The 55,065-nt window shown below is 72.7% G+C and carries 57 protein-coding genes (1 of these 57 cut by a window edge); 34 read left to right on the top strand and 23 right to left on the bottom strand.

What is annotated here, in order from left to right:
• From ACFW47_RS07055 to ACFW47_RS07080, 6 genes are all read right to left on the bottom strand, one after another.
• A protein-coding gene (locus ACFW47_RS07055; protein WP_386281369.1) for a protein kinase crosses the window boundary here: on the bottom strand, positions 1-746 show its 5' portion. Its footprint begins 610 nt before the window's first position; 746 of the gene's 1,356 nt are visible here — the first part of the coding sequence; its start codon is at positions 744-746; the stop codon falls past the left edge of the window.
• Entirely contained in the window at positions 743-1,483 is a 741-nt protein-coding gene (locus ACFW47_RS07060) for an FHA domain-containing protein (RefSeq protein ID WP_386305057.1), read from the bottom strand. Before ACFW47_RS07060 ends, ACFW47_RS07055 begins: the two co-directional genes overlap by 4 nt.
• A 199-nt stretch (positions 1,484-1,682) precedes the next feature.
• Positions 1,683-2,153: a hypothetical protein gene (locus tag ACFW47_RS07065; protein WP_386305058.1), complete on the bottom strand. Its 471-nt coding sequence runs from the start codon at positions 2,151-2,153 to the stop codon at positions 1,683-1,685.
• A 101-nt stretch (positions 2,154-2,254) separates the two neighbouring features.
• Positions 2,255-3,829 carry a serine/threonine protein kinase gene (locus ACFW47_RS07070; protein WP_386305060.1) on the bottom strand — a complete coding sequence of 525 codons (1,575 nt, stop codon included), beginning with the start codon at positions 3,827-3,829 and terminating at the stop codon, positions 2,255-2,257.
• Positions 3,826-4,572, bottom strand: coding sequence for an FHA domain-containing protein (locus ACFW47_RS07075; RefSeq protein WP_386281361.1), 747 nt, complete (start codon positions 4,570-4,572; stop codon positions 3,826-3,828). Before ACFW47_RS07075 ends, ACFW47_RS07070 begins: the two co-directional genes overlap by 4 nt.
• 127 nt (positions 4,573-4,699) lie before the next feature.
• Positions 4,700-5,281 (bottom strand): hypothetical protein, encoded by a 582-nt coding sequence (locus ACFW47_RS07080; RefSeq protein WP_386281359.1) that lies wholly within the window; start codon positions 5,279-5,281, stop codon positions 4,700-4,702.
• A 274-nt stretch (positions 5,282-5,555) separates the two neighbouring features.
• Between ACFW47_RS07080 and ACFW47_RS07085 the strand changes: the two genes are divergently transcribed.
• From ACFW47_RS07085 to ACFW47_RS07125, 9 genes are all read left to right on the top strand, one after another.
• Positions 5,556-6,410 carry a bifunctional methylenetetrahydrofolate dehydrogenase/methenyltetrahydrofolate cyclohydrolase gene (locus tag ACFW47_RS07085; protein ID WP_073724890.1) on the top strand — a complete coding sequence of 285 codons (855 nt, stop codon included), beginning with the start codon at positions 5,556-5,558 and terminating at the stop codon, positions 6,408-6,410.
• Positions 6,400-6,957 carry a DUF3017 domain-containing protein gene (locus ACFW47_RS07090; protein WP_386281356.1) on the top strand — a complete coding sequence of 186 codons (558 nt, stop codon included), beginning with the start codon at positions 6,400-6,402 and terminating at the stop codon, positions 6,955-6,957. The genes ACFW47_RS07085 and ACFW47_RS07090 overlap by 11 nt, the downstream gene beginning before the upstream one ends.
• 417 nt (positions 6,958-7,374) lie before the next feature.
• On the top strand, positions 7,375-8,664 hold the full coding sequence (locus ACFW47_RS07095) for a DUF2690 domain-containing protein (protein ID WP_386305062.1): 1,290 nt from the start codon (positions 7,375-7,377) through the stop codon (positions 8,662-8,664).
• Between the two features lie 370 nt (positions 8,665-9,034).
• Positions 9,035-10,024: a malate dehydrogenase gene (locus ACFW47_RS07100; RefSeq protein ID WP_386305064.1), complete on the top strand. Its 990-nt coding sequence runs from the start codon at positions 9,035-9,037 to the stop codon at positions 10,022-10,024.
• A gap of 234 nt (positions 10,025-10,258) precedes the next feature.
• Complete coding sequence (locus ACFW47_RS07105) at positions 10,259-11,788, top strand: aldehyde dehydrogenase family protein (protein WP_386281349.1); 1,530 nt, start codon at positions 10,259-10,261, stop codon at positions 11,786-11,788.
• A gap of 69 nt (positions 11,789-11,857) precedes the next feature.
• Positions 11,858-13,390: a GMC family oxidoreductase gene (locus ACFW47_RS07110; RefSeq protein ID WP_386281347.1), complete on the top strand. Its 1,533-nt coding sequence runs from the start codon at positions 11,858-11,860 to the stop codon at positions 13,388-13,390.
• Positions 13,387-14,520, top strand: a complete 1,134-nt coding sequence (locus tag ACFW47_RS07115; RefSeq protein ID WP_386281345.1) for a glycine betaine/L-proline ABC transporter ATP-binding protein — start codon at positions 13,387-13,389, stop codon at positions 14,518-14,520. Before ACFW47_RS07110 ends, ACFW47_RS07115 begins: the two co-directional genes overlap by 4 nt.
• Positions 14,520-16,463, top strand: coding sequence for an ABC transporter permease (locus tag ACFW47_RS07120; protein ID WP_386305066.1), 1,944 nt, complete (start codon positions 14,520-14,522; stop codon positions 16,461-16,463). Before ACFW47_RS07115 ends, ACFW47_RS07120 begins: the two co-directional genes overlap by 1 nt.
• Before the next feature lies 1 nt (position 16,464).
• Entirely contained in the window at positions 16,465-17,421 is a 957-nt protein-coding gene (locus ACFW47_RS07125) for an ABC transporter substrate-binding protein (protein WP_386305067.1), read from the top strand.
• 3 nt (positions 17,422-17,424) lie between these two features.
• Here ACFW47_RS07125 and ACFW47_RS07130 read toward each other — a convergent pair whose 3' ends face one another.
• Both ACFW47_RS07130 and ACFW47_RS07135 read right to left on the bottom strand, forming a co-directional pair.
• Entirely contained in the window at positions 17,425-18,159 is a 735-nt protein-coding gene (locus ACFW47_RS07130) for an isocitrate lyase/phosphoenolpyruvate mutase family protein (protein ID WP_386305068.1), read from the bottom strand.
• Entirely contained in the window at positions 18,156-18,665 is a 510-nt protein-coding gene (locus ACFW47_RS07135) for a carboxymuconolactone decarboxylase family protein (protein ID WP_386281337.1), read from the bottom strand. The genes ACFW47_RS07130 and ACFW47_RS07135 overlap by 4 nt, the downstream gene beginning before the upstream one ends.
• Before the next feature lie 47 nt (positions 18,666-18,712).
• Between ACFW47_RS07135 and ACFW47_RS07140 the strand changes: the two genes are divergently transcribed.
• The 6 genes from ACFW47_RS07140 (at position 18,713) to ACFW47_RS07165 (ending at position 25,185) form a co-directional block, all read left to right on the top strand.
• Positions 18,713-20,104, top strand: a complete 1,392-nt coding sequence (locus tag ACFW47_RS07140; RefSeq protein WP_386305070.1) for a PLP-dependent aminotransferase family protein — start codon at positions 18,713-18,715, stop codon at positions 20,102-20,104.
• A gap of 75 nt (positions 20,105-20,179) precedes the next feature.
• The gene (locus tag ACFW47_RS07145) at positions 20,180-20,539 is read left to right on the top strand and encodes a hypothetical protein (RefSeq protein WP_073724868.1); all 360 of its coding nucleotides are present in this window, start codon (positions 20,180-20,182) and stop codon (positions 20,537-20,539) included.
• 9 nt (positions 20,540-20,548) lie between these two features.
• Complete coding sequence (locus ACFW47_RS07150; RefSeq protein ID WP_386305071.1) at positions 20,549-21,733, top strand: glutathionylspermidine synthase family protein; 1,185 nt, start codon at positions 20,549-20,551, stop codon at positions 21,731-21,733.
• 175 nt (positions 21,734-21,908) lie between these two features.
• Positions 21,909-23,354 (top strand): glycine hydroxymethyltransferase, encoded by a 1,446-nt coding sequence (locus tag ACFW47_RS07155; RefSeq protein WP_386305072.1) that lies wholly within the window; start codon positions 21,909-21,911, stop codon positions 23,352-23,354.
• Positions 23,355-23,406: 52 nt separating this feature from the next.
• The gene (gene trpS / locus ACFW47_RS07160) at positions 23,407-24,420 is read left to right on the top strand and encodes a tryptophan--tRNA ligase (RefSeq protein WP_386281326.1); all 1,014 of its coding nucleotides are present in this window, start codon (positions 23,407-23,409) and stop codon (positions 24,418-24,420) included.
• A gap of 186 nt (positions 24,421-24,606) precedes the next feature.
• Positions 24,607-25,185, top strand: a complete 579-nt coding sequence (locus ACFW47_RS07165) for a 2'-5' RNA ligase family protein (RefSeq protein WP_386281324.1) — start codon at positions 24,607-24,609, stop codon at positions 25,183-25,185.
• A gap of 10 nt (positions 25,186-25,195) precedes the next feature.
• On the opposite strand, the gene ACFW47_RS07170 is transcribed toward ACFW47_RS07165, so the two are convergent.
• Together ACFW47_RS07170 and ACFW47_RS07175 are read right to left on the bottom strand one after the other, a co-directional pair.
• The gene (locus tag ACFW47_RS07170; RefSeq protein WP_386281322.1) at positions 25,196-25,951 is read right to left on the bottom strand and encodes a decaprenylphospho-beta-D-erythro-pentofuranosid-2-ulose 2-reductase; all 756 of its coding nucleotides are present in this window, start codon (positions 25,949-25,951) and stop codon (positions 25,196-25,198) included.
• 37 nt (positions 25,952-25,988) lie between these two features.
• Positions 25,989-27,380 carry an FAD-binding protein gene (locus ACFW47_RS07175; RefSeq protein ID WP_386281320.1) on the bottom strand — a complete coding sequence of 464 codons (1,392 nt, stop codon included), beginning with the start codon at positions 27,378-27,380 and terminating at the stop codon, positions 25,989-25,991.
• A 133-nt stretch (positions 27,381-27,513) separates the two neighbouring features.
• Here ACFW47_RS07175 and ACFW47_RS07180 point away from each other — a divergent pair, with 133 nt between their 5' ends.
• The 4 genes from ACFW47_RS07180 to ACFW47_RS07195 are packed head-to-tail and all read left to right on the top strand — an operon-like array spanning position 27,514 to position 30,384.
• Entirely contained in the window at positions 27,514-28,017 is a 504-nt protein-coding gene (locus tag ACFW47_RS07180; protein WP_386305074.1) for a phosphatase PAP2 family protein, read from the top strand.
• The gene (locus tag ACFW47_RS07185) at positions 28,014-28,964 is read left to right on the top strand and encodes a decaprenyl-phosphate phosphoribosyltransferase (protein WP_386305075.1); all 951 of its coding nucleotides are present in this window, start codon (positions 28,014-28,016) and stop codon (positions 28,962-28,964) included. The genes ACFW47_RS07180 and ACFW47_RS07185 overlap by 4 nt, the downstream gene beginning before the upstream one ends.
• Positions 28,958-29,446 carry a GtrA family protein gene (locus ACFW47_RS07190; RefSeq protein ID WP_386305076.1) on the top strand — a complete coding sequence of 163 codons (489 nt, stop codon included), beginning with the start codon at positions 28,958-28,960 and terminating at the stop codon, positions 29,444-29,446. The genes ACFW47_RS07185 and ACFW47_RS07190 overlap by 7 nt, the downstream gene beginning before the upstream one ends.
• Positions 29,434-30,384, top strand: coding sequence for a YihY/virulence factor BrkB family protein (locus ACFW47_RS07195; protein ID WP_386281310.1), 951 nt, complete (start codon positions 29,434-29,436; stop codon positions 30,382-30,384). The genes ACFW47_RS07190 and ACFW47_RS07195 overlap by 13 nt, the downstream gene beginning before the upstream one ends.
• Here ACFW47_RS07195 and ACFW47_RS07200 read toward each other — a convergent pair.
• Positions 30,332-31,624 carry a D-alanyl-D-alanine carboxypeptidase family protein gene (locus ACFW47_RS07200; protein WP_386281308.1) on the bottom strand — a complete coding sequence of 431 codons (1,293 nt, stop codon included), beginning with the start codon at positions 31,622-31,624 and terminating at the stop codon, positions 30,332-30,334. The genes ACFW47_RS07195 and ACFW47_RS07200 overlap by 53 nt on opposite strands.
• A 91-nt stretch (positions 31,625-31,715) precedes the next feature.
• On the opposite strand from ACFW47_RS07200, the gene ACFW47_RS07205 reads away from it, so the two are divergent.
• Positions 31,716-31,955 carry an SCO4848 family membrane protein gene (locus ACFW47_RS07205; protein ID WP_029394383.1) on the top strand — a complete coding sequence of 80 codons (240 nt, stop codon included), beginning with the start codon at positions 31,716-31,718 and terminating at the stop codon, positions 31,953-31,955.
• Positions 31,956-31,991: 36 nt separating this feature from the next.
• Complete coding sequence (locus tag ACFW47_RS07210; RefSeq protein ID WP_386305078.1) at positions 31,992-33,344, top strand: metallophosphoesterase; 1,353 nt, start codon at positions 31,992-31,994, stop codon at positions 33,342-33,344.
• Here ACFW47_RS07210 and ACFW47_RS07215 read toward each other — a convergent pair.
• The 4 genes from ACFW47_RS07215 to ACFW47_RS07230 all read right to left on the bottom strand — a co-directional run bounded on the left by ACFW47_RS07215 (position 33,335) and on the right by ACFW47_RS07230 (position 35,503).
• The gene (locus ACFW47_RS07215; RefSeq protein ID WP_386281304.1) at positions 33,335-34,090 is read right to left on the bottom strand and encodes a TetR family transcriptional regulator; all 756 of its coding nucleotides are present in this window, start codon (positions 34,088-34,090) and stop codon (positions 33,335-33,337) included. The genes ACFW47_RS07210 and ACFW47_RS07215 overlap by 10 nt on opposite strands.
• Positions 34,091-34,100: 10 nt before the next feature.
• Positions 34,101-34,586, bottom strand: coding sequence for a thiol-disulfide oxidoreductase DCC family protein (locus tag ACFW47_RS07220; RefSeq protein WP_386281302.1), 486 nt, complete (start codon positions 34,584-34,586; stop codon positions 34,101-34,103).
• 4 nt (positions 34,587-34,590) lie between these two features.
• Positions 34,591-34,998, bottom strand: coding sequence for a hypothetical protein (locus ACFW47_RS07225; protein WP_386281301.1), 408 nt, complete (start codon positions 34,996-34,998; stop codon positions 34,591-34,593).
• A gap of 94 nt (positions 34,999-35,092) precedes the next feature.
• On the bottom strand, positions 35,093-35,503 hold the full coding sequence (locus ACFW47_RS07230; protein ID WP_386281300.1) for a VOC family protein: 411 nt from the start codon (positions 35,501-35,503) through the stop codon (positions 35,093-35,095).
• A 167-nt stretch (positions 35,504-35,670) separates the two neighbouring features.
• Between ACFW47_RS07230 and ACFW47_RS07235 the strand changes: the two genes are divergently transcribed.
• The 3 genes from ACFW47_RS07235 to ACFW47_RS07245 all read left to right on the top strand — a co-directional run bounded on the left by ACFW47_RS07235 (position 35,671) and on the right by ACFW47_RS07245 (position 37,030).
• Positions 35,671-36,114: an NINE protein gene (locus ACFW47_RS07235; protein ID WP_386281299.1), complete on the top strand. Its 444-nt coding sequence runs from the start codon at positions 35,671-35,673 to the stop codon at positions 36,112-36,114.
• Positions 36,107-36,526, top strand: coding sequence for a DUF2752 domain-containing protein (locus ACFW47_RS07240; RefSeq protein WP_386281297.1), 420 nt, complete (start codon positions 36,107-36,109; stop codon positions 36,524-36,526). Before ACFW47_RS07235 ends, ACFW47_RS07240 begins: the two co-directional genes overlap by 8 nt.
• Positions 36,527-36,763: 237 nt before the next feature.
• Positions 36,764-37,030 (top strand): TM2 domain-containing protein, encoded by a 267-nt coding sequence (locus ACFW47_RS07245; RefSeq protein ID WP_019330049.1) that lies wholly within the window; start codon positions 36,764-36,766, stop codon positions 37,028-37,030.
• 82 nt (positions 37,031-37,112) lie between these two features.
• On the opposite strand, the gene ACFW47_RS07250 is transcribed toward ACFW47_RS07245, so the two are convergent.
• From ACFW47_RS07250 to ACFW47_RS07270, 5 genes are all read right to left on the bottom strand, one after another.
• Positions 37,113-37,886 carry a succinate dehydrogenase iron-sulfur subunit gene (locus tag ACFW47_RS07250; RefSeq protein ID WP_386281296.1) on the bottom strand — a complete coding sequence of 258 codons (774 nt, stop codon included), beginning with the start codon at positions 37,884-37,886 and terminating at the stop codon, positions 37,113-37,115.
• Positions 37,886-39,640 carry a succinate dehydrogenase flavoprotein subunit gene (gene sdhA, locus ACFW47_RS07255; RefSeq protein WP_386281295.1) on the bottom strand — a complete coding sequence of 585 codons (1,755 nt, stop codon included), beginning with the start codon at positions 39,638-39,640 and terminating at the stop codon, positions 37,886-37,888. Before sdhA ends, ACFW47_RS07250 begins: the two co-directional genes overlap by 1 nt.
• A 19-nt stretch (positions 39,641-39,659) precedes the next feature.
• Positions 39,660-40,148 carry a succinate dehydrogenase hydrophobic membrane anchor subunit gene (locus tag ACFW47_RS07260; RefSeq protein WP_055418225.1) on the bottom strand — a complete coding sequence of 163 codons (489 nt, stop codon included), beginning with the start codon at positions 40,146-40,148 and terminating at the stop codon, positions 39,660-39,662.
• Between the two features lie 5 nt (positions 40,149-40,153).
• Positions 40,154-40,534: a succinate dehydrogenase, cytochrome b556 subunit gene (sdhC, locus tag ACFW47_RS07265; RefSeq protein WP_043380764.1), complete on the bottom strand. Its 381-nt coding sequence runs from the start codon at positions 40,532-40,534 to the stop codon at positions 40,154-40,156.
• Between the two features lie 181 nt (positions 40,535-40,715).
• Entirely contained in the window at positions 40,716-41,309 is a 594-nt protein-coding gene (locus ACFW47_RS07270; RefSeq protein ID WP_386305079.1) for a 2-oxo-4-hydroxy-4-carboxy-5-ureidoimidazoline decarboxylase, read from the bottom strand.
• A gap of 212 nt (positions 41,310-41,521) precedes the next feature.
• Here ACFW47_RS07270 and ACFW47_RS07275 point away from each other — a divergent pair, with 212 nt between their 5' ends.
• The 8 genes from ACFW47_RS07275 (at position 41,522) to ACFW47_RS07310 (ending at position 48,876) form a co-directional block, all read left to right on the top strand.
• Positions 41,522-43,132, top strand: a complete 1,611-nt coding sequence (locus ACFW47_RS07275) for a glycoside hydrolase family 20 protein (protein WP_386281291.1) — start codon at positions 41,522-41,524, stop codon at positions 43,130-43,132.
• Positions 43,133-43,269: 137 nt separating this feature from the next.
• Entirely contained in the window at positions 43,270-43,815 is a 546-nt protein-coding gene (locus ACFW47_RS07280) for a hypothetical protein (protein ID WP_386305081.1), read from the top strand.
• An 87-nt stretch (positions 43,816-43,902) separates the two neighbouring features.
• A complete protein-coding gene (locus ACFW47_RS07285; protein ID WP_386305082.1) occupies positions 43,903-44,466 on the top strand; it encodes a hypothetical protein in 564 nt (187 codons plus the stop codon).
• A gap of 203 nt (positions 44,467-44,669) precedes the next feature.
• Positions 44,670-45,068 carry a hypothetical protein gene (locus ACFW47_RS07290; RefSeq protein WP_386281285.1) on the top strand — a complete coding sequence of 133 codons (399 nt, stop codon included), beginning with the start codon at positions 44,670-44,672 and terminating at the stop codon, positions 45,066-45,068.
• Positions 45,069-45,165: 97 nt separating this feature from the next.
• Complete coding sequence (locus ACFW47_RS07295) at positions 45,166-45,783, top strand: RNA polymerase sigma factor (RefSeq protein WP_386281283.1); 618 nt, start codon at positions 45,166-45,168, stop codon at positions 45,781-45,783.
• A complete protein-coding gene (locus ACFW47_RS07300; RefSeq protein WP_386305084.1) occupies positions 45,780-46,688 on the top strand; it encodes a hypothetical protein in 909 nt (302 codons plus the stop codon). Before ACFW47_RS07295 ends, ACFW47_RS07300 begins: the two co-directional genes overlap by 4 nt.
• Positions 46,689-47,050: 362 nt before the next feature.
• A complete protein-coding gene (locus ACFW47_RS07305; protein ID WP_386305085.1) occupies positions 47,051-47,713 on the top strand; it encodes an RNA polymerase sigma factor in 663 nt (220 codons plus the stop codon).
• Positions 47,713-48,876, top strand: a complete 1,164-nt coding sequence (locus tag ACFW47_RS07310; RefSeq protein WP_386305087.1) for a hypothetical protein — start codon at positions 47,713-47,715, stop codon at positions 48,874-48,876. The genes ACFW47_RS07305 and ACFW47_RS07310 overlap by 1 nt, the downstream gene beginning before the upstream one ends.
• A 185-nt stretch (positions 48,877-49,061) precedes the next feature.
• Here ACFW47_RS07310 and ACFW47_RS07315 read toward each other — a convergent pair whose 3' ends face one another.
• Positions 49,062-49,946, bottom strand: a complete 885-nt coding sequence (locus tag ACFW47_RS07315) for a L,D-transpeptidase family protein (RefSeq protein ID WP_386305236.1) — start codon at positions 49,944-49,946, stop codon at positions 49,062-49,064.
• 266 nt (positions 49,947-50,212) lie between these two features.
• Between ACFW47_RS07315 and ACFW47_RS07320 the strand changes: the two genes are divergently transcribed.
• Complete coding sequence (locus tag ACFW47_RS07320; protein WP_386305088.1) at positions 50,213-51,793, top strand: methylmalonyl-CoA mutase; 1,581 nt, start codon at positions 50,213-50,215, stop codon at positions 51,791-51,793.
• Between the two features lie 69 nt (positions 51,794-51,862).
• On the opposite strand, the gene ACFW47_RS07325 is transcribed toward ACFW47_RS07320, so the two are convergent.
• The gene (locus ACFW47_RS07325; protein ID WP_386305090.1) at positions 51,863-53,290 is read right to left on the bottom strand and encodes an FAD-dependent oxidoreductase; all 1,428 of its coding nucleotides are present in this window, start codon (positions 53,288-53,290) and stop codon (positions 51,863-51,865) included.
• Positions 53,291-53,361: 71 nt separating this feature from the next.
• Here ACFW47_RS07325 and ACFW47_RS07330 point away from each other — a divergent pair, with 71 nt between their 5' ends.
• Positions 53,362-54,012 carry a TetR/AcrR family transcriptional regulator gene (locus ACFW47_RS07330; protein ID WP_386287191.1) on the top strand — a complete coding sequence of 217 codons (651 nt, stop codon included), beginning with the start codon at positions 53,362-53,364 and terminating at the stop codon, positions 54,010-54,012.
• Here the strand turns inward: ACFW47_RS07330 and ACFW47_RS07335 are convergent.
• Entirely contained in the window at positions 53,997-54,998 is a 1,002-nt protein-coding gene (locus ACFW47_RS07335) for a class I SAM-dependent methyltransferase (RefSeq protein ID WP_386305091.1), read from the bottom strand. The genes ACFW47_RS07330 and ACFW47_RS07335 overlap by 16 nt on opposite strands.
• Between the last annotated feature and the right edge of the window lie 67 nt (positions 54,999-55,065).

The raw sequence follows: 55,065 nt of genomic DNA on the forward strand, positions 1-55,065 counted from the left end.
GCCTCCGAGGTGCCGCCGGGCAGCGGGAACTCGCCGGTCAGCACCACGTGGGCGAGGACGCCGAAGGCCCAGACGTCGGCGGAGGGGCGGACCCGCGTGCCGCGCTCGTCGACCTCGGGCCACAGCAGTTCGGGCGGGGTGTAGTCCGGGGTGGCGAAGGCCGGGGCATAGGCGTGGGTGCCCTCCAGCTCCGCGGCCATGTTGAAGTCGGCGAGGCGGGCCGAACCGTCCGCCATCAGCAGAACATTGGCCGGTTTCAGGTCTCCGTGCACCCAGCCCGCGTGGTGGAGCTGGTGCAGTCCCTCGCAGATCTGCGCCAGCAGGGCGGGCCCGGACTCCGGGGTCGGTGTCCGGGCCAGTACGGCGTCCAGGGAGCCCTCGGCCAGCTCCAGGACGAGGACGGTCGCGCCGTCCAGCTCCGGGTGGTCCGGGTCGTCGACCGTCAGCGTGTCGTACATTCGGATCAGCCGGGGCGAGCTCAGTCGCCGCAGCAGTTGCACCTCGCGTTCGGCCAGGTCGCGCAGGTGGTGCAGTTGGCGCGGGGTACGGGTGCCGGTGGACAGGAACTTCAGCGCCGCCCGCCGTGGTGACCCGCCGCCGTCGGAGGCGCGGCCCGGCCCGGCGGACGCATCACGGACCGCTTCGTAGACCGTGGCGAACGCCCCGGACGCGAGTGGCTCACGCACCTCCCACGGGCCGATCCGGTACCCCTTCGGCACTGGGACCGCGTACGGCCGCCCGGTCACTGTGCCGCTCCGCTCGGGGCCGGGGCGAGTACGACGAGATCGTCCTCGCGTACCAGGTCGAAGCGGAGGGCGAGCGCGGCCAGGGATTCCTTCTTGCCGTGTGTGCGCCTGCCCGGCTCGGCCGTTTCCGGGCCGGGTCTCAGCCGCAGCTTGACGGCGAGGTAGTCGATGTTCCAGTAGACGGCGGAGCGGCTGACCTTGGGCCAGCTCGGGCGCAGCCGTTCCACTATCTCCTCGACGGCGGGCAGCGGGGCGCGGGGCTCACCGCGCAGGCGCCGCTCGCACAGCGCGGCCAGCACCGCGAAGTACCGCTTGGTGCGGTCCAGCGCGAACGCCGGTACGGTCCCCGTCCCCTCCAGCCCCCCGCGCTCGACGCTGCGGAAGGCGTGCCGCGGTGCCCAGACGTCGAAGGTGAGCAGGTCACCCGCGGCGGGCAGGGTCACCCGTGCCAGCTCGAACGGTACGGGCGCCTCCACGCGGCCCGGAGCGACCTTGATGTGCTCGCCGGCGCCCTCCGGGTTCTCCACCACGTAGGTCTGGTCCTCGCTGAGATTGCTCAGCAGCCAGAACGTCCGGTGCGCCGAGATCTCCCCGGCGACCCGGGGCACCCCCACGTGGGCGATGGTGAGCCCGCCGCCGGATCCGGCCCTGCCGAACTCGACGCGCTCACCCGCGCTGATCCTCAACTGGTCGGCCACACTGCCGCAAGACGGCGGCACGATGATGACGCTGTACATGGAGTCGTCCCCCTCCCCCGATTCCCCTCGGGGTCAACCTTCCCCAGTCCAACAAGGGGGAGCGTACGGGAGGCGAGTGAGGGCATCCTAGGGATTCGGACGGCTCGGCGGGTCGGTGGAGCGCGGAGCCGAAGCGGCCCCCGGTCCCCTCCGCGGAAGGGACCGGGGGCCGTCGTCCTGCCGGCTCCGGTGGGGCGGATCAGCAGGGGCGCAGCGACCAGATCGGGTCCCAGGTCGCCGTGCCCGCCTGGTAGGCCGTCGACGTCCAGCGGACGCTGCCGTCCTTGTTGAAGAACTTGGCGACCGTGCCCGGCGTCTGGTTGTTGGTGAACGGGCCGTCGCCGGTCCAGTTGGTGAGGTTCCAGGTCTGGCACTTGTAGAAGTCGAACTTGGTGCCCTTGACGATCATGCACAGGTGGCCGTACCCGCAGGCCAGGTCCTGGGCACCCTTGGTCCGGGGCGCCTCGGTGACGGTCAGGCCCTCGTACTTCACCGCGTCGGCGGTCACGTGCAGGGGCTTCGGGCTGTCGGCCAGCACCTGGTCGGCCGCCTGCTGCAGAGCGGTCACCCGGGTGCCGCCCGGGGCGTCGCCGGCGGCGGCCGCCACCGTCGAGCCGGCGACCAGGGCCGAGGTCGCGACGAGCAGCGCGGCGGGCTTGAAGATGTTCACTGTTGTTCCCCCATGAACGTCGGTCGGTGTCCTACCGCCGAAGCGGTGTGCTCACACCGTGCCCGCGGGCCCTGCCGGGCGGTACCTCGCAACTCTCAGGGTCACGTCCTCCCCGGCGGCGTGTACTCCTTGAGGTGGTGAGCGACGCGGCCGGCGTAGTCGCGGTACTTCGGGGGAACCCCGCCCGCGTCGTTCACCTTGTCGTACGACGTCCGGTACGCCACGGCGATCAGCACCCGGCGGTCGCCCGGCAGGCCGGCGTCGAGGCGCGGGGTGATCCAGCACAGGTAGCGGCCCATCGCCGGGATGGACTCGGCGGGCGGGAACGGGGGTTCGGGGACGGTCTCGCCGGGAGTGCCGTCCTCGTTCATCCACCAGCGCAGCACCTTCGGCGTCCAGCGGGCGATGCCGTACTCGTCCCTGGCGGGGTCGGAGAGGTCCGGGTCGAAGTCGCTCTCCACCTTCAGCATGGCGGCGATCAGCGGTGGACTGACCTCCTCGCGATCGCAATCGTGGGCCGTCTCGACGATGAGCAGACGGTAGGCCGCCGGCACGCCCCTGTCGGTGCGCAGTTCACCGGCGCCGTAGGAGGCGGCGGAGACGTTGGACGCGCTGCCGCCGGCACCCGGGGCGCCCTGGCCGGGGCCGCCGTCGCCGTCGCCGAGGAGGGTGATGCCATAACCCAGCGCGGCGACGGCCGCGGTGGCGGCCGCCGCCGTGAGGACCGCCCGCCGGGGGCGTGTCCGGCGCGGCAGGAAGGAGCGGACGGTGCCGGTGACGGTGCCGGTTCCGGCGGCCGCCGCCACCCGCCGTGACAGGGCGTCCGTGCCGATGCGCTCGGCGTGCGTCCGGGTCAGGCAGGCGCGCACGACCTCCCGCCACGCCTCGGGCAGCTCGGGCGACAGACGCAGCTCCTCCGTGCCGCGCGCGTAGGCGGCCGCGGCGTCGCGGCGGGCGGTCGGGGTGCCGCCGGGCAAGGGGAAGGAGCCGGTGAGCACGAGGTGGGCGAGGACGCCGAAGGCCCACACGTCGGCGGAGGGGCGGATGCGCCGGCCGCGTTCGCCGATCTCCGACCAGAGCAACTCCGGCGGGGTGTAGTCCGGGGTGGAGAAGGCGGGCGTGTAGGCGTGGGTGCCCTCCAGTTCGGCGGCCATGTTGAAGTCGGCCAGACGGACCGAACCGTCCTTCATCAGCAGCACGTTGGCCGGTTTCAGGTCCCCGTGCACCCACCCGGCACCGTGCAGCTGGGCCAGGCCCTCGCAGATCCCTGCGACCAGCGCGGCCCCGCCGGCCGGGCGGGGCGCGGCGGACAGCAGCGCGGACAGGGAGCCCTCCGCCTTCTCCAGTACGAGGACGGTGGCGCCGTCGAGCCCGGGGCGGGCCGGGTCGTCGACGACGAGGGTCTCGTACATCCGCACCAGCCGGGGCCGCCGCAGCCTGCGGTGCAGCTCGACCTCGCGCTCCACCAGGTCCCGCAGGTGCGTCAGCTGGCGGGGTGTGCCCGTGCCGGTGGGCAGGAACTTCAGGGCGGCCGTCGGGGGCAGCCCGGGCCCGTCGTCGCCGACCCGGCAGGCCTCGTACACGCTGCCGAAGGCACCCGTCGCGATCGGCGCCCGCACCTCCCAGCCGCCGACCCGGTAGCCCTTCGGCACCGGGACGGCGTACGCCTCGGTCACCGGGGCACCCGGCGCGGCGGCGCGGCCAGGACCACGAGGTCGTCCTCCCGGACCAGGTCGAAGCGGAGCGCCATGGCCACCAGGGACTCCTTCTTGCCGTTGAGCCGCGCGCCCGCCTCCGCCGTCTCCGGGCCCGGCTTCAGCCGCAGCTTCACCGCCAGGTAGTCGATGTTCCACTGCACGGACGTGCGCGAGGCGGCCGGCCAGAGCGGCCGCAGCCGCTCGACGACCTGCTCGACGGTCGGCAGCGGCGCGTGCGGCGCCCCGCGCAGCCGCGGCTCGCACAGGGCGGCCAGCACGGCGAAGTAGCGCTTGGTGCGGTCGACGGAGAAGGCGGGGGCGGTCGGTTCGCCGTCGGTGCCGTCCGCGGCGCGCAGGTAGTCGTGGCGCGGCGCCCAGACCTCCAGTGGCAGCAGGTCGCCGGCCGCGGGCAGCACGATCCGCGAGAACTCGAAGGGCACGGGCGCGTCCAGCCGGCCCGGCGCGACCTTGATGTGCTCGCCGGCGCCCTCCGGGTTCTCCACCACGTAGGTCTGGTGGGCGGAGAGGTTGGTCAGGGCCCAGAAGGTGCCGTGGGCGGTGATCTCACCGGCTCTGCGGGACACTCCGTCGTGCCCGATCAGCAGTCCGCCCTCGGGCACGGACCGCCCGAAGGCGAGCCGTTCGCCGGGTGCGAGCCGGTACTGGGTGCGGGTGGGTTCGTCCTCCGTGGTCGGCGGAGGTACCACGATGATGCTGTACAAGGTGCGTCTCCCCGTGCCTGACGGCTACCCACGTCAGACTATGGCGACGCACCGGGGCCGTGTCTCCCCTCGTACGGGTGAGACACGGCCCCGTGGCGTGATTGGCGCGAAAGCGCTCCGCGGTGCGTCAGTAGCGCGGGCGCTTGAACCAGGCGGCGCCGTTGGAGTTGCCCGCGAACACGGCGATGAGGATGCCGAGCACCAGGTGGATGATGCCGAAGACGAGGAACGGGTAGATGGCGAGGACCGCGGTGAGGATGCCGAACACCAGGGCGGTGATGCGCAGGCCGTTGCCGCCCGCCTTGAACTTCACCGCCAGAACGGCCGCCCAGACACCCCACGCCAGCGCGAGGACCGCGAAGCCCCACAGCGCGCCGGTCGGGTAGTCGGCCAGTTCCTCGAAGGCGGGGTCGTCCTTGGCCTGGTCGACCGCGACGGCCGAGAAGGCGAACAGAATCGTGCCGATCACCTGGAGGCCGACGATCACCCACAGCATGACCCGGGCGGCGCTGACGGTGCCCGGCATGGTGGTGGGGGCGCCGCCGCCGTACGGCTGCTGCACGGGCGGTGCCGAGGGGTAGCCGTAGCCGGGCTGCTGCCCCTGGGGGTAGCCGTAGCCGGGCTGGCCCTGGGGCGGCTGCTGGTTGCCGGGGCCCGGCTGCTGGCCCTGCGGCGGACCGTAGGGGTTGTTCGGGTCGCCGAAACTCATGCGGTACTTCCTCCGTAGCTGTCACGTGCGGGGACGACGCGCGGCTCGGCTCGGAGGAGGTACTTCGTGGCGGTTCGTCCCCCCGGTACGGCCCCGCGGCACTGTGCTACTGCCCCATCGTTCTTGACCTATCTCTTACTTGTCCAGTCCGGCCCCAAGGTGTTGTGCAAGTGCAACAACGCCGGTCACGTGCGCGTACGGGCGGACGCGTCCCGTGGCGTCCGCAGGACGCCCGGATTGGAACCCGGGGGCGGTCATCCGCGAGGATGGGGGCATGACCGCCCAGATTCTCGATGGCAAGGCCACCGCAGCCGCGATCAAGTCCGAACTGACCGCCCGCGTGGCGGCGCTGAAGGAGAGGGGCGTCACGCCCGGCCTCGGCACCGTCCTGGTCGGCGACGACCCCGGCAGCCAGAAGTACGTCGCCGGCAAGCACCGCGACTGCGCCCAGGTGGGCATCGCGTCCATCCAGCGCGAGCTGCCGGCCACGGCGACGCAGGAGGAGATCGAAGCGGTCGTCCGCGAGCTGAACGACGACCCGGCCTGCACCGGCTACATCGTCCAGCTGCCGCTGCCCAAGGGCATCGACGAGAACCGCATCCTGGAACTGATGGACCCGGACAAGGACGCGGACGGCCTGCACCCGATGAACCTGGGCCGTCTCGTCCTGAACGAGCCCGCCCCGCTGCCCTGCACCCCCAACGGCATCCTCACCCTGCTCCGCCGTTACGGCGTGGAGATCAAGGGCGCCGAGGTCGTGGTCGTCGGCCGTGGCGTCACCATCGGCCGGCCGATGCCGCTGCTGCTGACCCGGCGCAGCGAGAACGCCACGGTGACCCAGTGCCACACCGGCACCCGGGACCTGTCCGCCCACCTCAAGCGCGCGGACATCGTCGTGGCCGCCGCCGGCTCCCCGCACCTGGTCCGCCCCGAGGACGTCAAGCCGGGTGCCGCCGTGCTCGACGTCGGCGTCTCGCGCAACGCGGAGGGCAAGATCGTGGGCGACGTCCACCCCGGCGTGGCCGAGGTCGCCGCCTGGATCTCCCCGAACCCCGGCGGCGTCGGCCCCATGACCCGGGCCCAGCTGCTCGTGAACGTGGTGGAGGCGGCGGAGCGCAGTGCCGGCTGAGGACACCGGTGCGGGACGCCCGGGGAGCGCGGAGAGCCTGGAGCCCCGCCAGACCCCCGGTGCCCGCGAGACCCCAGCGCCCGACCGCCCCTCCGACTCCGCCGGCGAGATCACCGTCCGCGACCCCGTCAGCGCGCCTGACGCGGAGGGCAGGCCGCGCCGGACCACCCGGCGTTTCCCGCTCTTCACCCGCGACACCGCGCGCCCCGAGGGCGGCGGCCGGGCCGCGGCCGGTGACGCGCCGGCGCCCGCCCGGCAGTGGCCCGTGCTCACCGTGGTGCTGCTGGTCGGCCTGGGGCTCCTGCTGACGGCGCTGGACGTGTTCCGCTGGGGGACGTTCCTGGTCGGCGCCGCGCTCCTGGTCGGCGCCGCGCTCCGCTGGACGCTGCCCGACGTCGGCATGCTCGCCGTGCGCTCGCGCTTCACGGACGTCGCCACCTACGGCGTCCTGGGCCTCTCCATCGCCTTGCTGGCGCTGATGGTCCAGCCGAACCCGGTGCTGAAGCTCCCGTTCCTCCAGGACATCCTGCACTTCACCGTGAGCTAGTGAGCCGGCTGTGGACCGGTACGGCGGCGGCCCGTCCTCACCCCCGTGGAAGGACGGGCCACCGCCGGGACCAACCCTCCTGCACGGCGAAGGCCCTGTTCAACGCCTGTCAGGGCGCTGTGGCACGGAAGTGACCGTTCCGCTACTCCGCTACGCGCTCCGCCGCATGGGCGGTGAAAAACGGGGTTCGGTGCCGGGCACGGGAACGCCGGTGGGACACTGGACCACAACCGTTGGGCGTGCGACGGTGCATGCTCGCGGCCTCTGTGCTCCTGTGCGCCCCCACCCCGGGAACTGAGATCCTGACCGGGCGCATCCCTGTGGGTAGCCAGAACGGGAACTCCGCGCGGGACGCCGCGCGAGAGGACCAAGCGGGGGAACGAACAGCACGTCACCGGGGGGAAGAGGGGGGAAGCAATGCCTCGTTGGAAGGCCTTGCCGGAGGAACTCGATCCGCAGATCAAGGAGTTCACGAGCCAGCTGCGGCGGCTCGTGGACCGCAACGACCTGAGTATCGCGTCGGTGGCCGACGCCACCGGCTACAGCAAGACGTCCTGGGAGCGGTACCTGAACGGCCGGCTGCTGGCGCCGAAGGGCGCCATCGTGGCCCTGGCCGAGGTGACGGGCACCAATCCGATGCACCTCACCACCATGTGGGAGCTGGCCGAGCGCGCCTGGAGCCGCTCGGAGATGCGTCACGACATGACCATGGAGGCCATCCGGATCTCCCAGGCGCGCGCCGCGCTCGGCGAGCTGGGCACGCCCGCCGCCAAGTCGGGCAGCGCCGGCCGGAGCGGCCGGGGCAGCCGCACCGGCCGCCACGCCGGCGGCGCGACGGTCACGCCCGGTGTCGCCGGACCGGCCGGCGTGGCGCCCACGCTGCCGCCGTCGGTCCCCGCGCAGCCGACCGCCGCCGACAGCCCCGACTCGGCCCTCGGCACGGCCTGGGGCGGGGCCGCACCGGACGCGCCCTCCGTCCCGTCCTCCGGCGGGGCGGCCGACGGCAATTCGTGGGGCCTCGCCGGTTACCGGGGCCCGGCACCGGCCGGCGACCGTACGGCGGGGCTCGGTACGCGGGCCGGCCGCGGGGACGCCGCGGGTCCCGCGACGCCACCGGCACAGGCGGCCGTCACCCCGAGCGGCCACGGCCGCACGGACGTGCGCGGGGAGCCGCCGCGCGGCGGCTCCCGTGCCCGGGGCGGCTCCTCCGGCGGCGGCAAGCGGGTGACCACGTTCGTCGCGGGTGTCGTCGGCGTGCTCGTGGTGATCGCGGGTGCCTTCTACGTCATGAACGAGGACGGGGGCAAGGAGAACGAGGGCGCCAAGCCGTCCCCGTCCCCCACCGTGACCACCGACGCCGCCCTGCCGCCGGGCGTGAAGTGCAGCGGTGACGCCTGTACCGGCAAGGACCCGGAGATCATGGGGTGCGGCGGCGACCTGGTGACCACCGCCGCGACCGCCACGGTCGGCACGGCCTCCGTCGAGGTCCGCTACAGCAAGACCTGCGGTGCCGCGTGGGCCCGCGTCACGCAGGCCACGCAGGGCGCCGAGGTCGAGGTGAGCGCGGACGGGGCGAACCGGCAGACGGGCGCGGTCACCGGAGCCACCGACACCGTCGCGTACACCCCGATGGTGGCGGTGAAGTCCGCGGCCGACGCCAAGGCGTGCGTGACGCTGGCCGCGGGCCAGAAGGGCTGCACGGAGTGACCGGGGACGGGCCGCACGCGCCGTCCCCGGGACCGTCCTGAAGAAAGTCCCCCCGCGCCAGGCATGGCCCGCCCGGGGGCGGGCACGCGAGAAGTACCCCCACGGGAGTCCGGCAACGGTATCCCCGAACGGCGGTCGCCTTCGTCCCCCCTCTCCCGGACAGGCGGCCGCCTCTTCATGCCCGCGCATCCCCCGCGACGGGCGTGGCGTGCTCCGACGGTGGCCCTGTGGGCCGGGCCACACCGACCCGGAGGTGCCGGGCACCGCGGGCGCGATAGCCTGACCGCTGGATCGATCTCTTGATACCAAGAGATCGATCAAACGCCCGGGGCCGGGACGCCCCACCGCCAGCTGTCATACGGAGAACGCCATGACTCGCACTCCCGTGAACGTCACCGTCACCGGCGCGGCCGGCCAGATCGGTTACGCCCTGCTCTTCCGCATCGCCTCCGGCCAGCTGCTCGGCGCGGACGTGCCGGTCAAGCTGCGCCTCCTGGAGATCACCCCGGCGCTCAACGCCGCCGCGGGCACCGCGATGGAGCTGGACGACTGCGCGTTCCCGCTCCTGCAGGGCATCGAGATCACCGACGACCCGAACGTGGCCTTCGACGGCGCCAACGTCGCCCTCCTCGTCGGCGCCCGCCCCCGCACCAAGGGCATGGAGCGCGGCGACCTCCTGGAGGCCAACGGCGGTATCTTCAAGCCGCAGGGCAAGGCCATCAACGACCACGCCGCGGACGACATCAAGGTCCTCGTCGTCGGCAACCCGGCCAACACCAACGCCCTGATCGCCCAGGCCGCCGCCCCGGACGTGCCGGCCGAGCGCTTCACCGCGATGACCCGCCTCGACCACAACCGCGCGCTGACCCAGCTCGCGAAGAAGACGGGCTCGTCGGTCACCGACATCAAGCGCCTGACCATCTGGGGCAACCACTCCGCCACCCAGTACCCGGACATCTTCAACGCCACGATCGCCGGCAAGAACGCCGCCGAGACCGTGAACGACGAGAAGTGGCTGGCCGAGGACTTCATCCCGACCGTCGCCAAGCGCGGCGCCGCCATCATCGAGGCCCGCGGCGCCTCGTCGGCCGCCTCCGCCGCCAACGCCGCCATCGACCACGTCCACACCTGGGTCAACGGCACCGCCGACGGCGACTGGGCCTCCATGGGCATCCCGTCGGACGGCTCCTACGGCGTCCCGGAGGGCCTGATCTCCTCCTTCCCGGTCACCTGCAAGGACGGCAAGTACGAGATCGTCCAGGGCCTGGAGATCAACGACTTCTCCCGGGCCCGCATCGACGCCTCCGTCAAGGAGCTGTCGGAGGAGCGCGAGGCGGTCCGCGCCCTCGGCCTCATCTGAGCCACCCGCGTTCCGGGCCGCCCGCGGCCCGCAGGCCCCGCACGGGCCCCGTTCCGGTTTCGACCGGGACGGGGCCCGTTTCCGTGCCGTTCGACCCTTTTGCAAGTGATGCGCCGCACTTTCGGACACCGATTCGGCATGCATACCGAGCCGTGGGGCAGGGGCTCACGGTCCCCGGGAGTGACACGCGTGTGACACAGGGGGGTTGATCAGGAACGGAAGGCATTTCCCACCATGGCGAACCGAACGGAAACCCAGGCGGAGCGGGGTCACCGCACCATTCACGCGGGCGGCGAGTGGCTGGCGGCGTCCTCCGGCGCCACCCGCGACATCCTCGACCCGGCGGACGCCCAGCCCTTCGCCGTGGTCGCCGAGGGCGACGAGAAGGACACCGACCTCGCGGTGGCCGCCGCCCGGCGCGCCTTCGACGCGGGCGAGTGGCCGCACACCCCGGTCGCCGAACGCGCCGCCCTGCTGCGCCGCGTCGCCGACCTCCTCGTGCGCGACCGCGAACCGCTCGGCCTGCTGGAGAGCCGCGACGCGGGCAAGACCGTCGAGGAGGGCCGGGTCGACATCGACTGCGTCGCCGACGCCTTCCGCTACTTCGCCGACCTCGTCGCCGGCGAGGCGCCCGGCCGGGTCGTCGACGCGGGCTCGCCCGACATCCACAGCGTCGTCGTGCACGAGCCGGTCGGCGTCTGCGCGATGATCACCCCCTGGAACTACCCCCTTCTCCAGGCCAGCTGGAAGATCGCCCCCGCGCTCGCCGCCGGCAACACCTTCGTGATCAAGCCCAGCGAGATCACGCCCATGACCACCGTCGCCCTGGTCGACCTGCTGACCGAGGCCGGCCTCCCCACCGGCGTCGCCAACATCGTCACCGGCCCCGGCCACACCGTCGGCGCCCGGCTCGCCGAACACCCCGACGTCGACCTGGTCTCCTTCACCGGCGGCCTGGTCAGCGGAACCAAGGTCGCCCAGGCCGCCGCCGTCTCCGTCAAGAAGGTCGCCCTCGAACTCGGCGGCAAGAACCCCAACGTCGTCTTCGCCGACGCCTGCGAGACCGACGAGGGCTTCGACACCGCCGTCGACCAGGCGCTCAACGCCGCCTTCATCCACAGCGGGCAGGTCTGCTCCGCCGGCGGCCGCCTCATCGTCGAGGAGTCGGTCCGCGAGCGCTTCGTCGCCGAACTCGCCCGCCGTGCCGTGAAGATCCGCCTCGGCCGCGGCACCGAGGACGGCGTCGAGTGCGGCCCGCTCGTCTCCGAGCAGCAGCGCGCCAAGACCGAGGACTACGTCGCCTCCGCCCTCGCCGAGGGCGCGGTGCTGCGCTGCGGCGGCAAGCGCCCCGAGCCGTCCCCCGAGCGCCCGGAGGCCGGCTACTTCTACGAGCCGACCGTCCTCGACCAGTGCCACCGCGAGATGCGGGTCGTACGCGAGGAGGTCTTCGGGCCGGTCCTCACCGTCGAGACCTTCCGCACCGAGGACGAGGCCGTCGCCCTCGCCAACGACACCGAGTACGGCCTCGCGGGCGCCGTCTGGACCGCCGACGCGGGCCGCGCCCGCCGGGTCGCCGGCCGGCTGCGCCACGGCACCGTCTGGATCAACGACTTCCACCCCTACCTGCCGCAGGCGGAGTGGGGCGGCTTCGGCAAGAGCGGCGTCGGCCGGGAACTGGGCCCCGCGGGCCTTGCCGAGTACCGCGAGAGCAAGCACGTTTACCAGAACCTCGCCCCGAAGCCCGTCCGCTGGTTCACCGGCTGACGCCGCACACCGCACCTCCCGCACCCGCCACACCCCCGCACCATCCGCTCGCCCCACTGGAGTACCCCCATGTCCGAGACCACTCACGAATACGACTACGTCGTCATCGGCGGCGGCACGGCAGGCTCCGTCATCGCCTCCCGCCTCACCGAGAACCCGGACGTCACCGTCGCCGTCATCGAGGGCGGCCCGAGCGACGTCGGCCGCGACGACGTGCTGACCCTGCGCCGCTGGATGGGCCTGCTCGGCGGCGAGCTGGACTACGACTACCCCACCACCGAGCAGCCGCGCGGCAATTCGCACATCCGGCACAGCCGCGCCCGTGTGCTCGGCGGCTGCTCCTCGCACAACACCCTCATCGCCTTCAAGCCGCTGCCGTCCGACTGGGACGAGTGGGAGGCCGCCGGCGCCAAGGGCTGGGGCGCGGTCCCGATGGAGGCGTACTTCGCCCGGCTGAAGAACAACATTGTCCCGGTCGACGAGAAGGACCGGAACGCCATCGCCCGCGACTTCGTCGACTCCGCGCAGAAGACGCTTCAGGTCCCCCGGATCGAGGGCTTCAACAAGAAGCCGTTCAACGACGGCGTCGGCTTCTTCGACCTCGCCTACCACCCCGAGAACAACAAGCGTTCGTCGGCGTCGGTGGCGTACCTCCACCCGGTGATGGACGAGCGCGCCAACCTCACGATCATGCTGGAGACCTGGGCGTACAGGCTCCAGCTCGACGGCACCCGCGCCGAAGGCGTCCACGTCCGCACCAAGGACGGCGAGGAGATCCTCGTCAGGGCGCGCAACGAGGTCGTGCTCAGCGCCGGCGCCGTCGACTCCCCGCGCCTGCTGCTGCACTCGGGCATCGGCCCGAAGGACCAGCTGGAGGCCCTCGGCATACCCGTGGCGCTCGACCTGCCCGGCGTCGGCGAGAACCTGCTCGACCACCCCGAGTCGGTGATCGTGTGGGAGACCAACGGCCCCATTCCGGAGAACTCCGCGATGGACTCCGACGCAGGTCTGTTCGTGCGCCGCGACCCCGAACACGCGGGCCCCGACCTGATGTTCCACTTCTACCAGATCCCGTTCACGGACAATCCGGAGCGACTGGGCTACGAGCGCCCCGAGTTCGGCGTCTCCATGACCCCGAACATCCCCAAGCCGAAGTCCCGCGGCCGTCTCTACCTCACCAGCGCCGACCCGTCCGTGAAGCCCGCCCTGGACTTCCGCTACTTCACCGACGAGGACGACTACGACGGCCGCACCCTCGTTGACGGCATCCGCATCGCCCGCGAGATCGCCAAGTCCGAGCCGCTGGCGGGCTGGCTGAAGCGCGAGGTCTGCCCCGGCCCGGACGTCACCGGTGACGAGGAGCTGAGCGAGTACGCCCGCAAGGTCGCCCACACCGTCTACCACCCGGCGGGCACCTGCAAGATGGGAGCCGCCACCGACGAGAGGGCCGTCGTCGACCCCGAGCTGCGCGTCCGCGGCCTGACGGGCCTGCGCATCGCCGACGCCTCCGTCTTCCCGACGATGCCCGCCGTGAACCCGATGATCGGCGTCCTCATGGTCGGGGAACGCGCCGTCGAGCTGATCGGCGGTGACGCCCGATGAGCACGACCGCCAACGACACCGGCACCGTGGCCGAGCGTCCCCCGGTCTTCTCCGTGGACGGCCTGTGGAAGGTCTTCGGCCCGAAGGCCGCCAAGATCCCCGCCGACCCCGAACTGGCCGCCCTGGGCCCGGCCGAGCTGCGCTCACGCACCGGCTGCACCGCCGCCGTCGCGGACGTCTCCTTCGACGTGCGCAAGGGTGAGGTGTTCGTCGTCATGGGGCTGTCCGGCTCCGGCAAGTCCACCCTCGTACGCTGCCTGACCCGGCTCATCGAGCCGACGGCCGGGTCCATCGCCATCGACGGCGAGGACGTCCGCGCGATGGACAAGTCCCGGCTGCGCGAACTGCGCCGCCACCGTGCCGCGATGGTCTTCCAGCACTTCGGCCTGCTCCCGCACCGCACGGTCCTCGACAACGTCGCCTACGGCCTGGAGGTCCAGGGCATGGGCCGCGCCGAGCGCCGCGAGCGGGCCGCCGCCGTCGTCGCCAAGGTCGGCCTGGAGGGTCTGGAGCACCGCCGCCCCGGCCAGCTCTCCGGCGGCCAGCGCCAGCGCGTCGGCCTCGCCCGCGCCCTCGCCGTCGACCCCGAGGTGCTGCTCTTCGACGAGCCGTTCAGCGCGCTCGACCCTCTGATCCGCCGGGACATGCAGGAGGAGGTGGTCCGGCTGCACCGCGAGGAGGGCCGCACGATGGTCTTCATCACCCACGACCTCCAGGAAGCCCTCAAGCTCGGCGACCGCATCGCCCTGATGCGGGACGGCCGCGTGGTGCAGCTCGGCACCCCCGAGGAGATCGTCGGCTCGCCCGCCGACGACTACGTCCGCGAGTTCGTCCGCGACGTCCCGCGCGAACAGGTCCTGACGGTCCGCACGGCGATGCGCCCCGCGACCTCGTCCGACGAGGCGGGCACCGGCCCGGCGATCCGGCCCGAGGCCACGGTGTCGGAGGCCATCGAGGCGGTGGCGCGGGCCGGCTCGCCCGCCCGCGTCATGGACGAGGGCCGCTGCCTGGGCGTGGTGGACGCGGGCGACCTGCTCGGCGTCGTCGCCGGCACGGCCGTACCCGGCGCACGTCCCGAGGGGGCGGCCGTCGTCCCGGGGGAGGCGGAGCTGCCCAGGGAGGCGGTCTGATGGCGACGATCACCGCGGCGCCCGCCGAGGCCGCCCCGCCGGGCGTCCTCACCCGCCCCGCCGTCCGCAAGCTCCTCACCCTCGCGATCGCCGCCGCGGTCCTCGTACCCCTCGCCGTCACCCAGTGGGGCGGCACCAGCTGGCCCGCCGCCCTCACCGTCGACGTCTCCGAACCGTTCGGCAAGGCCAGCGACTGGATCATCGACAACCGCGACAGCCACCCGCTGTTCCTCTACTTCTTCGGTCACGTCAGCAACGTCGTCGTCATCGCCGTACGCGCCGTCTACCTCGCCCTCCTCGCCGTCGGCTGGGCCGGGGTCACCGCGATCGGCGCCCTGGTCGCATGGCGCGTGGCCGGCGTGAAGCTGGCCGCCGGCACCGCGGCCGCGTTCCTGGCCTGCGGCCTGCTCGGCATGTGGGTGCCGACCATGCAGACCCTCGCGCTCATGGTCGTGGCCGTCCTCGCGTCGGTCGTCGTGGGCGCCGTGCTGGGCCTGGCCGCCGGCCTGTCCGACCGCATGGACCGCGTCCTGCGCCCGGTGCTCGACACCATGCAGGTGCTGCCCGCCTTCGCCTATCTCCTCCCCGTCGTCCTGGTCTTCGGCATCGGCGTCCCCGCCGCCGTCCTGGCCACGGTCGTCTACGCCGCCCCGCCGATGGCCCGGCTCACCTCGCTCGGCCTGCGCGGTGCCGACAAGGAGGTGCTGGAGGCCGTCGAGTCCCTCGGCACCACCGCCCGCCAGCGGCTGCTGACCGCCCGCGTCCCGCTGGCCCGCAAGGAACTCCTCCTCGGCGTCAACCAGACGATCATGATGGCGCTCTCCATGGCCGTCATCGCCTCCGTCATCGGCGCCGGCGGCCTCGGCGACCGCGTCTACCAGGCCCTCGCTTCGGTCGACGTCGGCGCGGCCCTCGCGGCCGGCATCCCGATCGTGCTGCTCGCCGTCGTCCTGGACCGCGTGACCGGCGCGGCGGGAGAGCGGCTCGGGGAGCCCGGGAAGCCCCCGCTGACGTGGTTGTACGCCCTGGCCGCCGCCGCGGCGGTCGCGGCCGCCGGACGTCTCGCCGGGTTCCTGGAGTGGCCCGACGGGTGGGAGCTGAACATCGCCGAGCCCGTCAACCGGGCCGTCGACTGGATGACCGCCCACCTGTACTCCGGCGTCCCCGTCGTCGGCGGCACCGCCGACTGGGCCGCGCACTTCACCAACTGGGTCCTCAACCCGCTGCGGGACGGCCTCCAGTGGCTGCCCTGGTGGTCGGTGCTCCTGATCGTCGCCGCACTGGCCTGGCTGATCGGCACCTGGCGCACCGCGCTCACCGCGGTCCTCGCGATGGCGGCGATCGGCGTGCTCGGCGTTTGGAACCCGTCCCTGGACACGCTCTCGCAGGTCCTCGCGGCCGTCGCCGTCACCCTGGTCATCGGTTTCGCGACCGGCGTGGCCGCCGCCCGCAGCGACCGCGTCGAGCGCGCGCTGCGGCCCGTCCTGGACGTCTTCCAGACGATGCCGCAGTTCGTGTACCTGATCCCGGTCGTCGCCCTCTTCGGCGTCGGCCGCGCGCCCGCCGTGGCCGCCGCGGTCGTCTACGCCCTCCCGGCCGTCGTCCGCATCACCGCCCAGGGCCTGCGCCAGGTGGACCCGGCCGCCATGGAGTCGGCCCGCTCGCTCGGCGCCACCAGCGGCCAGCAGCTCCGCCAGGTCCAGCTCCCGCTGGCCCGCCCGGCCCCGCTGCTCGCCGTCAACCAGGGCGTCGTCCTGGTCCTCGCCGTCGTCATCATCGGCGGCCTGGTCGGTGGCGGCGCCCTCGGCTACCAGGTCGTCTTCGGCCTCGCGCAGGGCGACCTGGCGACCGGCCTGGTGGCCGGCGCGGCGATCGTCTGCCTGGGCCTGATGCTCGACCGGGTCACCCAGCCCACCGAGCGCCGTACGAGGAAGGGAGCCTGAGATGCGACTGCGCACGACCTCCGCGATCGCCGGTGTGGCCGCGCTGACGCTGCTCACCGGCTGCGGCGCCGCCGACATGACCAAGCAGGCGTCCCCGTTCGCGAACGCCCAGGGCGCCAAGACGGTCACCCTGTCCGTGCAGTCCTGGGTCGGCGCCCAGGCCAACGTGGCCGTCGCCCAGTACCTGCTGGAGCACGAGCTGGGCTACCGCGTCGACACCGTCCAGGTCGACGAGGTCCCCGCCTGGGACGCGCTCAGCCAGGGCCGGGTCGACGCCATCCTGGAGGACTGGGGCCACCCCGAGCAGGAGCAGCGCTACGTCGAGGACAAGAAGACCATCGCCCCCGGCGGCGACCTCGGCGTCACCGGCCACATCGGCTGGTTCGTCCCGACGTACTTCGCGAAGAAGCACCCGGACGTCACCGACTGGAAGAACCTGAACAAGTACGCCGACCTGCTGCGCACCGCGGAGAGCGGCGACAAGGGCCAGCTGATGGACGGTTCCCCGTCCTACGTCACCAACGACAAGGCCCTGGTCGAGAACCTGAACCTGGACTACGAGGTCGTCTTCGCCGGCTCCGAGGCCGCCCAGATCACCCAGATCCAGCAGTTCGCCAAGGAGAAGAAGCCCTTCCTGACCTACTGGTACACCCCCCAGTGGCTGTTCGAGAAGGTCCCGATGACCGAGGTGAAGCTGCCGCCGTACAAGGAGGGCTGCGACGCCGACCCCGCGAAGGTCGCCTGCGCCTACCCGGTCACCGAGCTGCAGAAGTACCTCAACGCCGACTTCGCGGAGAACGGCGGCGAGGCGGCGGAGTTCCTCAAGAACTTCACGTGGACGACCGAGGACCAGAACCAGGTCTCCCTGATGATCGCCGAGCAGAAGATGCGCCCGGAGGAGGCCGCGAAGAAGTGGGTGGACAGCCACGAGTCCATCTGGAAGAAGTGGCTGCCCTGACCCTCACCGCACCAGTTCCGCCGCGATCTCCCGCAGCGCGCCCTGCGCGCGCCGCTGGAGGCCCGGCCCGAACGTGATCCGGGTGGCCCCGAGCCCGCCGAGTTCCGCGGGCGAGGGGCCCTGACCGGGCTGCGCGTGCACGTTCACCGGCCCCTGGATGCCGGAGCGCAGCAGCGGCAGTACGCCGACGGGGGCGCCGATCGGATAGACGCAGTCGGCGCCCGCGGCGACGTACAGCGCGGCCCGCTCGATCGCCGCGCCCGGGTCGTCGACGCCCCTGATGAAGGTGTCGATCCGGGCGTTGACGAACAGCCGGTCCCCGGCCGCCGCCCGCACCTCGGCCAGCCACTCCGCGTGCTCCCGAGGATCCTTGAGCACCCCGCCCGCGGAGTCCTCCAGGTTGCAGCCCACGGCGCCCGCCTCCAGCAGCCGCTCCACCAGCTCCTTCGGCGCCAGCCCGTACCCGTCCTCGACGTCCGCCGACACGGGCACGTCCACCGCCCGCGCGATCCGCGCGACCGCCGCGAACATCTCGTCGGCCGGGGTCGCCCCGTCCTCGTACCCGAGGGACGCCGCCACGCCCGCGCTGGGCGTGGCGAGCGCCGGGAACCCGGCGTCCGCGAAGACCCGCGCGCTCGCCGCGTCCCAGGGGCCGGGCAGGACGAGGGGATCGCCCGGGACCCGGCCGTGGTGCAGGGCCCGGAAACGGTCCGCGCCACGAGCCGTACGGCCCGTCATCCGTGCTGCCCCGGCGTGTAGTGGCCCGGCGTCAGCCGGCACGTCACACCGAAGCGGTTCCAGGCGTTGATCACCGTGATCGCGGCGATCAGGTGGGCCAGCTCGCTCTCGTCGAAGAGCTTGGCGGCCCTCCCGTACACGTCGTCCGGGACGAAGCCGTCCGTCAGCACGGTCACCGCCTCCGTCAGCTCGATCGCCGCGATCTCCTTCTCCGTGTAGAAGTGCCGCGACTCCTGCCAGGCGGAGAGCTGCACGATCCGCTCCACGCTCTCGCCGGCCGCGAGAGCGTCCTTGGTGTGCATGTCCAGGCAGAAGGCGCAGTGGTTGAGCTGCGAGGCACGGATCTTGACCAGTTCCTTCAGCTTCGGGTCCAGACCCCGGCCCGCCGCCTTCTCCAGTCCCAGCATCGCCTTCCAGACCTCGGGCGCGTGCTTGGCCCACTCCAGCCGGGCGGGCTCCTCGGGGGCGAAGGGGCCGGCGGCGGTGTTCTCGTTCGTCGTCGTCATGCCATCGAGACTAGGGGCGAGGCAGCCCACGGGTATGGTCCATTCCCATGGCGAAACCATGGGCCACTTTCGGCGTGGACCTGCACCTCGACCGGTCCGGTCCCGGACTGCGCCGGGGCCTCACCGACGCCCTGCGCGAAGCCGTCCGCGGCGGCCGGCTGGCCCCCGGCACCCGGCTGCCCTCCTCCCGCTCCCTCGCCGCCGACCTGGGCGTGGCCCGCAACACCGTCGCCGAGGTCTACGCCGACCTCGTCGCCGAGGGCTGGCTCGCCGCCCGCCAGGGCTCCGGCACCCGCGTAGCCGACCGCACCCCCGCCACCCCCGACCACCGCCCCGCCCCGCACCGACGGGAACCGGCCCGCCCCGCCTACGACCTGATCCCCGGTACCCCCGAACTCGCCTCGTTCCCCCGCACCCAGTGGCTGCGCGCCGCCCGCCGCGCCCTGACCGCCGCCCCCGACCGCGCCCTCGGCTACGGCGACCCGCGCGGCCACGCCGCACTGCGCACCGCGCTCGCCGGCTACCTCTCCCGCGCCCGCGGCGTGCACGCCGACCCCGACCGCATCGTCGTCTGCGCCGGCTTCCTCGGCGGCCTCGGCGTCCTCGCCGACCTGCTGCGCCACCGGGGCACCCGCTCCGTGGCGGTCGAGTCCTACGGCCTGCCCCACCACCGCGGCCTGCTCACCCGCGCGGGCCTCGCCACACCCCCGCTGCCCTTCGACGACCGCGGCACCCGTCCCCCCGACGACGACCCGGCCACCGCCGGGGCCGTCCTTCTCACCCCCTCCCACCAGTTCCCGGTGGGCCTGCCCCTGCTCCCCGAGCGCCGCATCGCCCTGATCGACCGCGCCCGCCGCACCGGCGGACTGGTCCTGGAGGACGACTACGACGGCGAGTTCCGCTACGACCGCCAGCCCGTCGGCGCCCTCCAGGGCCTCGACCCCGACCGCGTCGTCTACCTCGGCACCGCCAGCAAGTCCCTCGCCCCCGCCCTGCGCCTGGGCTGGCTGGTGCTGCCGCCCTCGCTCGTCGAGGACGCCATGGCCGCCATGACGGGCCGCACCCCCGGCGTCCTGGACCAGCTGACCCTCGCGGAGTTCCTGGCCTCCGGCGACTACGACCGCCACGTCCGCGCCGCCCGCCTGCGCTACCGGCGCCGCCGCGACGCCCTGGTCGCCGCGCTGGCCGAACGCGCCCCCGACGTCCACGTCACCGGTATCGCCGCCGGCCTGCACGCGGTGCTCCGGCTGCCGCCCGGCACCGAGCAGCAGGCCGTCCGCTCCGCCGCCTGGCACGGGCTCGCCGTCCACGGCCTGTCCGCCTTCCGCCACCCCGAGGCGGACGTCGCCCCGCTCGACGCCCTCGTCGTCGGCTACGGCACCCCGCCGGACCACGCCTGGGCCGGGGCCCTGGACGCGCTGTGCCGGGCGCTGCCGTAAAGTCCCCCGGCGACGGCCGTACACTCGATCGGTCCAACTGTCGTACTGGAAGCGGACAACGGGGGAGAGACGGACATGGCGGAGACCCGGCGACGGCTGCGGTCGAGCACCGTGGTGCTCGGCGGCATGGGAGTGCTCGCCGCGGCCCTGAGCGCGTGCGGATCGGACCCCGACCGGCGCTGCGTGGACCGCGACAGCTACGACTACATCAACGGCTACAAGGTCGTGGCCGACAAGAACTGCAAGTCCGGCTCCACCGGCGGTTCGTACGGCAAGGGCGGCAAGAAGAAGGGCGCCAAGGGCGTCGACGACGCCGACTGGTACTACGACGCCGACGTCAGCAACGGCTGGGCCGACTACGGCACCTTCAGCCGCGACGAGGCCGTCGACCGAGGCGGCTTCGGCTGCTCCGGCTCCGGCAGCGGCGGCGGCTGAGCCCGGACCATGGAGCGCCGCACCACCGAGCCCCGCCCCGGCTGGCAGCAGACCGTCGAGGAACAGGGCTGCATCTACCCCCTGACCCGCTACCCCGACGGCACCCTGCGCCCCTACTGGGACGAGAGCGCGTACTACGTCTTCTCCCTGCCGGAGGTCGAGGCGCTGGAGGAGGCCGTCGAGGAACTGCACCGCATGTGCCTGGCGGCGGCCGAGCACATCGTCACCGCCCGCCGCTTCGCCGACCTCGGCATCACCGACCCGCGCGTGGTCCGGGCGGTCACCGAGGCCTGGCACCGGCGCGCCGAACTCCCCTCCGTCTACGCCCGCTTCGACCTGCGCTACGACGGCACGGGAGCCGCCAAGCTCCTGGAGTACAACGCGGACACCCCGACCTCCCTGGTGGAGGCCGCCTCCCCGCAGTGGTTCTGGATGGAGGAGCGCTTCCCCGGCGCCGACCAGTGGAACAGCCTCCACGAGCGCCTGATCGACGCCTGGAAGAAGCAGGCCGCCCTCCTCCCGCCCGGCTCCCCGCTGTACTTCGCGAACTCCGAGGCCGACGAGCTGGGCGAGGACCTGATGACGGTCGCCTACCTCAAGGAGACCGCCGAGCAGGCCGGGCTGGCCACCGAGTGGATCTCCATGGAGGAGATCGGCTGGGACCGTCTCTCCGGCCGCTTCGTCGACACCCGGCTGCGCTTCATCCGCAGCGTCTTCAAGCTCTACCCCTGGGAGTGGCTCACCACCGACCGCTTCGCCGACCACGTCCTGGACACCCTCGACAACGGCGGCGGCTCCGGCACCACCCTGTGGATCGAGCCCGCCTGGAAGATGCTGCTGAGCAACAAGGCCCTGCTCGCGATCCTCTGGGAGCTGTACCCGGACCACCCCAACCTCCTCCCCGCCTACCTCGACGGCCCCCGCGACCTCGCCCACACCACCGGCTACGTCGCCAAGCCCCTCCTGGGCCGCGAGGGCGCCGGCGTCACGATCCACCGCCCCGGCACCGAGGCCCACGGGCGCACCGAACCCTGCTGCTACCAGGAACTGGCGCCCCTGCCCGACTTCGACGGCAACCGGGTCGTCCTCGGCGCCTGGGTCGTGGAGAACGAGTCGGCGGGCCTCGGCATCAGGGAGTCGTCGGGCCTGGTGACGGACGAGTACGCCCGCTTCCTGCCGCACGTCATCCTCTGACGGCCCTCGCTCGCATGGTGGACGCCGCGGCCCGGCACTCCGTGGTGCCCGGTAGGCTGCCCGTGGGCCGTGACTGGCGCGCTGGGATGGGACCGACCATCGGGGAGCGGCTCGACCGACGAGTGCCGTGCGCCTGGGCCGACCCGAACGCCGACCACACCGTCCGGAGGTCCTCATGCCCGCAGAGCTCACCCCCGAGTCCACCGCCTACCGCGCCGCGCTCGACGTCATCCGCTCCGTCGAGCCCCGCGTCGCCGACGCGATCGGCCAGGAGGTCGCCGACCAGCGCGAGATGCTCAAGCTGATCGCCTCCGAGAACTACGCCTCCCCGGCCACGCTGCTGGCCATGGGCAACTGGTTCAGCGACAAGTACGCCGAGGGCACCGTCGGCCGCCGCTTCTACGCCGGCTGCCGCAACGTCGACACCGTCGAGTCCCTGGCCGCCGAGCACGCCCGCGAGCTCTTCGGCGCCCGCCACGCCTACGTCCAGCCCCACTCCGGCATCGACGCCAACCTGGTCGCCTTCTGGGCCGTCCTCGCCGACCGCGTCGAGGCCCCCTTCCTGGAGAAGACCGGTGCCCGCCAGATCAACGAGCTGACCGACGCCGACTGGGCCGAGCTGCGCCAGGCCTTCGGCAACCAGCGGATGCTCGGCATGTCCCTGGACGCCGGCGGCCACCTCACCCACGGCTTCCGCCCGAACATCTCCGGCAAGATGTTCGACCAGCGCTCCTACGGCACCGACCCGGCCACCGGCCTCATCGACTACGAGGCCCTGCGCGCCCAGGCCCGCGAGTTCAAGCCGCTGATCATCGTCGCCGGCTACTCCGCGTACCCGCGGCTGGTGAACTTCAGGATCATGCGGGAGATCGCCGACGAGGTCGGCGCCACCCTCATGGTCGACATGGCGCACTTCGCGGGCCTCGTCGCGGGCAAGGTCCTCACCGGCGACTTCGACCCGGTCCCGCACGCCCAGATCGTGACGACCACCACCCACAAGTCCCTGCGCGGCCCGCGCGGCGGCATGGTGCTGTGCGACGACTCCCTCAAGGACCAGGTCGACCGGGGCTGCCCGATGGTCCTCGGCGGCCCGCTCCCGCACGTCATGGCCGCCAAGGCCGTCGCCCTCGCCGAGGCCCGGCAGCCCGCCTTCCAGGACTACGCCCGGCGCATCGTCGACAACGCCCGCGCGCTGGCCGAGGGCCTGATGAAGCGCGGCGCCACCCTGGTCACCGGCGGCACCGACAACCACCTCAACCTGATCGACGTGGCGTCCTCCTACGGCCTCACCGGCCGCCAGGCCGAGGCCGCACTCCTCGACTCCGGCATCGTCACCAACCGCAACGCCATCCCCGCCGACCCGAACGGCGCCTGGTACACCTCCGGCATCCGCGTCGGCACCCCGGCGCTCACCACGCGCGGCCTGGGCATGGCGGAGATGGACGAGGTGGCGGGCCTGATCGACCGCGTCCTGACCGCCACGGCGCCGGGCACCACGAAGTCGGGCGCCCCGTCGAAGGCCTCCCACGTCCTCGACGCGAAGATCGCGGACGAGATCTCCCGCCGGGCGACGGACCTGGTGGCGGGCTTCCCGCTGTACCCGGAGATCGATCTCGGCTGACCGCCGCCGACCGGGGGACGAGCCGCCGGTGGAACCTGAGAGAATGTCGGGCATGGCGAATGACCGACCCCGCGTGCTCTCCGGTATCCAGCCCACCGCCGGCTCGTTCCACCTCGGCAACTACCTCGGCGCAGTGCGCCAGTGGGTGGCGCTCCAGGAGACGCACGACGCCTTCTACATGGTCGTCGACCTGCACGCGATCACGGTCCCGCAGGACCCGAAGGAGCTGCGCGCCAACACCCGCCTGGCCGTCGCCCAGCTGCTGGCCGCCGGGCTGGAGCCGGACCGCTGCACGCTCTTCGTCCAGAGCCACGTCCCCGAGCACGCGCAGCTCGCCTGGGTCATGAACTGCCTCACCGGCTTCGGCGAGGCGTCCCGCATGACCCAGTTCAAGGACAAGTCCGCCAAGCAGGGCGCCGACCGCGCCTCCGTCGGCCTGTTCACGTACCCGGTACTCCAGGTCGCGGACATCCTGCTCTACCAGGCCAACGAGGTCCCCGTCGGCGAGGACCAGCGCCAGCACATCGAGCTGACCCGCGACCTGGCCGAGCGCTTCAACGGCCGCTTCGGCGACACCTTCACCGTCCCCTCCGCGTACATCCTCAAGGAGACGGCGAAGATCTACGACCTCCAGGACCCCACGGTCAAGATGAGCAAGTCGGCGTCCACGCCGAAGGGCCTCATCAACCTCCTGGACGAGCCGAAGGCCACCGCGAAGAAGGTCAAGAGCGCGGTCACCGACACCGACACCGTGATCCGCTTCGACCGGGAGAACAAGCCGGGCGTCAGCAACCTCCTCTCCATCTACTCGGTGCTCACCGGAGCCGACATCACCGAGCTGGAGGAGAAGTACGCGGGCAAGGGCTACGGCGCCCTCAAGACGGACGTGGCGGAGGTCATGGTCGAGTTCGTGACCCCCTTCCGGGACCGCACCCAGCAGTACCTGGACGACCCGGAGACCCTGGACGCGATCCTCGCCAAGGGCGCGGAGAAGGCCCGGGCCGTCGCCGCGGAGACCCTCTCCCGGGCGTACGACAGGGTGGGCTTCCTCCCCGCCAAGCACTGAGCGCGGCGCCGCGCCGCGGTGCTGCTCACGGCACCCGCCGCCCCGCCCGTGCGCCCCGGCACGCCGCCGTAGCGCTGCACATCACTCCGGTTGCGCCTGCCCCGGGCACGGTCGTGGCCGTACAGTCGATAACCGGGTGTCCGACACAGCGACATCACCGAGTGACACGGAACGACAGGAGACGACGTGGGGACCGTAACGATCGGCGTGTCGATCGCGGTCCCGGAGCCACACGGCAGCAAGCTCCAACAGCTGCGCGCGGGCTTCGGCGACGCCGCGGCGCACGGCATCCCCACGCACGTCACCCTGCTGCCGCCGACCGAGGTCGACGGCGGCGCGCTGCCCGCGATCGAGGCGCACCTGGCGGAGGTGGCGGCGCGCGGCCGCCCCTTCCCGATGCGCCTGTCCGGCACCGGCACCTTCCGCCCGCTCTCGCCGGTGGTCTACGTCCAGGTGGTCGAGGGCGGCGCCGCCTGCTCCTGGCTGCAGAAGCGGATCCGCGACGCCTCCGGCCCGGTCCCCCGCGAACTGCAGTTCCCGTACCACCCGCACGTCACCGTGGCGCACGGCATCGACGAGGCGGCGATGGACCGCGCCTACGAGGAGCTGGCCGACTACAAGGCACAGTGGCCCTGCACCGGCTTCGCGCTGTACGAGCAGGGCGCCGACGGGGTGTGGCGCAAGCTGCGGGAGTTCCCGTTCGGCAGCGCCACCGTGCCCCCGCAGACGGGCCGCGTCGAACGCGACTCCCTGCCCACCCGCTAGGGCCGGCCCGCTACACCGGCAGCCGCCGGAACACCCCCCGCGGCAGGTGCCGCAGCGCCGACATCACCACGCGCAGCGCGCCCGGCACCCACACCGTCTCCGAGCGCCGCCGCAGCCCCAGCTCGATGGCCGTGGCGACCGCCTCCGGCGTTGTGGCGAGCGGTGCCTCCTCCAGGCCCTCGGTCATCCGCGACCGCACGAAGCCGGGGCGTACGACCATGACGTGCACGCCGGTGCCGTGCAGCGCGTCGCCGAGGCCCTGCGCGAAGGCGTCCAGGCCGGCCTTGCTGGAGCCGTAGATGAAGTTGGCGCGGCGGGCCCGCTCGCCGGCCACGGAGGAGAGCACCACCAGCGAGCCGTGGCCCTGGGCCTGGAGCGCGCGGGCGCTGATCAGACCCGCCGAGACCGCGCCGGTGTAGTTGGTCTGCGCCACCCGCACCGCGTTCAGCGGTTCCCGCTCGTCGTGCGCCTGGTCGCCCAGGACGCCGAAGGCGAGCAGCACCATGTCGATGTCGCCCTCGGCGAAGACCTTGCCGAGCGCCGCCTCGTGGGACTCGGGGTCGAGCGCGTCGAAGGCGACGGTGCGGACCTCGGCGCCGAGGTCGCGCAGCTGCTCCGCCGACCGGTCCAGGGCGGGGGAGGGGCGGCCGGCCAGCCACACGGTGCGGGTGCGGCGGGCGACGAGGCGGCGCGCGGTGGCGAGCGCGATCTCGGACGTACCGCCGAGGACGAGGAGGGACTGGGGGATGCCGAAGGCGTCCTTCACGGCTGCTCCTGAAGATTGCTCAGAGGTCTCGGAGGTCTCAGAGGGCGAGGCGGCGGGAGAGGTCGGACACGAACACTCCGCGCGGGTCCAGCTCCGCGCGCAGCGCGCGGAAGTCGCCGAGGCGGGGGTACATCGCGTCGAGCAGTTCGGGGCGCAGCCGGGAGTCCTTGGCGAGGTAGACCCGGCCGCCGGCCCGCGCGACCTCCTCGTCGAGGCCGTCGAGGAAGGCGCCGAGTCCCGGCAGGCCCGCCGGGACGTCCAGGGCGAGGGTCCAGCCGGGGACGGGGAAGGAGAGCCAGCCCGGGTCGGCCTCCCCGAAGCGTTTGAGAACGGCCAGGAAGGACGGGCAGCGGTGCTCGGAGATGCGCCGCACGATCCGGCGCAGGTCGTCCGCCCGGTCGTGGCCGACGACGAACTGGTACTGCACGAAGCCGCCGCGGCCGTAGACCCGGTTCCAGTGCGGGACGCCGTCCAGGGGGTGGAAGAAGGTGGAGATCCGCTGGAGCCGGCCCCGGCTCATCCGGGGCGCCTTGCGGTACCAGAGTTCGTTGAACAGGCCCACCGTCGTCCGGCTCAGCAGGCCGTCCGGGACCAGGTCGGGGGCGGCCGGGAGGCGGGAGGTGCGGAAGGCCAGCGGGTCGCGCCGCGCCCGCGAGCGCGCGGGGAGGGCGTCCAGCGGGGCGTGGTCGCCGCGGGTGAGGACCGCCCGCCCGGTCCGCGCGCCGCGCGCCAGCAGGTCGATCCAGGCGACCGAGTAGCGGTAGCGGTGGTCGGTGGCCGTCAGACGGGCCATCAGGTCGTCGAGGTCGGTGGCGCGCTCGGTGTCGACCGACATCAGCGCCGTCTCGACCGGCTGGAGCCGCACGGTGGCGGTGAGGATCACACCGGTCAGGCCCATGCCCCCGGCGGTCGCGTCGAACAGCGGCGTGCCCCGGTCCACGGTGCGGACCCGCCCGTCGGCGGTGAGCAGCTCGAACGACAGCACGTGCCGGGAGAACGAACCCGACACGTGGTGGTTCTTGCCGTGGATGTCGGCGCCGATCGCCCCGCCGACCGTCACGTAGCGGGTGCCGGGCGTCACCGGCACGAACCAGCCGAGCGGCAGCAGCACCTCCATCAGCCGGTGCAGGGAGACACCCGCGTCGCAGAGCACCGTGCCGCCGTCGGCGTCGATGGCGTGGACGCGGTCCAGACCGGTCATGTCGAGCACCGCGCCGCCCGCGTTCTGCGCCGCGTCCCCGTACGCCCGCCCCAGCCCCCGCGCGATGCCGCCGCGGGCCCCGCACTCCCGGACGGCGTCGGCGGCCTCCTGATAGGTGCGGGGGCGGATCAGCCGGGCTGTGGTGGGCGCGGTGCGGCCCCAGCCGGTGACGGGACCCCATGTCGTACCGGGGTCTCCTTCGGCGGCGGGAACGGTGTCGGCGGACATGCCGGTGACCGTATCGCCCTTATTAAGGCGATTGGTCCATGGACATCCGCTCCATCCCCGAAACGGGTGATTAATGGTATGTCGCTCCATCATGCCGGACTTCCGCGCCGCGGGGCGTGAACAGTGAGTCCACATGGACGACCTCGACATGGACCACCGGATCGTGACGGCGCTCAGAGCCTGCGGCACGGACCCGCGCGTGGCCGGTGCCGCGCGTGCCCTGTCCTGGGCCGGGGAGCACGGAGCGCTGTGGCTCGCGGCGGGCCTGGCCTCAGCCGCCGCGGACGGCCCGCGGCGCCGGGCCTGGCTGCGCGGCACCGCCCTCACCGCGGGCGCGCACGTCGTCAGCATGGGCGTGAAACGGGTCGTGCGCCGTCCGCGCCCCGCGCACGTCGTGCCCCTGGTGCGCACCGCCGGCCGGCACTCCTTCCCCAGCTCCCACGCCACCTCCGCAGCCGCGGCCGCCGTCGCCTTCGGCGCGCTCGGCGTGCACGCGGTGTGGCCGCTCGCCGCCGCGGTGTGCGTCTCCCGGCTGGTCGTCGGCGTCCACTATCCCTCCGACGTCGCCGCGGGCGCGGCCCTGGGCGCGCTCACGGCCCGGCTCGGCGCCGACTGGATGCGCGGAGGCCGGCCGTGACCGACACGACCGTCCTGCGGCAACGCGCTCCGGAGCAGCGGCCCGACGCCGCGTCGCCCCGCCGCAAGGGAGTCCTGGCAGGACTGGTCAGGACCGCCCGCCCCCGCCAGTGGGTCAAAAACGTCCTGGTCGTCGCCGCCCCGGCCGCCGCCGGCGAACTGTTCGCCCCGAACGTCCTGGGCCGGCTCGCCCTGGTCTTCGTCCTGTTCACCGCCTGCGCCGCCGCCGTCTACCTCGTCAACGACGCCCGCGACGCCGATGCCGACCGCGCCCACCCGGTCAAGCGCCACCGCCCCGTGGCCGCCGGACAGGTCCCGGTGCCCGTCGCGTACGCCGTCGGGGGCGCCCTGGGCGTCCTCGCGCCCCTCGCCGCCGCCTGGCTGTGCCCGCCCGCCGTCGCCGCCCTGCTCACCGCCTACCTCGCCATGCAACTGGCGTACTGCATCAGCCTCAAGCACGTCCTGGTCGTCGACCTCGCCGTCGTCACCACCGGTTTCCTGATGCGGGCGATGGTCGGCGGACTCGCGCTCGGCATCCCGCTGTCGCGCTGGTTCCTCATCACGACCGGCTTCGGCGCGCTGTTCATGGTCTCCGCCAAGCGCTACAGCGAAGCCGTCCAGATGGCCGGGAAGGCGGGCGCCACGCGCGCCCTGCTCACCGAGTACACCACCGGCTACCTCCGCTTCGTCTGGCAGCTCGCGGCCGGTGTCGCCGTCCTCGGCTACTGCCTGTGGGCCATGGAGGAGGGCGGCGTCCCGCACACCAGCGTGCTGCCGTGGCGGCAGCTGTCCATGGTCGCCTTCATCCTCGCCGTCCTGCGCTACGCCGTCTTCGCCGACCGCGGCACCGCGGGCGAACCCGAGGACGTCGTCCTGCGCGACCGGGCGCTCGCGCTGATCGGCGTGGTGTGGGTGGCGATGTACGCCCTGGCGGTGGCCAATTGGTAGACGGCACCACCAAGGGGGCCCGGCGGCGCGAACTGATCGGCTTCGCCGCCGCCGGCCTCCTCGCCTACGCCGTCGACCTCGCCCTTTTCACGCTCCTGCGCGGCCCGGCAGGCCTCGACCCGCTCACCGCCAAGACCCTCTCCTTCGTCGCCGGCTGCTCCGTCGCCTACGCGGGCAACGCGCTGGGCACCTACCGCCACACCCGCCCCCGGGGCCTGCGCCCGTACGCCGTCTTCTTCGCGGTGAACGCCGCCGGAGCCGCCGTGCAGCTGCTGTGCCTGGTCGTCAGCCACTACGGCCTCGGCCTCACCTCACAGCGCGCCGACACGGTATCCGGCGCCGGAATCGGCATGGTCCTGGCCACCATCCTGCGTTTCTGGGGCACAAGAACACTGGTCTTCCGCACCGGGGACGGAACCGGTGGCACGACGGGATCATGGACCGGGACGAGCGGGGGCAGGGTCGGATCATGGACTGGCTGAAGAAGCTCCCCGTGGTGGGGCCGTGGCTGGCACGGCTGATGACCACGCACGCGTGGCGCTCCTACGAACGACTCGACCGGGTGAAGTGGACGCGGCTGGCCGCCGCCATGACCTTCACCAGCTTCGTCGCGCTCTTCCCGCTGCTCAGTCTCGCCGCCGCCGTCGCCGCCGCCACGCTCAGCAAGGAGCAGCAGGACAAGCTCCAGGACAAGATCTCCGAGCAGGTCCCCGGCATCTCCGACCAGCTGAACATCCAGGGCCTGATCGACAACGCCGGCACCGTCGGCCTCATCGCCGGCGCCCTGCTGCTGTTCACCGGTATCGGGTGGGTCGACGCCACCCGGGGCTGTCTGCGCGCCGTCTGGGAGCTGCCGGACGAGGAGGAGAACCCCGTCCTGCACCGGGCCAAGGACGCCGGCGTCCTCGTCGGCCTCGGCGGCGCCCTCCTGGTCACCGTCGCCATCTCCACCGTCGCCTCGGCGCTGGTGGGCTGGATCGTCCGCCAGCTGGGCCTGGACGGCGGCTTCGGCAGCGTCCTGCTCTACGTCGCCGCGTTCGCCGTCGCCGTACTCGCCGACTTCCTCCTGCTGCTGTACGTCCTGACCCTGCTGCCCGGCGTACAGCCCGCGCGCCGCCGGCTGGTGGTGGCGGCGCTGATCGGCGCGATCGGCTTCGAGCTGCTGAAGCTGCTGCTGAGCGGCTACATGCAGGGCGTCGCCGCGAAGAGCATGTACGGCGCCTTCGGCGTCCCCGTCGCCCTGCTGCTGTGGATCAACTTCACCTCGAAGCTGGTGCTGTTCTGCGCCGCTTGGACGGCGACGGGCAGCAAGGAGCAGGAACTCGGGGACCAGGACGGCGCGGAGCAGGAGAGCGGGGAGCGGGGCGTCACGGGCGCGTCCGGCGACGGACCAGGTCCGGCAGCGGCCACCTCCGGTTGATCAGCCACGCCCCGCCCGCGAGCAGCACGAGCACCCCGGCGGTGATGCCGGCCGCGACTCCGACGCCGCCGGAACCCTCCCCGGCCGGCGCTCCCGCCACCGGCTGCGTGCCCGCCGCGGCCTTCCCGGTGCCCCCGGCCTGCCCGGAGGACGACGCGTCCGGCTGGGGGCTCGCCTGCGCGGCGCTCCTCGGCGGGACCAGCTCACCCACCGGCCTCACCTTGCCGACCGCCTCGAAGCCCCAGTCGAAGAGGCGGGCGGTCTCCTTGTAGACCTCGTTGTGCTCGTCCTTCTCCGGGTTCATCACGGTGACGAGCAACACCTTGCCGCCCTGCTCGGCGACGCCCGTGAAGGTGTAACCCGCGTTGGTGGTGTAGCCGTTCTTCACGCCCGCGATGCCCGGGTAGACCTCCACGTCGGAGTCGCCGGCCAGCAGGCGGTTGGTGTTCTGGATCTCGAAGGACTCGCGGGACGTCTTGCCCTTCTTGTCCTTCTTCGTCTCGCCGGGGAACTTGGTGCGGACCGTCGAGGCGTACTCGCGGAAGTCCTTCTTCTGGAGCCCGGAACGGGCGAACAGCGTCAGGTCGTACGCGGAGGAGACCTGCCCCGGCGCGTCGTAGCCGTCCGGGGTGACCACGGTCGTGTCGAGGGCCTGGAGCTCCTCGGCGTGCGCGTTCATCTCCTCGACCGTCTTCTCCACGCCGCCGTTCATCGCGGACAGCACGTGCACGGCGTCGTTGCCGGAGCGCAGGAAGACCCCGAGCCACAGGTCGTGGACGGTGTAGGTCTCTTCCTCCTTCACCCCGACCATGCTGGAACCCGCCCCGATGCCCGCCAGGTCGGAGGGGGCGACCTTGTGCCGGGTGGTCTTCGGCCACTTCGGCAGCAGCGTGTCGGCGAAGAGCATCTTCAGCGTGCTCGCGGGGGCCAGCCGCCAGTGCGCGTTGTGCGCGGCGAGCACGTCGCCGGACTCGGCGTCGGCCACGATCCACGACCGGGCGGTGAGGTCCTTCGGCAGCACGGGCGCCCCGCCCGCCAGGTCGACCTGCGTCCCGGGCTTCCCGAGCCGCGCGCCGCCCACGCTCGACATCGACGCGGGCGGAGTGGCGGAGGGGCTCGCCGACGGGCTCGCCGAGGGGCTGGGGGCGGCGAGCGCGGCGGGGGAGAGGAGACCCAGCGCGGTCAGGGCGGCGGCGGTGACCGTCAGGGAGCGCCTGACGGTCTTCGTGGGTGCGGGCACGAGCGAGAACGTACCTCCCGCGAGTGAGGCTTTCCCACCCCGCTCCCCACCCCGCGCACGGTTCCGGACACGCGGCGGCGATACTGAAGGCATGAAGCTCAGCCGCCCCGTCTCCTGGTTCCTGCTCGCTTTCGGGGTGTGGAGCTGGATCATCTGGATCACTTTCGTCAAAAATCTGATCAAGGACAGCAGCGGGCTCGCGTTCGAGGACGGCGACCCGACGGCGTACTTCTGGGTGCACCTGCTGCTCGCGGTCGTCTCCTTCGTATTGGGGACGGTCGTGGGGGTCATCGGGTTGCGCGGGGTGCGCGCACTGCGCCGAACGTCATAGGCGTCGCGGACGCCGCAACTGAGGGGAATCGACGGCATGGTGGTCGTCTTCGCGCTCGTCGCGCTGGCCGTGGTGGGCGTCATCGTGACGGCCAACTGGTACGTGTGGCGGCGCCTGTTCCGCGACACGACCCGCGGTCCCGGCCCTGTGCGCCGCATCGGCGCGGCGGTGATCGCCGGGGGCTGGGTGCTGGCGGTCGGCGCGCTGGTCGCCGAGCGCGCGGGCGCCCCCTTCTGGCTCCAGCGCGTCCTGGCCTGGCCGGGTTTCCTGTGGCTGGCACTGTCGGTCTACCTGCTGCTCGCCGTACTGGCGGGCGAGGTCGTACGGCCGCTGCTGCGGCGGTTCCTGGAGCGCCGGGCGGCCCGGCGGCGGCAGGCGGAGCCGGAGCAGCGCAAGGCCCCGGCCGCGGACACCAAGCGCATACCGGCCGGGACGGTCCCGCCCAAGACCACCGAGGCCCCGGACACCGGCACCGGCACCCCAGGCGCCCCGGACACCGGCACCCCGGACGCCAACGCCCGTCCCGGCGCCCCCGGCACCCCGCCCGAGAGCCCCCTCGCCCTCCCCTCCCGCCGCCTCTTCGTCTCCCGCGTCGTGGCGGGTGCCGCCGCCGCGGCGGCCGTCGGGACGGTCGGCTACGGCACGTACGGCGTGCTGAACGGCCCGAGCGTGAAGCGGGTCACGGTGCCGCTGGCCAAGCTCCCGCGCGCGGCGCACGGCTTCCGCATCGCCGTGGTCAGCGACATCCACCTCGGCCCGGTACTCGGCCGGGGCTTCGCGCAGAAGGTCGTCGACACCATCAACGCCACGCAGCCCGACCTCATCGCCGTCGTCGGCGACCTGGTCGACGGCAGCGTGAAGGACCTCGGCCCGGCGGCGGCCCCGCTGGCCCGGCTCAGGGCCCGGCACGGCGCGTACTTCGTCACCGGCAACCACGAGTACTTCTCCGGCGCCGAGCAGTGGGTCGCCGAGGTGCGCCGCCTCGGCCTGATCCCGCTGGAGAACGTGCGCACCGAGCTGCCCCACTTCGACCTGGCCGGGGTCAACGACGTGGCAGGCGAGGACGAGGGGCAGGGCCCCGACTACGCCAAGGCGCTCGGCGACCGGGACCGTGCCCGGGCCTGCGTGCTCCTCGCCCACCAGCCGGTGATGATCCACGACGCCGTCGACCACGGCGTCGACCTCCAGCTCTCCGGCCACACCCACGGCGGCCAGCTCTGGCCCGGCAGCCTCGTCGCGGGCGCCGCCAACCCGACCCTGGCGGGCCTGGAACGCTACGGCGACACCCAGCTGTACGTCAGCCGCGGAGCGGGCGCCTGGGGGCCGCCCACGCGGGTCGGGGCCGAGTCGGACGTCACGGTGATCGAGCTGGCGTCCCGTCAGGCCTGAGGAGCGGAACCCCGCGCCGGCTTCTTCGCGGGATCCGGCAGCGCCTTCGTCATCCCCGGCAGGAAGTCCGTGAACAGCTCGTGCACCTCGCGCACCAACGGGCGCAGCACCCGGAAACGGGCCAGCACGACACCCCGCGCGGTGAGCCGGGCGCCGCGCTCGGCGAGCCGGTAGCTGCGCTCGCGGCCCTCCGTGCGGTCGAAGATCCAGTACAGCACCAGGCCCATCTGCGAGAGCCACATCAGCTCGGGCAGGATGTCCCGCAGGTCCTCGGGCACCTTGGTCTTCGTCCCGGCGAGCACCGCGCGGTGGATGCTGATGGCCTCCGCGCGGGCGTGCTCCGACTCCGGCGAGAAGGGGCTGAGCGGGCTGTCCGGGTCGGCGGCGTTCTTGAAGAACTGCACCGCGAACTCGTGGTAGGGCGTGGCGATGTCCAGCCAGACCTTCAGCACGCCCGCCAGCCGCGCCTCCAGGTCGCTCTCGCGGGCCAGCACCTCCCGGACCGCCGCCTGGTGCTCGGCGGCGATCCGGTCGTAGAAGCCCTGGATCAGGTGCTCCTTGCCGGCGAAGTAGTAGTACGCGTTGCCGACGGAGACCCCGGCCTCCTGGGCGATGGCCCGCATCGTCGTCCGGTCGTAGCCGCGTTCCTGGAACAGCCGCATGGCCGTCTCCAGGATCAGCGCGCGGGTCTGCTCGGACTTGCTGAGGTGGGCGCCGTCGTCGGGGCCGTCGTTCTTCGCGGGCACGGCACCGAGCCTAACGAGTCCCGCAGGAGCCGTCGGCACAGCCGGGTCCCGCGTAACGCCAGCCGACGGCCGGCTCGTAGACCCAGCCGTCGGTCCGGCGGTGACCGCCGTCTCTCCGCCGCTGCTGCCCGCCCCGCCACTTGGCGGCGGTGAGCACGGCTCCCCGGGCGAGCACCGCCCCGGTGGGCGTGCTGAGCCGGTGGGCGAGCCTGCGGTACCCGCGCAGCGCCCACAGGACGACGACCCAGGCGGCGGCGCCCCGGTAGACCTGGCCCGCGTCGCCGACGGCGGTGACCTCCTCGAAGGTGGCCGCGTGGTCGAGGCCGGGGAAGCGCCGTCGCGCCTCGTCCGACCCGGCCGGGACCAGGTCCAGCGGCACCAGCCGCGGCTGCCGCAGCAGCCAGTCCCGCACGTGGGTGCACAGCGAGCACTCGGCGTCGTAGAGGACGGTGAGCCGGCGCACGGGGGCGCCGGCCGTCCCGGGGGCGTGGGCCATCGGCTCAGGCCCCGGCCGTCGGAGCGGTCCAGCCCTGCGGCGGGACCGGCGGCACCTGCTCCCGCTCCATCATCCCGCGCCGCCGGATCTTGTTGAGCACGTAGACGTTGCCCAGGTGCATCACGCCGAGCACCAGCAGTACGACGCCCAGCTTGGTCGACAGGGCCTCGAAGATGCCGCGGGTGTCGGCGATGGTGTCGTCGTCGCTCAGGTAGAGGGCGACGAAGCCGAGGTTCACCAGGTAGAAGCCCACCACCAGGAGGTGGTTGACGGCGTCGGCGAGCTTCTCGTTGCCGTGCAGCACGTCGGCGAGGAAGATCCGGCCGTTGCGGCTGAGCGTGCGGGCCACCCAGACGGTCAGACCGATGCTGACGACCAGGTAGATGACGTAGGCGATGACGGTGCGGTCCATGCCCCACCCCTTCTTGAACGCGTTCAAAACGCTGACAGGGGTGACTGTAGACCTCCTTTTGAACGCGTTCAACTCGGTGGGGGAGTGGCCCGCGTCACGGTCGCCGGCCCAGCTCCGGCCGCTTGCTGTAGTCGGTGAGGCCGATGACGTTCCCCCACGGGTCGGCGAACTCGACGGTCCAGCCGGTGGCGACGGGGAACGGCTCGTCGAGCGGCGGCACCCCGGCGTCGCGCAGTTCGCGGGCCGCCCTGCGGGCGTCCGTCACCTCCAGCCACACCCGTGCGGAGGGCCACATCGGCGGCTGGCGCCCGAACTCCTCCTCGTGGCGCAGCAGGAGGCCCGGCGTCTCGACCCCCGCCTTCAGCAGGGCGATCCCGGCCTCGTCGAGCCGGTAGGCGACCGGAAAGCCGGCCCGCTCGTAGAAGTCGACGGCCACGCCGAGGTCCCCGACGGGCAGCAGCACGTTGTCGAACCCGAGCAGTTCGTACGACTCATGATCTGACATGACGTCACATTAGGTGTACGCGCAGTGAAGAGGGTGCAACCGGTGACGCGGCGGCGCCGGGGTCACTCGTCGGGCGGACCGGTGCTCCCGGGCCCCGACTTCTCTTTGTTCGTACAGTCCTGCAATATGACCGGCAGTTTTCCGCAACGTCCAGGAGTGACACCACTGTGAGCGAGCAGCCGCAGCAGCCGAACCAGCCGCCCGGTTACGGCTATCCGAACCAGGCCTCCGGCCCGACCGGCCAGGCCGGCCCCTACGGCTACCCGCAAGGTGGCCCCCAGCAGCCCTCCGGCGGCTACCAGCAGCCCCCGGGCGGCTACCAGTCCCCCTACCAGCAGGCGCCCGGCTACTACGCCGCAGACCCCAACGCGCCCTACGGCTACGACCCCTACGGGCGTCCGGTCTCCGACAAGTCGAAGATCGTCGCCGGCGTGCTCCAGCTCTTCCTCGGCAGCTTCGGCATCGGCCGGTTCTACGTCGGCAACGTGGGCATGGGCATAGCCCAGCTCCTCACCTGCGGCGGACTCGGCTTCTGGGCGCTGATCGACGGCATCATGTTCCTGGTAAGCAACGACCGTACGGACGCCCAGGGGCGGATCCTGCGTGGCTGACGCGGCCCGTTCCGCCCCGTCCGAGGGGCGGCGCCCGTCCTGGCATCCCGCGGCGGCGCCCCTCGCGGTGCTCGTCGCGGGTGCCGCGGGCGCCGGGTACCTGTGGTTCACCGACCCGCACGAGTCCGGCCACCTGCTGCCCCAGTGCCCGTTCCGGTACGTCACCGGGCTGCTGTGCCCGGCCTGCGGCGGCACCCGCATGACGTACGACCTGATGCACGGTCACTTCGCGGCGGCCTGGCTGGACAACCGCGCCCTGCTGCTCGCCGCGCCGTTCGCGCTGGCGCTGTGGGGCCGCTGGACGGTGGAGGGCCTGCGCGGGCGCTTCTACCGGCCCCGGATCGCCCCGTGGGTCCAGGCGCTGATCCTGCTGACGGCGGTGGCGTGGACGGTGGCGCGCAACCTCGTCTGAGGCGGCGCCGGGGCGCGGCGCCGCACGGCGGTCGTATGATCACGGAATGGGAACGTTCGATCGAATCCACTCCCGCGTGCCCCACCAGTCTCTCTAAGCTCTCCTCGCACAGGGGGGACGTCCACGGCGCTGCGTGGACCGCCGTGCAATTCCTCGCGCGATCAGCGGTGTTCCTTCCTGAGTCCCCGGGCGGCCGTCCGTCCAGGCCCGTTCCCACTTCTCCCCAGGAGCACCACCATGACCGTCCCCCCGAACCCCGCCGCGCCCTACGGCTACGACCCGCAGGGCCGCCCGTACTCCGACAAGTCGAAGATCGTCGCCGGCCTGCTCCAGATATTCCTGGGCGGCCTGGGCATCGGCCGGTTCTACGTGGGCTCCGTCGGCGTCGGCGTCGCCCAGCTCCTCACCTGCGGCGGCCTGGGCTTCTGGGCCCTGATCGACGGCATCCTCTTCCTCACCAGCAAGGACCGCACCGACAAGGAAGGCCGGGTGCTGCGCGGCTGACGCCTCGTACGGCCCCGTAGAACGGCCGAGGGCCCCGATCGTCTCGATCGGGGCCCTCGGCCGTGTGCTCGGCGCGTGCGGGTCAGAAGCGGCGCGTGATCAGCGCCCGCTTCACCTCCGCGATCGCCTTGGTGACCTCGATGCCGCGCGGGCAGGCGTCCGTGCAGTTGAAGGTCGTGCGGCAGCGCCAGACGCCGTCGCGGTCGTTGAGGATCTCCAGCCGCTGTTCACCGGCCTCGTCACGCGAGTCGAAGATGAAGCGGTGGGCGTTCACGATCGCGGCCGGGCCGAAGTACTGCCCGTCGTTCCAGAACACCGGGCACGAGGATGTGCACGCGGCGCACAGGATGCACTTGGTCGTGTCGTCGAAGCGCTCGCGGTCCTCGGCGGACTGCAGGCGCTCGCGCGTCGGCTCGTTGGTGTCCTTCGTGATCAGGAAGGGCATCACGTCCCGGTACGCCTGGAAGAACGGCTCCATGTCGACCACGAGGTCCTTGAGCACCGTCAGGCCCTTGATGGGCTCGACCGTGATCGGCTTCTCGGGGCTGATGTCCTTGATCAGCGTCTTGCAGGCGAGGCGGTTCTTGCCGTTGATCCGCATGGCGTCCGAGCCGCAGATGCCGTGGGCGCAGGAACGGCGGAAGGTCAGGCTTCCGTCCAGGTCCCACTTGATCTTGTGCAGCGCGTCGAGGACACGCTCCTTCGGGTCGATCTCCAGCTGGAAGTCTTCCCAGGCAGCCTCCGCCGAGACCTCCGGGTTGAAGCGCCGGACGCGGAAGGTGACCGTGATGTACGGGGAGTCGGCGAAGCCGGGCTCGGGGGCCTTGTCGCTCTTCTCCATGACAGGGGTAGCCATCAGTACTTACGCTCCATCGGCTGGTAGCGGGTCTGGACGACCGGCTTGTAGTCGAGCCGGATGGACTCGGCGCCGTCGTCGCCCACCTCGCGGTACGCCATGGTGTGGCGCATGAAGTTGACGTCGTCGCGGTTGGGGAAGTCCTCGCGGTAGTGACCGCCGCGCGACTCCTTGCGGGCGAGCGCGGACACCGCCATGACCTCGGCCAGGTCGAGCAGGTTGCCCAGCTCGACGGCCTCCAGCAGGTCGGTGTTGAAGCGCCGGCCCTTGTCCTGGATCGCCACGTTCTTGTAGCGGGCGCGCAGCTCGCCGATCTTCTCCACGGCCGTCTTGATCGTCTGCTCGGTGCGGAACACCATGACGTTGGCGTCCATGGTCTCCTGCAGCTCGCGGCGGAGCGTCGCCACCCGCTCGGTGCCGGTGGAGGAGCGCAGCCGCTCGATCTGCTCGACGACCAGGGACTCCGGGTTCTCCGGCAGCTCGACGAAGTCCGCCTTCTGCGCGTACTCCGCGGCCGCGATGCCGGCCCGCTTGCCGAAGACGTTGATGTCCAGCAGCGAGTTGGTGCCCAGGCGGTTGGCGCCGTGCACGGACACGCAGGCCACCTCGCCGGCCGCGTACAGGCCCGGCACGACGGTGGTGTTGTCCGCCAGGACCTCGCCCTCGACGTTGGTCGGGATGCCGCCCATGGCGTAGTGCGCGGTGGGCTGGATCGGGATCGGGTCCGTGTAGGGCTCGATCCCGAGGTAGGTCCGCGCGAACTCCGTGATGTCGGGCAGCTTGGCGTCCAGCTGCTCCGGCGGGAGGTGGGTGAGGTCCAGGTAGACGTGGTCGCCCTCGGGACCGCAGCCGCGGCCCTCGCGGATCTCCGTGTAGATGGACCGGGAGACGACGTCACGGGACGCGAGGTCCTTCATGACCGGCGCGTACTTCTCCATGAAGCGCTCGCCGTCCTTGTTGCGGAGGATGCCGCCCTCACCGCGGGCGCCCTCCGTCAGCAGGATGCCCATGCGCCAGATGCCGGTCGGGTGGAACTGGAAGAACTCCATGTCCTCCAGCGGCAGCCCGCGCCGGTACACGGCCGCCTGGCCGTCACCGGTCAGCGTGTGCGCGTTGGAGGTCACCTTGAAGAACTTGCCGGTGCCGCCGGAGGCGTAGATCACGGACTTCGCCTGGAAGACGTGGATCTCGCCGGTCGCCAGCTCGTAGGCCACCACACCGGCGGACTTCTTGACGCCGTCGACCTCGGTGATCAGCTGGTCCAGGACGTAGAACTCGTTGAAGAACTCCACGCCCTCCTTGACGCAGTTCTGGTACAGCGTCTGGAGGATCATGTGACCGGTGCGGTCGGCCGCGTAGCAGGACCGGCGGACCGGCGCCTCGCCGTGGTTGCGGCTGTGACCGCCGAAGCGGCGCTGGTCGATGGTGCCGTTCGGGGTCCGGTTGAACGGCAGGCCCATCTTCTCCAGGTCGAGGACCGAGTCGATGGCCTCCTTCGCCAGGATCTCGGCGGCGTCCTGGTCGACCAGGTAGTCACCGCCCTTGACCGTGTCGAAGGTGTGCCACTCCCAGTTGTCCTCCTCCACGTTGGCGAGCGCGGCGGCCATGCCGCCCTGCGCGGCGCCCGTGTGGGAGCGGGTGGGGTAGAGCTTCGTCAGCACGGCGGTGCGGCTGCGCTTCGTCGACTCGATGGCCGCGCGCATGCCGGCGCCACCGGCGCCGACGATGACGGTGTCGTACTTGTGTACCTTCATGATTTTCGCAGCCCCGTGCCTAGCGGATGTTCGGGTCGAAGGTGAAGATCACCAGCGTGCCCAGCAGGATGGTGAACACCGTGGCGGTGTAGAGCAGGCCCTTGAGCCACAGGCGGGTGTTCGGGCGCTCCGCGTAGTCGTTGATGACCGTGCGCAGGCCGTTCGCGCCGTGCAGCATCGCGAGCCACAGCATCAGCAGGTCCCAGACCTGCCAGAACGGCGAGGCCCAGCGGCCGGCCACGAAGGCGAAGCCGATCTTGGAGACGCCGCCGTCCAGCACCAGCTGGATGAGCAGGTGGCCGATGACCAGGACGACCAGCACGACGCCGGACAGGCGCATGAAGAGCCAGGCGGCCATCTCGAAGTTGCCGCGCGTGGACTTCGGGGACTTCTTGGTCCGCTTGCGGGGCGGCTCGATCAGCGGCGCCGGGTTGTCTACGGAGTAGACGGAGGCGCCGGCGCCCTCGACGGGGCCGATGCCGGAGGCGGTGGTTTCAGTGGTCGACATGTGCGTCAGCTCCCGAAGAGTTCACGAGCGGCGTGGCCGAGGACGGGGTAGATCGCCCCGAGCATCAGCACGACCCACAGGCCGACAACGGTCCAGAGCATCTGCTTCTGGTAGCGGGCGCCCTTGATCCAGAAGTCGACGGCGATGACACGCAGGCCGTTGAGCGCGTGGAACAGGATGGCGGCCACCAGGCCGTACTCCAGAAGCGCGACGATCGGCGTCTTGTAGGTGGCCACGACGGTGTCGTAGGCCTCGGGGGACACACGGACGAGAGCGGTGTCCAGCACGTGGACGAACAGGAAGAAGAAAATGAGGACGCCGGTGACTCGGTGAGCCACCCAGGACCACATTCCTTCCCGGCCGCGGTACAGCGTTCCAGCCGGCACGGAAGTTTCCTCCGGGAGCGGGGATTGGGGCCGCGCCGGCTTTCCTTGTCGGTCGGGCCCGGCCGGGTACGGTCCACCGGCCCCCAGCATCGTAGCGACGGTTGCCTGCGGCGCTTACGGGGGGCCCGCCTGTGTGATCAAAGTTGCACTCAAAGGAGCAGTGGGGTGAGTGCGGGGCGGCTCAGAGGGTGGGGCTTTGGGCGGTTTGCCGGGTGCGTGACGTGGGTGGCTGGTCGCGCCCGCGCGGCGGAGCCGCTGATGTCATGGTCCCGCGCTCCTGGAGGACGTCGGTCAGTCTGCCTCTCGCCAGGCGCCGGAGTTCGTCCGCCGCCACCTGGCGCTCCTCGTCGGGATCGTTCGCCAATCGTGACCGGATGTCTGCGAGGGCGTGGTCCAGGGCCTCGTTCGCGGGCATGCCGTCCAGACAGATGACGAACGCGTGTCCGAAACGGCTCTCGTAGGCCGCGGTCGCCGCGTTCAGGGCCGTGTGGGCCGCCGCGTAGGTGTCCTCCGGGAGGGGCGGGAGGCTTTCCGCGGCCAGGGCCTCCGTCAGGTCGTCCGGGGAGAGGTCGTACGCCGCCTCGTCCGCGGCCGCCAGGAGGGACGGGAGGTCGGGGTAGGGGCGGTGGGAGACGAGGCGGTGGGCCCAGTGGTGGCTGTTCAGGCAGGTCAGGAGGGTGCGGGCGGCCTCGTCGGCGGGCGCCGTGTTGAAGTGCTCCAGCGAAGAGGGTGCTACCGGTGTGGCGCGGGTTTGCGCCTGTACCGGTATGGCCACTCGGCCGGGGAAGTCGGGGAGACGGTGCGCAGGCAGCGTGGGTCCTCGTGGGCGTCACGTGTGTGTCGGCAGGGGATTGTGCGAAGGAAGTGGCGTCACGTTATCGAGTGACGGCATGGCGTGTCCGACCGATGCCCGAATTTCACCTGAACGGGAGAGTTTCAGAACATGTGGTGGACGCATGGTGGAGCTCGCGGCCCTAGGTTGGCGCTGTGAGCCAGCACGGACGCCGGATACCGGCGCACAAGGTGAGGCAGCGGGCCGTGATCGCCGGCACGGTGGTCGCCGCCCTCGGCGTGGGAGTCGGCCTGTGGGCCACCGAAGGGGACGGCGGGCCGGGAGCGCCGGCCGCCCGCACCTCCGAGGAGGCCGCGGCTCCCAGCCCCAGCCGCTCGTACCCGCTCTCCGAGGAGCCGCGCACGATACCGGCGGTGCGTGAGCACTCCCCGGCCCGCGGCCCCGGGTGGCAGCCGGAGAAGGACCACCGCGTGGTCGTCGCCGACCCCTCCCTCGCCGACGAGGGGCGGCTCGTCGCGGACGAGCTGGGCATGGCGTACGCGGGGGAGAAGGACGACGAGCGCGCCGGGGACCTGCTGCTGGACGTCGAGCAGGACGAGGACGCCGGCCCGGAGTCGTACACCATGACCGTGCGCGACGGCCGGGTCACCGTCACGGGGCCGGCCGAGGCGGGCGTCTACTACGGCACGCGGACCCTGAAGCAGGCCGTGGACGGCGGCGGCACCGCGCCGGAGGGCGAGGTGAAGGACGAGCCGGCCAAGGAGCGGCGCGGGTTCATGCTCGACATCGCCCGCAAGCACTACGACGCCGACTGGATCAAGGACCGGATACGCGAGCTCGGCGACCTGAAGTTCAACGAGCTGGGCCTGCACTTCTCCGACGACCAGGCCTTCCGCATCGAGTCCGACTCGCACCCCGAGATCGTCTCCGACGACCACCTGACCAAGGCCGAGGTCAAGGAGATCATCGATCTCGCCGCCTCCCGGCACATCACCGTGGTCCCCGAGATCGACTCGCCCGGACACCTCGGCGCCGTGATCGCCGCCCACCCCGACCTCCAGCTGCGCAACGCGCAGGGCACGCCCACGCGCGGCGCGATCGACATCTCGAAGCCGGAGGCCGCCGAGATCGTCGACGACCTGCTGAACGAGTACGCCGACCTCTTCCCCGGCTCGCGGTGGCACCTGGGCGCCGACGAGTACCAGGCGCTCGTCGTGCCCGACCCCGAGGCGTCCTACCCGGACCTGGCCGCCGCCGCCCGCGAGGCGTACGGTCCCGGCGGCACCGTCGCCGACCTCACCACCGGCTGGCTCAACGCCCGCGCCAAGACGGTAATGGCCCACGACCGCACCCCGCGCGCCTGGAACGACGGCTTCTTCAAGGACACGTCCGTCGAGCCGCTGAAGGAGATCCAGGTCGCCTACTGGACCGGCAAGGAGATCGGCGCCCGGCAGCCCGCCGAGTACCTGAGCGCGGGCCGGAAGGTCATCAACTACAACGACGAGTTCCTCTACTACGTCCTCGGCGAGCCGCTGACCTTCGTCTACCCGACCGGCGAGCGCATCTACGAGCAGTGGACCCCGCGCGTGATCCGGGGCACGAAGGCGGTCGACGCCAAGTACGACGACCAGATACTCGGCGGCAGCTTCGCGGTCTGGGGGGACATCCCGAACGCCCAGACGCAGGCGCAGGTCGCCGAGGGCATCCGGCTGCCGCTGGCGGCGACGGTCCAGAAGCTGTGGGACCCGGAGAAGCCGGAGCTGTCCTGGGCCGACTTCAAGGCGCTGGCGAACCGGCTCGACTGACCGCCCGGTCCGTCGCCGGCCCGCCCGACCGCCCGGCCGGCCGGCCGGCACGAGATTGTCCGATACGGCTGCGAACTTCCGTACGGCTGTGGTGGTCTTTTGACGAGCCGAACGGACACGCCGGGGGGAGCCGGGACATGGGCTACTGGGGGTATTTCGTCGTGGGCCGCGCCGAGCGGCCGCTCGCGGAACTGGACGCGCTGTCCGGCGCCGCGGACATGACCCTGCGCCGGTCCGCGCCGGACGGCTGGCAGTTGTGGGAGTTCCCGGGCGGCGACGGCGACGTCGGGAACATGAACGATCTCGCCGGGCAGACCGGCGCGCCCGCGCTGTTCGGGTACGTCATGGACAGCGACTGCGTGGTCGTGGAGGCGGCGGCGCCCGAGAGCGGGGCGTGGACGACCTGCCTGGCGCGGTCGGCGATGGCCGGGTACCTCGGCGCGGAGAAGGACGGGCTCACCCTCGAGGACTACTTCCTCGAGCCCCGCGACGCCGCCGAGCGTGCCGTCGCCTGGGCGGCCGAGGCCGGGCGCACCGCGAGTGCCGGGGAGCTGACGGAGGTGCTGGCGGCCGATCCGGGCGCCGGTCCCGAGGGCGCGGCCGCTGGTGATGCCGCCGGTGACCCGGTGGCCGAAAATCTCTTCTTCCGGTTCCTCGACCGGTTGGGCGTGGTGCCGCTGTGACACTCCCGGGCCGTCGCACGCAGTAAGGGGAAGTGCGGGCTCCGTGGTCGTGAGCGGGGCGGAACGGCAGAAACAGGGAGGCACCGGATGAGCCTGGTGGAACTGATCGCGCGGGCCGACGCACGCGGACTCGCCGGAAGCGGACTGGCTTGTTTGGATCGCTGTCTGCCCCTGCTGGACGGCGGCGACGAGATGCTGCGGCCCCTGTGGGCGACCCTCGCCGACGACGCGCGTGCCGGGGCCGGCTGGGCAACGGAACTGGAGCGGGTGCGCGACGTGCTCGCCGGGCCCGGCGCGAGCGGCGAGGACGAGTCCGTGCTGCTGGCCCGCCGGATGCTGGCCGCGGCGCCGGCCGAGTGCTCGGTGGCCGCACTGCGGACGTGGGCCGACGCCTGTTCCGTCGCCTCGCTCCGCATCCACCGGCTCCTCGACCCCGCGACGGGCGCCGCCCTCGGGGACGACGTGCGCCATGAGAGCGGCGTGGGGTCGCAGTCCCCGCTCGTCGCCGCCGAGCTGCGCCGCCAGGTCACCGTCCTGGACGCGCTCGCCGGCCACGGCCCGGCCGGGCTGCGCCGCGCCCTGGAGATCTCCACGGAGGGCCGCCGGGTACTGCGGGCGGTGGTCTCCCGCCGGGCTCGCGGCCGCGGCTGACCACAGTTCCGCCACCGGCGCGGCCGGCGTACCGCGGGCGGGCTCGCCTGTGACCGTCGTGCGGGGGACGCGCGACGGTGGTGCGGTGGTCGTGGGGGAGGTGGGGTGGTCCTGCGCCGGTTGCGGGGCGGGCGGCGTACGCGTGTGACGAAACACCGGCCGGCGGCGCTCTAGCCCATGTGACGACAGCCCGTGAGACGACTGTGACCAGCGGACCGACGACCCGGCAGCAGACCCGGCCGCCGGCCGCCGCCAAGCCGGTGCGGTGGGCGGCCGACGCGGTGGCCGCGCTGCGCGAGGGCGCCCGGCTGCGCCTGGACCACTCGGCGCAGAGCCTGTGGCGCGTCGACCGCGTCATCGACGGAATCCGGCGCGAGGGAACGCCGTACGCCGCCGTGGAGCCCGTGCTGCGCGGACTCGGCGCCTACGCCGGTGAGGTGATCGTGCGTGAGGCGGGCGGCGAGTGGTGGGCGACCGGCGGCGACCACTGGGTCCGCACCCCCGACGGCCGCCTGTGGGATCCGATCGACGAGGCCCGCCGCTGCTTCGCCGGTGACGGTTCGCTGCGGCTGCTGTGCCGGGACGCGGCGGCGGACGGCTGAGCCGCCGCCTGTGACACTTCCGTGCACGCCGACGCTGATGACCGTGGGGGCGGGCTCAGCCGAGCGCGCGGAGACTCGGTACGGACTAGGACGGTTCTTGGGCCAGCGAGGGGAACCCCGTCGCGTACAGACGTACGACGGGGAACTGGGCGCGGCCGTCGCGCGGGCCCAGGACGGTGACGAGGCGGCCTTCGCGGTCGCCTACCGGCTCGTGCAGCCGGGCCTGCTGGGCTACCTGCGCGGGCTGGTCGGGGACGACGCCGAGGACGTCGCGTCGGACGCGTGGCTGGAGATAGCCCGCGACCTGCGCCGCTTCCGGGGTGACGGGGCCGGCTTCCGGGGCTGGACGGCGACGATCGCCCGGCACCGGGCACTGGACCACCTGCGCCGCCAGAAGGTACGGCCCCGGCCGGCCGCGCTGGAACAGGGCGTCCTGGAGCTGCCCGGGCCGCATTCGACGCACGACCAGGCGCTGGAGACGCTGTCCACGGAGGCCGCCCTCGCCCTGATCTCGGGGTTGCCCCGCGACCAGGCCGAGGCCGTGCTGCTGCGGGTCGTCGTCGGCCTCGACGGGCCGGCCGCCGCGCGGGTCCTCGGCAAGCGGCCGGGCGCGGTGCGCACGGCGACGTACCGGGGGCTGAAGCGGCTGGCGCGGCAACTGGGCGCCGACGGTGTGACGGATGACGCGCCCAGGACGCTGGGGGAGTCGACATGACGGGCACGGGCGGCACCGGCCCGGCGGACCGAGCGGGAACGGAGGCGGACGTGGGCGCGCACCACGGCACCCCGCGGACGGAGGCCCTGCTCGCCGCCGCCCTGTGGCGGGATCACGTCGACGCCGAGGGCGAACGGCGGGCCGTGGCCGCCTTCCGCGCCGCCCGCGGCACGGAGGCGGGCCGGGCGGCCCGCACCCGCCGGCGGGACGACTGGCGTCCGCGCGAGCCGCGGCGCGCCGGACGCCCGCTGAAGACCGGCCTGTCGGTGCTGCTGGCGAGCCTCACCCTGGGCGGCGTGGCCTACGCGGCGATCGGCGCGGGCGGCTCCGCGGGCGACAGCGCCCGGCCGGACGGCCCGCGCCCGTCCGCCACCACGACGACCGGGAACGGCGGGGGCCGCGGCGAGGGCACGGGCGGCGTGGACGGCACCGAGGTCCGGCCGGTCCCGGCATCGCCTTCCGCGGGCACTGCGCCGGACGCCTCCAGCCGGCCCGGTCGTCCGGCTTCCGCTCGGGGGAGCGAGGCGGCCTGCCGTGCCCTCGAGCGGCTGGACGGCCGCGGCAAGGCGCTGGAGGCCGCGGTCTGGGAACGGCTCGTCGCGGCGGCGGGCGGCGAGGAGGAGGTCGCCGACCACTGCGCCGAGGTGCGTGCCGCGGATGCCCGGGGGAATGTGGCGGACGGGCGCGTTCCGTCGGCCGTCCCGGTCACTCCGGGACCGTCGGGGGGACCCGCGAACGGGGTGGGCGGCTCGGACGCCGGTGACGACGGTGCGGGCGCGGCCCGTGGGAGCGGACAGGACGGCGGGAGCGGCCAGGAGGGCGGGAACGGCCAGGACGCGGGCAACGGCGCGGCGGGCGGTTCCGCCGCCGACAGGGCGGACCCGGCTCCCGGGACGGGCCGGTAGCCCTCGGCCGGGTCGGGGCGCCGGGGACGACCGGGGCCGCCACCCCCCACAGGAGAGGCCCCGGCCGCCGCGCGGCACGGGCCGCGCGGCGGCCCGTACTCCCTACAGCGCCGCGGCTGCGTTTTCTGTCACACCCCACCGCGTCACGGCTTAGTTGCATCTTGTACGGCAATGCGATGGGGACATGGACGAGCGGTGGTTTCAAGACGTAACGTGCCATTCGCGCCGATGCAGCGGGGGGCTCGCTCCCGCGACGGGGTCGGGGTCGGGGGAGACCACCGCGGCCATCCATTGAGGAACCACGACGGCGAGGACCACGTCCGCGAGAGCGGCGCCGGTTTAGGCGCAGAAAGGCCTTCTCGGTGCTGGGGGACGACGCGGAGCTGACCGCCGCGGTACGGGCGGCGCAGGACGGGGACGAGACCGCGTTCCGGACCGTGTACCGCGCCGTGCATCCGCGACTGCTGGGATACGTGCGGACGCTGGTGGGCGATCCGGACGCGGAGGACGTGGCCTCCGAGGCCTGGCTGCAGATCGCCCGTGACCTGGAGCGGTTCGACGGCGACGCCGACCGGTTCCGCGGCTGGGCCGCCCGTATCGCCCGCAACCGGGCGCTGGACCACATCCGCATGCGTGGACGCCGGCCCGCGATCGGCGGCGACGAGACCGAGCTGACCGGCAAGCCCGCCGAGTCCGACACCGCGGGCGAGGCCCTGGAAGCCCTGGCCACCGACAGCGCCTTCTCCCTCATCGCCCGGCTGCCCCAGGACCAGGCCGAGGCGGTGGTCCTGCGCGTCGTGGTGGGCCTCGACGCGAAGAGCGCCGCCGAGACACTGGGCAAGCGGCCCGGTGCAGTCCGTACGGCGGCGCACCGCGGCCTGAAACGCCTGGCCGAACTCCTCGGCGCCGATCCGGAATCGGGCGGCGGGCTCGACGCCCTGCCGCCCCAGCGAGAACCGCACCGCCGTGCGGTGACGTCCGCGAGTGTGACGCATACGCGTGCGCGGACGCAGAAGGACATGTGATGGCCGACGAGCAGGACAGGTGGCTGGACCGCGAAACGGCGGAGATCTTGCTGCGCGGAAGGTCACTGGAGGCTGTCGACCCCGCGGCCCGCGACCGGGCCGCACGGCTCGCCGAGGCCCTGGGCGCGCTCACCGCCCCATCCGTGCCGACCAGCGAGGAACTCCCCGGCGAGGCCGCCGCGCTGGCCGCCTTCCGCAAGGTGCGCGCCGAGCGGGCCGACGAGGCGGCGGGGGCGCAGGCCGGGCGCGGACGCGGCGCCGCGGCTCCGCCCGCCGACGCCGGGCTGGTCCGCATCGGCCCGCGCGGCGAAGGCACCCGGCGCCGCGGGCGGTTCCGTCCGCTGCGCCTCGGGCTGGCCGCCGCACTGACCGTCGGCATGGTCGGCGGGGTCGCGGTGGCGGCCGGAACCGGAGTCCTGCCGCAGCCGTTCGGCGATGCCGGACCGGACCCCGCCGCCACCGTCTCGGCGGCCGCGTCCCCCGACCGCCCGCTCACCTCGCCCTCGCCGCTGGACGGCGTACGGGGCGGTTCGGTGCCGGGCGGTCCCACGACCGGCGGACCCGACCGCGACGAGCGGGCGGACGGCGCGGACGAGGACGGCGACACCGGCTCCGGGGACCGGGGGACCGGCGGCTCGGGCGGAGGACGGCAGGCCCTCGCCGCTTCCTGCCGCGATGTGCGGGCCGGCCGGCAACTCGACGAAGCCCGCAGGCGCGCCTTGAAGGAGGCCGCCGGAAGCTCCTCGAAGATCGACAAGTACTGCCGGAACCTCCTTGCCGGTTCCGGCACCGCCGCCCGGGACCGCGACACGGGACGGGAAGCCGGAGGCAACGGAGAGGCGGGCGAGGCGGCGCGGGAACGCGAGCCGCACAAGGACGCGGGCGGCAAGGGCGACAACGAAGGCCGGGACAAGGGCGGCAAGGGCGGCCACGGCGGCGGCAAGGACGGCGAAGGGGCCGGCGGCGGCAAGGGCGGTGGAAAAGGCGGCGGCAAGGGCGGCAAGGGCGATGACGACGACGGCGGCCACATAGCCCCGCCCGCCGGGCACCACCGTCCGCAGGCCCTCCCGGCCCTCCCGCGCCTCCCCCGGCAGGGCCCCACGCATCTGCCCCACCACTGGCCCACCATCCGCGACACCCTGCCTGACCTGCGCGTTTCCTAGACAGACAGATTTTTCTAGCAAGGGTGTGACACTTTCGGGCGCCAGGGCGCAGTAATAAGTGAGCCGACTGGTCATCGGCTTTCGCACCGAGCCGGGGTTCCCCCCGTACCTACGGCTCGTGCACCTCGGCGCGGGCGGGACACGTTCCCCCGGTCCCGCCCGCGCCCATTCCGTTCCTCCGCGCCTCACCGGTACACGACGACCTTGTCGCCGTCGCGCACCCGCGCGTACAGATCCGCGACGGCGGCCTCGTCCCGCACGTTGACGCAGCCGTGCGAGGCGCCCGCGTAGCCGTGGACGGCGAAGTCGTACGAGTAGTGCACGGCCTGGCCGCCGCTGAAGAACATCGCGTACGGCATGGGGGAGTCGTAGAGCGTCGACACGTGGTGGCGTGACTTCCAGTAGACGTGGAACACGCCCTCGCGGGTCGGCGTGTACTGCGAGCCGAACCGCACCGGCATCGTCGACACGGTCCGCCCGTCGACCATCCAGCGCAGCGTCCGGCTCGTCTTGCTCACGCACAGCACCCGGCCGGTCAGGCAGCGCGGGTCGGGCGGGTCGGCCGGCTGCCCGCCCATCAGGTACAGCTCCCACTTGCCCGGCTCGCGCGTCATGTCCAGCAGCCGCTGCCAGGTGACGGTGTCCGTCCTGCCGGTCCTCGGCAGCCCGCGCTTGCCCTGGAAGCCGCTCACCGCCCGCTCGGTCAGGTCGTCGTACCTCCCGGTCGGGCCGTCGACCAGCCACTCGACCTGGCGCAGCCGGGCCTGGAGTTCGCGCACGTCGCGGCCGCTGTCACCGGGCCGCCACAGCACCGGGGCCACGGTCCGGGCGGGCGGCGCGCTCGACGGCAGGTCACCGGCCCGTTCACGCTTCGGCACGTCCGCCCCTTTCGCGTCCTGCGGTGTCTCCCGCTTCCCCGATCCCCCCGGCGGCGCGCTGGTGACGTCTATGCGCACCGGCGCGTGCCCCTTGCCGCCCGGGCCCGTGCCCTGCACGGTGCAGCCGCCGACCGCCAGCACGGCCCCCAGCGCGACGGCGAGCGCCCTCCCGGTCCCGCCCACGCTCCCCATGCCCGTCATACGCACCACGACCCCCCGCCGTCTCACCGCCCCGCACGGACGTCCCCTGAGATGTTCCCCGCGGATGACGCGCCGCGAACGGCGCGGCATCGTTGTGACCGGGACCTCGGCGAAGCTGTGAGCAAGGTCCCAGCGTGCGCCCCTCCACGGGTGGTGCGTGCGCCGATACAGTCCGTCGAGGAGTCGGCCTGTACTGGCGAGTAACTGACGAGTGGTTCGAACAGTTCGAGCATGTGCTCAGCGGGAGGCAACACACCATGGCGCGCGAGTCGGAGTCCGGAGTGCCCATCGAGCCGGTCTACGGGCCCGATGCCCTGTCGGGCTGGGACGCGGCGGAGAAGCTGGGTGAGCCGGGGAAGTACCCGTTCACGCGGGGTGTGTACCCGTCGATGTACACCGGCCGGCCCTGGACGATGCGCCAGTACGCCGGTTTCGGTACCGCGACGGAGTCCAACGCCCGCTACAAGCAGCTGATCGCCAACGGGACGATGGGTCTGTCGGTCGCTTTCGACCTGCCCACCCAGATGGGCCACGACTCGGACGCGCCGATCGCGAGCGGCGAGGTCGGCAAGGTGGGTGTGGCGATCGACTCGATCGACGACATGCGGGTGCTGTTCGGCGGGATCCCGCTGGACCAGGTCTCGACGTCGATGACGATCAACGCGCCGGCCGCGCTGCTGCTCCTGCTGTATCAGCTCGTCGCCGAGGAGCAGGGTGTGAGCGCCGGCCGGCTCACCGGCACGATCCAGAACGACGTGCTGAAGGAGTACATCGCGCGGGGGACGTACATCTTCCCGCCGAAGCCGTCGCTGCGCCTGATCGCGGACATCTTCAAGTACTGCAGGGCCGAGATCCCGAAGTGGAACACCATCTCGATCTCCGGCTACCACATGGCCGAGGCGGGTGCCTCGCCCGCGCAGGAGATCGCGTTCACCCTCGCGGACGGTATCGAGTACGTGCGCACGGCGGTCGCGGCCGGTATGGACGTGGACGACTTCGCGCCGCGTCTGTCGTTCTTCTTCGTGGCCCGTACGACGATCCTGGAGGAGGTCGCCAAGTTCCGGGCGGCCCGCCGGATCTGGGCGCGGGTGATGCGTGAGGAGTTCGGTGCGCGGAACCCGAAGTCGCTGATGCTGCGCTTCCACACGCAGACGGCGGGCGTGCAGCTGACGGCGCAGCAGCCCGAGGTGAACCTGGTCCGCGTCGCGGTGCAGGGTCTGGGCGCGGTGCTGGGCGGTACGCAGTCGCTGCACACGAACTCCTTCGACGAGGCGATCGCGCTGCCCACCGACAAGTCGGCCCGGCTCGCGCTGCGCACGCAGCAGGTCCTGGCCTACGAGACGGACGTGACGGCGACCGTCGATCCCTTCGCCGGTTCCTACGTCGTGGAGAAGATGACCGACGACGTCGAGGCGGCGGCGCTGGAGCTGATGGGCAAGGTCGAGGACCTGGGCGGCGCGGTCAACGCCATCGAGCACGGCTTCCAGAAGAGCGAGATCGAGCGTTCCGCCTACCGCATCGCCCAGGAGACCGACTCCGGCGAGCGGGTCGTGGTCGGTGTCAACCGCTTCCAGCTCGACGAGGAGGAACCGTACGAGCCGCTGCGCGTCGACCCGGCCATCGAGGCCCAGCAGGCCCAACGCCTGGCAAGGCTGCGCGCGGAACGCGACCAGCAGGCGGTGGACACGGCACTGGCCGCCCTGAAGAAGGCGGCCGAGGGCGAGGACAACGTCCTCTACCCGATGAAGGACGCCCTGCGCGCACGGGCAACAGTGGGCGAAGTCTGCAACGCTTTGCGGGACGTCTGGGGGACTTATGTGCCTTCGGATGCCTTCTGACGCCGAACGTCAGGTTCCCGGTCGGGCTCGTGGGGCGACGGCTGAGCCGGGCGGGACCCGGTCCGGACGTCAGCCGCCGAGCCCGAACCGGCCCAGGTAACCGCCGAGGCCGGCCGGCGTGTCCCCGGCCCACCCCACATACCCGTCCGGCCGCACCAGGAACACCCCCGCCCCGTACGCCCCGTGCGCCGTCCCGCGCACCACCGGCACCGCCGGCCCCACCGCACCGTCGGGCAGGCCGGTGCCCAGCGCCAGCAGCGTCCAGTGCGGCCCCCGGAAGGCGTCGAAGAGCCGTACGCCGTCCACCGTGCCGTCCGGCGCCCGGTCCCCGGCCCGCACCGCGCCCTCCACGACCGCCGCCCGGGTGTCCACGGTCAGGGACGAGTCCCGGTACCCCAGCCCGAGCTGCCGCGTCGCCCCGCCGCGCCGCATCTCGCCGCGGTGGACGCCGGTCGACAGGTCGAGCATCTGCGCGGCGATCGGGCGCCGTTCCTCCTCGTAGCTGTCCAGGAGCCCGGCCGGAGCCCCGCCCGTCAGCACCGAGCCCAGCTTCCAGCCCAGGTTGCAGGCGTCCTGGACGCCGGTGTTCAGGCCCTGCCCACCCGCCGGTGAGTGCACGTGCGCGGCGTCCCCGGCGAGGAAGACCCGGCCCGCCCGGAAACGGTCGGCGAGGGCCGCGCGCGGCCGGAAGCCGGAGGCCCAGCGCACCTCGGTCACGTCCTCGGGGGCGAGGTGCGAGCGGTCCGCGACGACCTTGCGGACACCGTCCGCGGTGAGGTCGACGGCCGCGCCCTCCGGGAACCGCGCGATCACCTGGAAGTCCTCGGTGCCGGCCAGCGGGCAGACGGCGAGGAAGTGCGGGCCGCCGTCGGCGGGCGGGAAGACGTGCCAGTGGTCGCGGTCCAGCCCGTCGATCCGGACGTCGGCCACCAGCATCGGGCTCGGGTCCACGGTCTCGCCGGTCATGCCGATGCCCAGGGCCCGGCGCACCGCCGACCGGCCGCCGTCGGCGGCGACCAGGTAGCGGGCGCGGACCGCCGTGCCGGAGGCGAGGTGCGCGGTGACGCCGGCCGCGTCCTGCTCGACGCCGGTGACCTCACGGCCGAAGGCGACCGCGCCGCCCAGCTCCTCCAGCCGGTCCCGCAGGATCTTCTGCGTGCGCCACTGCGGCACCATCCACGGCTCGTCGTAGGGCGAGTCCTCGCTCGCCTCGGCCGGGTGGAACATCTGGTGCTCGCGGACCCGCTGCCCGTTCTGCCAGATCATGCCGACCGGGTAGGTCCCGCCCGCCGCGTGGATCGCGTCCAGGACGCCGAGGTCGTCGAAGACCTCCATCGTCCGGGGCTGCATGCCCTTGCCGCGCGAGCCGGGGAACAGTCCCGCCCCGCGCTCCACGACGAGCGCGTCCACCCCGCGCCGGGCCAGGTCGACACCGAGGGCGAGACCGGTGGGGCCCGCGCCGACGACCAGGACGTCCGTGTCCGTCACCGTTTCCATGGCAGTCTCCTTAACGGTGTTAAGTGCTGGGTGGCTCCGAGAGTGGACTTAACGCCGTTAAGCTGTCAAGCGTGGGTACGGAACGACGCGCTCCCCTCGACCGCCGGCGGGTCGCGGACACGGCGCTGAAACTGCTGAACGAGGTCGGTCTGGACGGGCTGACCCTGCGCGCCATCGCCAGGGAGCTGGACGTCAAGGCACCCGCCCTGTACTGGCACTTCGAGGACAAGCAGGCCCTGCTCGACGAGATGGCCACCGAGATGTACCGGCGGATGGTCGCCGGCACCGCACTCGACCCGGCCGACACCTGGCGGGAGCGGCTGCTCAAGGCCAACCGGGGCCTGCGCGCCGCGCTGCTCGGCTACCGCGACGGCGCCAAGGTGTTCAGCGGCTCACGCTTCACCGGCCTGGTGCACGCCGAGCAGATGGAGGACAACCTCCGCCTGTTCACCGCCGCCGGCCTCACCCTCGCCCAGGCGGTGCGGGCGACCACGACGGCGTACTTGTTCACCCTCGGCTTCGTCACCGAGGAACAGGGCGTGCATCCGCTGCCCGGGGAGCGCAGGGAAGGCTACGACCTGGACGAACGCGCCCGCCTGATGGCCGGCTACCCCTTGACGGCTCAGGCGGGCGCGGAGATCTTCACCGACTACGACCGGCACTTCGAGGAAGGGCTGGCACTGGTGATCGCGGGGATCGGGGCGTCCTACGGCCTCGACTGACCCGTACCGCCCGTGTTCCGGGCCGTGGCGCCCGCCCTGGCCCGCTGCGCCGACCGGTACCGGCGCACCGCGCGGGTGACGACCGGCGGCAGCACGTCCAGGGCGAGCCGGCGGGCACGCTCGCGCGGGGTCCGCTGCCGGGGCGGGCGCGCCTGCGCGGGCCGGGCCTGCGCTCGCTGCGCCGGCGTCGGCGCCGGGGCCGCCGGTGCGGGCGCGGGTGCCGGGTGCCGCGAGGACGGCAGCGACGGCGGCTGCATCCGCTTTCCCTTGGCGCGGGTCCGGACCAGCCGGTGGCCCGCGGCCTGCTCCACGGTCACCGCGATGTCGTCCCGGTCGCGCAGGGCGGCCAGCAGTTCCTCCTGGACCGGTTCCGGGTCGCCCCAGGTGCCGTACAGCTTCTGGCTGCTCAGGCAGACGGGACGCAGCCCACGGTTGAGCACCGCCTCCCACGCGGCGACGGCGACGCCCGGGGTGTGCTCGCTGCGGAAGTCGTCGAGGACGACGATGCCGTCGGGCAGCAGCAGGTCCCGGGCCGCGCCGATGTCCCCGTGCACGTGCTCGTACAGGTGCGAGGCGTCGATGTGGGCGAAGCGGCAGGTGCCGGGCGCGACTTCGTCGGTGATCGTGGAGCTGACGTCCTGGACGATCGTCGGCAGGGAGTCGTGGAAGGAGAGGTAGTTCCGCTCGAAGGCCTGCCGGGTGAGCGTGGAGTACGACTTCGCCGCCTCCGCCCGGTTGGCCGCGTCCGGCGGCTCGGTCCCGAACAGGTCGCAGACCGTCAGGGTCTCGCCGTCCCGCAGATGGTGCCCCAGCAGGATCGCGCTCTTGCCCATGTAGGCGCCCAGTTCGAGCAGGTCGCCCTCGGTGCCCCGCTGCTCCTGACGCTCCAGGAACCAGGAGAACAGAACCTGGTCGAGCGGCCAGAACCAGCCGGGTACGTCGTTCAGGTCGCCGGGGTACTTGTGCGTCTCTTGCGCAGTGGCCATGCAGGGAGGATGCCTTCTCCGAGAGCGAAATGGAGTGGGCACGCGCGATCCGGTGGAAGGAAAATCG

The organism is Streptomyces sp. NPDC058796 (assembly GCF_042745235.1).
In the GTDB taxonomy this organism is placed as follows: domain Bacteria; phylum Actinomycetota; class Actinomycetes; order Streptomycetales; family Streptomycetaceae; genus Streptomyces.

Excerpts from the sequence above, each read along its gene's own strand:
- ACFW47_RS07060 (WP_386305057.1), bottom strand. The coding sequence starts at position 1,483 with ATGTACAGCGTCATCATCGTGCCGCCGTCTTGCGGCAGTGTGGCCGAC.
- ACFW47_RS07080 (WP_386281359.1), bottom strand. The coding sequence starts at position 5,281 with ATGAGTTTCGGCGACCCGAACAACCCCTACGGTCCGCCGCAGGGCCAG.
- ACFW47_RS07085 (WP_073724890.1), top strand. The coding sequence starts at position 5,556 with ATGACCGCCCAGATTCTCGATGGCAAGGCCACCGCAGCCGCGATCAAG.
- ACFW47_RS07095 (WP_386305062.1), top strand. The coding sequence starts at position 7,375 with ATGCCTCGTTGGAAGGCCTTGCCGGAGGAACTCGATCCGCAGATCAAG.
- ACFW47_RS07100 (WP_386305064.1), top strand. The coding sequence starts at position 9,035 with ATGACTCGCACTCCCGTGAACGTCACCGTCACCGGCGCGGCCGGCCAG.
- ACFW47_RS07105 (WP_386281349.1), top strand. The coding sequence starts at position 10,259 with ATGGCGAACCGAACGGAAACCCAGGCGGAGCGGGGTCACCGCACCATT.
- ACFW47_RS07110 (WP_386281347.1), top strand. The coding sequence starts at position 11,858 with ATGTCCGAGACCACTCACGAATACGACTACGTCGTCATCGGCGGCGGC.
- ACFW47_RS07115 (WP_386281345.1), top strand. The coding sequence starts at position 13,387 with ATGAGCACGACCGCCAACGACACCGGCACCGTGGCCGAGCGTCCCCCG.
- ACFW47_RS07120 (WP_386305066.1), top strand. The coding sequence starts at position 14,520 with ATGGCGACGATCACCGCGGCGCCCGCCGAGGCCGCCCCGCCGGGCGTC.
- ACFW47_RS07125 (WP_386305067.1), top strand. The coding sequence starts at position 16,465 with ATGCGACTGCGCACGACCTCCGCGATCGCCGGTGTGGCCGCGCTGACG.
- ACFW47_RS07130 (WP_386305068.1), bottom strand. The coding sequence starts at position 18,159 with ATGACGGGCCGTACGGCTCGTGGCGCGGACCGTTTCCGGGCCCTGCAC.
- ACFW47_RS07135 (WP_386281337.1), bottom strand. The coding sequence starts at position 18,665 with ATGACGACGACGAACGAGAACACCGCCGCCGGCCCCTTCGCCCCCGAG.
- ACFW47_RS07140 (WP_386305070.1), top strand. The coding sequence starts at position 18,713 with ATGGCGAAACCATGGGCCACTTTCGGCGTGGACCTGCACCTCGACCGG.
- ACFW47_RS07145 (WP_073724868.1), top strand. The coding sequence starts at position 20,180 with ATGGCGGAGACCCGGCGACGGCTGCGGTCGAGCACCGTGGTGCTCGGC.
- ACFW47_RS07150 (WP_386305071.1), top strand. The coding sequence starts at position 20,549 with ATGGAGCGCCGCACCACCGAGCCCCGCCCCGGCTGGCAGCAGACCGTC.
- ACFW47_RS07155 (WP_386305072.1), top strand. The coding sequence starts at position 21,909 with ATGCCCGCAGAGCTCACCCCCGAGTCCACCGCCTACCGCGCCGCGCTC.
- trpS (WP_386281326.1), top strand. The coding sequence starts at position 23,407 with ATGGCGAATGACCGACCCCGCGTGCTCTCCGGTATCCAGCCCACCGCC.
- ACFW47_RS07175 (WP_386281320.1), bottom strand. The coding sequence starts at position 27,380 with ATGTCCGCCGACACCGTTCCCGCCGCCGAAGGAGACCCCGGTACGACA.
- ACFW47_RS07180 (WP_386305074.1), top strand. The coding sequence starts at position 27,514 with ATGGACGACCTCGACATGGACCACCGGATCGTGACGGCGCTCAGAGCC.
- ACFW47_RS07195 (WP_386281310.1), top strand. The coding sequence starts at position 29,434 with ATGGACTGGCTGAAGAAGCTCCCCGTGGTGGGGCCGTGGCTGGCACGG.
- ACFW47_RS07205 (WP_029394383.1), top strand. The coding sequence starts at position 31,716 with ATGAAGCTCAGCCGCCCCGTCTCCTGGTTCCTGCTCGCTTTCGGGGTG.
- ACFW47_RS07210 (WP_386305078.1), top strand. The coding sequence starts at position 31,992 with ATGGTGGTCGTCTTCGCGCTCGTCGCGCTGGCCGTGGTGGGCGTCATC.
- ACFW47_RS07220 (WP_386281302.1), bottom strand. The coding sequence starts at position 34,586 with ATGGCCCACGCCCCCGGGACGGCCGGCGCCCCCGTGCGCCGGCTCACC.
- ACFW47_RS07225 (WP_386281301.1), bottom strand. The coding sequence starts at position 34,998 with ATGGACCGCACCGTCATCGCCTACGTCATCTACCTGGTCGTCAGCATC.
- ACFW47_RS07230 (WP_386281300.1), bottom strand. The coding sequence starts at position 35,503 with ATGTCAGATCATGAGTCGTACGAACTGCTCGGGTTCGACAACGTGCTG.
- ACFW47_RS07245 (WP_019330049.1), top strand. The coding sequence starts at position 36,764 with ATGACCGTCCCCCCGAACCCCGCCGCGCCCTACGGCTACGACCCGCAG.
- ACFW47_RS07250 (WP_386281296.1), bottom strand. The coding sequence starts at position 37,886 with ATGGCTACCCCTGTCATGGAGAAGAGCGACAAGGCCCCCGAGCCCGGC.
- sdhA (WP_386281295.1), bottom strand. The coding sequence starts at position 39,640 with ATGAAGGTACACAAGTACGACACCGTCATCGTCGGCGCCGGTGGCGCC.
- ACFW47_RS07260 (WP_055418225.1), bottom strand. The coding sequence starts at position 40,148 with ATGTCGACCACTGAAACCACCGCCTCCGGCATCGGCCCCGTCGAGGGC.
- ACFW47_RS07280 (WP_386305081.1), top strand. The coding sequence starts at position 43,270 with ATGGGCTACTGGGGGTATTTCGTCGTGGGCCGCGCCGAGCGGCCGCTC.
- ACFW47_RS07285 (WP_386305082.1), top strand. The coding sequence starts at position 43,903 with ATGAGCCTGGTGGAACTGATCGCGCGGGCCGACGCACGCGGACTCGCC.
- ACFW47_RS07300 (WP_386305084.1), top strand. The coding sequence starts at position 45,780 with ATGACGGGCACGGGCGGCACCGGCCCGGCGGACCGAGCGGGAACGGAG.
- ACFW47_RS07310 (WP_386305087.1), top strand. The coding sequence starts at position 47,713 with ATGGCCGACGAGCAGGACAGGTGGCTGGACCGCGAAACGGCGGAGATC.
- ACFW47_RS07315 (WP_386305236.1), bottom strand. The coding sequence starts at position 49,946 with ATGGGGAGCGTGGGCGGGACCGGGAGGGCGCTCGCCGTCGCGCTGGGG.
- ACFW47_RS07320 (WP_386305088.1), top strand. The coding sequence starts at position 50,213 with ATGGCGCGCGAGTCGGAGTCCGGAGTGCCCATCGAGCCGGTCTACGGG.
- ACFW47_RS07325 (WP_386305090.1), bottom strand. The coding sequence starts at position 53,290 with ATGGAAACGGTGACGGACACGGACGTCCTGGTCGTCGGCGCGGGCCCC.
- ACFW47_RS07335 (WP_386305091.1), bottom strand. The coding sequence starts at position 54,998 with ATGGCCACTGCGCAAGAGACGCACAAGTACCCCGGCGACCTGAACGAC.